We start from the raw sequence: 57,671 nt of genomic DNA, 5'->3' as shown, positions 1-57,671 counted from the left end.
AGGAATCGATAAAGTCCCTGGCGATGGCGGGCGTACAAGATTTCGAACGCCGGCCCGTCGCCCGAGCGATAGCGCGCCAGCAGCGACTCGTCGCTCAGTTCTGGAGCTGACATGTCAGTTGTAGCCTCCTTTAGGCGGCTTACTATTCGACGCGGTCGTGGTTCGCAGGCTCTGCGCCAACTCGACCAATTGCACGAACTCGGCGCGCAGACCGAATCGATCGTCACCCCGCGCACCGCGAGCCAACGCCTCGGTGTCCTCCAGGCTGAATTCTCCGGTATAACGCCCGTCCTTGAGCTGCTGTGAAAATGCTGCCACGGCCGCCGCAAATCGCAGGTCGTCACTGGCTTTTCCGACATCACTGCTCACAATAGGCCGTTCGATCAAGCGACTATTCCCACCTTCCGGCAACTGATATCTCACGCGCAGCATGGCCAATTCACCCATATTCCCGGAAACAACGGTTGCGGAATGGCCATAACGCAGCGGCTCCAACCAGCCCTTCTCTCCCTTGGGCACGATTTCGTACAACGCCGTGACCGTATGTCCTGCGCCGATTTCGCCAGCATCGACTTTGTCGTTGCTGAAATCCTCACGCTTCAACGCCCGATTCTCGTACCCCAACAACCGATATTCGCTGACTTGCGCCGGGTTGAACTCCACTTGCAGCTTGACGTTCTTCGCCACCACCGCAAGGGTCGAGCCGAGCTGATCCACCAGCACCTTGCGCGCCTCGCGTAGGTTGTCGATGTAGGCGTAGTTGCCGTCGCCTGCGTCCGCGAGTTGTTCCATCAGGTGTTCATTGTAGTTATCCACACCGAAACCCAGGGTGGTCAGGGAAACGCCGGTCTTGCGTTTATCCACAGCCATTTGCTTGAGGCTGTCGAAGTCGCTGATGCCGACGTTGAAGTCACCGTCGGTGGCCAGCAGGATGCGGTTGATGCCTTTGGCGATGAACGCCTGCTGCGCCATTTGATAAGCCAGCTCGATGCCCGACGCGCCGGCAGTCGAGCCGCCTGCGGTCAGGTGATCAATGGCGGTACGAATTTTCGCTTTTTCGCGTCCGGAAGTCGGCTCCAGCACCACACGCGAATCGCCGGCGTAGACCACCAACGAAACCCGGTCCTGCTCGCGCAATTGGTCGACCAGCAATTTCAGTGTGCTTTTGACCAGCGGCAAGCCTTCGCGCCGGTCCATGGAACCGGACACGTCCACCAGAAACACCAGGTTCGCCGGGACCAGTTCCGCGACCGCGCGGTCTGAAGCCTTGATGCCGATGCGCAACAATCGGGTGTGCGGGTTCCACGGCGACGGCGCCAGTTCCGTGGTCACGCCGAAGGGCGAGCCATCGGTGGGCAAGGCGTAACCGTAGGGAAAATAATTGACCATTTCTTCCAGCCGTACCGCGCCTTCGGGTGGCAGGCGGCCCTGATTGAGCAAGCGGCGGACATTGGCGTAGGAGCCGGTGTCGACGTCGGCGCTGAAGGTCGAGACCGGTGCTTCGGCCACGCTGTGGATCGGGTTATCCGTTAGCGCTTGATATTGCTCCCGCTGCTCGTCCTGATAGCCGGGCGCAGGGGCTTCAGACATCGGGGCATAGCCCGCCATCGGTGCCGGACGCACACTGCGTTTGGCCATCGAGGCGTCCGCCATGACCGCCTCGGTACGCACCAACGCCTCGGTCTTCATCTCGCCCTGAGCCGGAGGTGAAACCGAGGCGGAATCGGGCGTGGATGAAACGCCGCAACCGGCAACCGCCAGCAGCAACCCGGCGGCGAAACCCTGGGCGGCCGGGCGGAGGAAATGCAGAGGGAGGGACATGGGGGCTGACCTCAGGACGAAATTGATTCATTCATCCTCTGAGACGGACAGCCCTCCGGGTTCGGGTTAAATCCGCTGAAAAAATCTTCAGCGGTGATAACGCCGCACCACGCTGCTGTTTTTCAGCACGTGGCCTTGGATTTTTTCCAGCAGTTGCGCGCGCGTCAGGCCGGCGGGCAACGCCTCTGGCGCCAGGTCCAGGGCATACAGCTGAATAATGTAGTGGTGCGCACTGTCACCCACCGGAGGGCAAGGGCCGACGTACGTCAGGGTGCCTTTGCTGTTGGTGCCGCCGACACCTTCGAGGCCCGGTTTGGCGCCGACGCCGGCCGGGATCTGATGCGTTGTGGCTTTGATGCCGTAATGCACCCAGTGATCGACCCCTTGTCCTTTCTGGCCATCGGGGTCGTGCATGACAATGGCGTAACTGAGCGTGCCAGCGGGGCCGGTGTTCCAGTTCAATGCCGGCGAAACATTATGCCCGCCGCAACCCGGGGCATCGCTGGCGGCCACCGACGTGAACAGTCGGTCGTCCGAAACACCTGGGATGTTCAGGGTGAAACGCTCCTGGGCCTGCGCCGGAAATTGCACGCAAAAGGCGACTGCAACGGCCGCCAGCCAAGGGTTCAGAGAGGTCAATCGGGTCATACCGGAACACCTTTTGCGGGTAGGGCCGTCGTCGGCGTGCAAACTATAGCCGGACCGTTCGTGCGGTGGCAGTGGGAATTGGCTGAACCTCGAGATAAGCGCCAAACTCTTAACTGAAACGCCTGCCTGGAGAGCGATCATGGCACTGCACCGCGTCGCCCGTTTTGCCGATGTGTCCGAGCACCGAGGCCTGGAAGTTCAGATCGCGGACAGCAAAATCGTCTTGCTGCGGGTTGGCGATCAGTTACGCGCCTATCAGGGCGAATGCCCCCACGCCGGGGCGCCGTTGGCCGAGGGTGCGTTGTGTCATGGACGGCTGATCTGCCCTTGGCACAAGGCCGCGTATCGGATCGAGGATGGCGCGCTGTGTGAGCCGCCGTCTCTCGATAGCCTCAAGCGCTATCCGCTGGAAGTGCGCGATGACGAGGTGTGGGTCGACGATCAACCGCTCCCGGATCCCCACACCCCGCCGGCCGACGACCAGCGAACGTTTGTGATCGTCGGTGCCGGCGCCGCGGGCACGGCGGGTGCAGCGGCCTTGCGCGAGAAAGGCTTCGGTGGCCGCGTGGTGCTGATCGACCGTGAAGCCGAGGCCGGATACGACCGCACAGTCTTGAGTAAATTCGTGATCGGCGGGGAGATGCCGCCGGAAGAAATCCCGCCGTTGCGTGATGAAAGCTTTTACCGCGAGCAGCGGATCGAGCGAATAATCGGTGAAGTGACGCGCCTGGATGCCGAGAACCAGACACTGCAGCTGGCCGACGGTCAATCGCTGGACTACGACGCCGCACTGCTTGCCACTGGCGGCACACCCAAACCTCTGACGCTGCCCGGCGCCGACCTGCCGCAGGTGTTCGTGCTGCGTTCCAAGGTTCAAGCGCAGCAGATTCTGAACACGGCAAAACCCGGGCAACGGGCAGTGATCATCGGCGACAGTTTTATTGCTCTAGAGAGCGCTTCGTCCCTGCGTCAATACGGTCTGGAGGTCACCGTGCTCGCTCGCCATGCGGTGCCTTTCGCCAAGCAGTTCGGCGAAGCCGTCGGCAAGGCCATTCGCGCGCTGCACGAAGCCAACGGCGTGGTGTTTCATACGGAGGGCGAAGCTGCGCACATCGAAGGCACAACTCAGGTCGAAGCCGTGCGCCTGGACAACGGCCAACGGTTACCGGCGGACCTGGTGTTGGTTGGCATTGGCGTCAGCCCGGCAACCGCCGCGTTTACCGACCTGCCCATGGAACAGGACCAGTCGCTTGAGGTCGACGGCGGGATGCGCGTGACCGATGGGCTCTGGGCCGCCGGCGATATTGCGACCTTCCCGCTCAACGGCCAACCGCAACGCATCGAGCATTGGCGCCTGGCCCAGCAACAGGCGCGGATCGCAGCGGCGAACATGCTCAGCGGCGACGAGCATTACCTCGACGTGCCGTATTTCTGGACCTGGCATTTCGGCAAGAACTACGACTACCTCGGCCACGCGGATGCCTGGGATGAGGTCGAGTTCAAGGGCGACCCTGACCATCCACCCTTCATCGGCCTGTTCGGCAGGAACGGTGTGGTGGTGGCGGCGGTGGCCTGCGACGAAGAAAGGGCGATGGCGATGCTCGCGGAACGGATGAAACAGCCGCTGTCGGTGGACGAGGCCTGGCGTCTGGTTCGCGAGTGAACTGACCCGACGGCTCAAAATCCCAGACAGCAAAACGCCCGGCGCCTGCATTGCACAGAGGCCGGGCGTTGCGTTGTAAGCCTAGGTTTTACTGGACCTGTTCAGGGCCACTGAGTTTGCTCATCACGAAGCCGACAAATTGCTCAACGGTCATTTTCTGGCCGTTGAATTCCACCTGATTGTTGGCGTAATGCAGTTTGGTGACGATGTTGTTGCCATCCAGTTTTGCGAACTGTGTACCGACCGCCATGCCGCCAAACATATCGGCGGTGGCCGTGGCCTGCTCGGCGATGAGCTTGGCGTCGGTCTGACCGTCGACTTCACTCTGCACGGTGAACAGGTCGACGAGCATTGGCTTGGACACTTGCACATTGATGTCCAGCAGCGCGATCAGCTGTTGGGTCAACTGGTCTGGCGGCAGGTCCATGGATTGCGGTTTGGTCAGGTCGAGCACCAGATTGGCGCGGCTTTCGCCGTTGGCAGTTTTAAACGACAGGTTCTCCAGGGCGACCTGTGGGCCGGCGGCCAGCAGTTTCTCCAAGCCGGTTTTCACCTGCGCCTCTTCCTCTGGGGTCAAGACCAGCTCGGGTGCCGGTTGACCCGCAGCAGCAGCCTCGGCGGCGGCCCGCTCGTAGGGCTGCAGTTTGGTCTGGTAAACCTGCATCAGCGACATCGTTGCGGGGATGTCGAGGTTCTTCAGGCTCATGGCCATCTGCGCAGAACCGACCGTCTTGCCGTTCAAGGACACTTCGCCGACCTTGTAATCGGCACGCCCCGAAGCGCTGGTGCCCGACTCTTCGGTCTGGTTCTTCATTTCAAATTTCTTGACGCCCAGTACCAACTGCTTGGCGCCGAAGGTGGTCTTGCTGTCGGTCAGCTCAAGGGTGTTCTCGCCGGTGTAGTAACCGTAGGTACTTTTGGTCAGGTTGCTGGCCACGGTCAGGCCGGTCAGTTCGATCTTCACCGGCGTCTGATCTTCGGCAACCGTGCTCAGGGTCAGGCTGTCCATGTAACCGTTGGCCTTGACCTTCTGCGCTTGAGCGTTGGCGGCGACATCCAGGTTCAGCCCGGAAAATTTCAGGTTCGACTTGGCGTCCAGCGCCAAGTCCAGCGGCAGCAATTGCAGGGTGCCGTTGGTGGAATTGTCGTAACCGATGTTGACCACACCGGTGAGCGGCGATTTGTCCTTGGCGGCAGCGAACCACTTCTCGGTGATCGGGGTTTTTTCCAGCTCGTAGTGACTGGTGGCCAGGACCGGCAGCAATTTCAACGACGTCAGCCGCGAGAATGGCAGCGGGCCGTGTTCGATATGATCGACGAAGAGCAATTCGACGGGCGCCTCACCGAACATTTCGCCTTCACCCTTGAGACGGTAATGCGCGGTGCTGCTGAATACGCTGCGCTCCAGCGACACCAGTTCCAGCGACGCCGTGCCGTTGGAACCGACCAGCGCGGCTTGCAGCTCTTTGTTGGCGTCGGCGATCGAGGTGTTCAGCACACCTTCGAGTTTGGTGCCGGTGTACCAGGCACCACCGGCGCTGATTGCACCGATGGCAACGACGATTCCAAGAAGCACGCCTGCTGATTTATTCATGAATGACCCGATCAATGTCCGTTGTTGAAAGTGTGGTCGTCTTCCCTGAACCCTTGAGGGGGTTGCGGTTGCGACTGCGCTGAAAGTGCGGTGGAGATTAGCATCAGGCGCACGGCGCGACCCAATGATTAAAGGTTAAAGAGTGTCTATGGACCGTACGCAGGGGGTGAGAGTTTCAGCGGACACAAGATCGCCATCGCGGGCAAGCCCGCTCCCACAAGGATTACGCTAAACCTGTGGGAGCGGGCTTGCCCGCGATGGCGTCATTAAAGACGATATCAATTCAGGAATACTGCACTTCAATCTCATCAAGCTGATGATCAAAGCTTTTCAGCCGCGCGGTCCAGGTATACACCAGCACCTCGAAATCCCGGTTGATCACCGCCCCGCCCGTCACTTCCGCGCGCGGGTCGCAGAAGTCCAGTTGATAGCGTTCGCGGGCCATGGCCGTGGCGACATCGGAGAGTTCGCGGGCGTTGTTGAGCCAGTGGCGGCCGTCTTCGGCGATCTGCTTGTCCAGCTCCAGGCATTGCTTCTTGAGCGCTTCGAGGCTTTTTTCCAGTGGCGTGCCGGTCAGTTCGCCCATGACTTCCTGGAACGTGCGCCCCGGTTGCCAATAGCTGCCCCAGAAATACCGGTCAAACACCGTTTCGACGCGGCGCAAAGCCACTTTGGTGTCCCAGATCAGCACCAGGGTCTTGCCGCGTTCGCACTGTCTTTTCTTGACGCGCTGACCCTGGACCGTCGCCACCGCCACCACGACGATCGCCATCACGGCAATCAGTGCGGCGGCGCTGTCGAGAAACACCAGAGCCTTGTCGATCTGGTGGGCCAGCATGATGCCGTAGAAATAGGTGGCCGACAGCAGGACCAATGCCGTAATTGCGCACCAGAAGCCGGGAGCATAAGGGTTTTTCATTATTAGAGTCCCCATGACCAACGCGAGCCTTGATTGATGAGTTCGACGCGCGATCTCATCAAGTCAAAGCATAGCAACGGCCTCAGGGTTTGCCGGAGTTCGTGGCTTGCGTTCGTCCGCTTTCCCAGCCACCGCCCAGTGCCAGGAATAAATCGATCTGGCTCATGGCAACTTGCGTGTTGGCCGAGGCCAGTTGCGCCGTGACGTCGGTGTAGGTGCGGGTGGCTTGCAGGTCTGCCAGGAACGACGCGCGGCCCGCCTGGAAGAAGCGGTGGGTCTGGTCTGCCGCCAGTTGCGCCGATTGCTCGGCGTCGGCCAACGCATCGCGGCGCTGCAGCAACGCCGAGTATTGGGCCAGGCCGGTCTGGGTCTCGCGGATGGCGTTGAGCACCACGCCGTCGAAATGCGCCAATGCGCCCTGAGTCGTCGCTTCGGCCTCACGGATTCGAGCGCGGGAGCCGTTGGACGGCACGGTCCAGGTCAGCAATGGGCCGAAACCCCAGCGGTTGGTCGCCGGTTTGCCGAGGTTTTCCAGGATGCCGACGGTCCCGACGGTCGCGCCGATGCTGATGTCCGGGTACAACTCGCCGGTGGCGATGCCGATGCCGGCGGTCGCGGCGGCCAGTCGACGCTCGGCCTGACGGATGTCGGGGCGACGCTTGAGCAACGTCGCACCGTCACCCACCGGCAACAATTGGGCAATTTTCGGCAGCTCCGCGCAGTCGCTGGTGCCGGCCGGTAATTGGTCGACCGGTTTGGCCAACAGCATCGACAAGCGGAACAACCCGGCCTGACGCGCCGCTTCATAACGCGGCAGGTCGGCGCGCAAGGATTTGAATTGGGTTTGCGACCGCGTGACCTGGGTTTCATCGCCACGCCCGGCGTCGCGCAAGCGCTGGATCAGCGTGGTGCTCTGGGCTTGCAGATCAAGAGAATGTTCAGCGATTTCCCGTTCTTCGTTGGCCGCGCACACTTGGGTGTAAGCCCGGACCACGTCCGCCACCAAGGTGATACGTGCGGTATCCGCCGCCGCTTGCGTCGCATCGGCATTGGCCTTGGCCGCCTCGATGCCACGCTGCAACGTGCCGAACAGGTCGAACTGATACGAGGTGGTGATGCCTATATCGCCAACGTTGGCCACCGGCACTTTTTCCGGCAGCAAGAACGCTTCGCCGGACTCCTGCAAACGCTGGGCGCCGATCTTCACGCCGCCGCTCCAACCGCCCGCCGCCTGCGCTTCGTCGACCTGAGCGCGTGCCCGGGACAGGTTCGCCGCCGCCACGCGCAAGTCGGTGTTGGAGGCCATCGCCTGCTGAACCAACTGGTCGAGGCGCGGATCCTGATACAAGCGCCACCAATCGCTAGGCACCGGCGCGGAGACGACATTTTTGCCGTTCACCGCCAAGTCGCCCTGCAAATCTTCGCGGTGCACGGCGGCTTCGTCCGGCAGGTGATAATCCGGCCCGACCACCTGGCAGGCCGACAGCAGCAAGCCTAATCCGGCGACCGCCAAACCCGAGGCCCTGCTCATTTCGCCGGCTCCTGCTGGTGGTCATCCATAATGGAAACCGTCGCCGTGCGCCCGGCAATCATGCGGAAATCCGCCGGTACGTCGTCGAAGGCGATCCGCACCGGAATCCGCTGGGCCAGCCGTACCCAACTGAACGCCGGATTGACGTTGGGCAGCAGGTTGCTGCCGCTGCTGCGGTCGCGGTCTTCGATGCCGGCGACGATGCTTTCCACGTGGCCGCGCAGCCGCGCGCGGTCGCCGATCACCCGGATGTCGACGCTCTGGCCGACATGAATGCCGTCCAGTTTGGTTTCTTCGAAATAGCCGTCGATGTGGAACGAATTGCTGTCCACCACCGACAACACCGGCCGCCCGGCCGAGACGAATTCCTGGTTACGCGGCGCGCGGTCGTTGACGTAGCCGTCCACCGGGCTGCGGATGGTCGAGCGGTCGAGGTTCAGCTGAGCGCTGTCCACCGCCACCTGGGCTTCCATCAGCGCTACCTCGGCGCGGGCAACCCGGGACTGGCTTTCTTCCAGTTGCTCGCCCGGCACCAGATTGCCCAGGCCACGGTTACGCTTGGCTTCGCGCTGCGCCTGAGCCAGGGTTTCCTGACGGTCGGCGACGGCCGCTTTCGCTTGGCGCAGGGCCAGTTTGAAACGGTCCTGGTCGATGCTGAACAGCACCTGGCCGCGCTTCACTAACTGGTTATCACGCACTTCCACGTGCTGGATCAGCCCGGACACGTCCGGCGCGATCTGCACGATGTCGGCACGAATGTGCCCGTCCCGGGTCCAGGGCGCGAACATGTAATACATCACCATGCGCCAGACCACGACAACGGCGAAGGTCACGATCAGCAGGGTCAGGACCACGCGGCCGATGGTCAAAAAAGGTTTTTTCATGTCATCAGGTATCGACTGAGTGAGTCCACAGCGCCGAGCAGCAAAGCGTAGAGAGCCACGTTGAACAATGCCCGGTGCCAGACCAGACGGTAAAAGTGCAGGCGCGTGAGCAACCCGTGCACCAGCAGGTACAACACATACGTAATGCCCATCAGCACCAGCAGCGTGGGCAGGAACACCCCGCTGATATCCAGATCACCGATCATAAAGGCGCTCCATCGATGCCATGGGGCAGCGGTTCTTCAAGGTCACCCGTGCCGAGGAATTCCACCCCCGGCAACAGCGACAGACGCAGGCCACTCAAGGCGTGCAGCAAATGCAGGCGCGCGCCGTCGTCGCACTCGCGGTTCAGCGCGCGACGCGCACGGTCCATGGTCATCAGCAACGGACTAGGTGCCGGTAAACGCTCGCCAGCCTTGAGGCAGGCTTTGAAATAGTCGCCGACTTCGGCCACCACTTGATGCAACAAGGCTTGCGGAACGCCCAACACTCGCGGCGTATAAGCGAGCAAATCCAGCAGGTTCAGCGCCGTGCGGACTTCGCGCAGCGCAACGCCAGTGTCCTGGCCGGTGATGGCCAGGCGCGGCAAGTGCTGCATCAGGCGGTCAAGCATCTGCACGCCCAGGTGTCGGTGTTCGGACAGGGTGGCCGGTTCGGTGAGGCTGACAATGTCGCGCCAGCTAAACCGGGTCAGACGCTTGGCCGCCAGTTCCGCACCGAACGGCCGGGCGATCAGGGTCCAGACAAACGCGAACAGCAACCCGACGGGGCCAGCCAGGTTGGAGTTCACGAAACTGAGGAAATCCGCGTCGTAGGCGCCCTGAATGCTGATGAATGACGAGGTGTTGACCAGGGTCAGCAGCATGCCCAGGTAAAACTGCGGCTTGACCGTCAGGGTGCCGACGCAAATGAACGGCACCGCGAACGCCAGCACCAGCATCGGGAAGTCATGCAGGTTCGGCAGGATCAGAAACAGGTAGAGACTGGCGAACAACACCGACATCGCCGTCCAGAAAAAGAACCGGTAAATCTGCGGCGCCGGGTCGTCCATCGAGGCGAAGAAACTGCACGCCACCGCCGCCAGAATCACTGCGGCGCCACCGTCAGTCCAGCCGAGCAGAATCCACAGCACCGAGGCGACGATGATCGCAGTGACCGTGGACGCCGCCGAATAGAGCATCAACCCACGGTCAAGGAACGGTGACAACCGACCGAGCCGCCAGTGCCGATACACCGCCCGCCAACTGTCCTGGCTTTCACACTGGATGGCGTATTGCAGGCTGCGGCAGTCCTGCCACACATCGATCCACTCGCCGAGGCGATACAGTGCGTTGGAAAACAGCAGTTGCTTGCGATCGTCCAGCGCCTCGGCACTCGGTTGCAGGGCGTCGAGCTGATCTTTCAGTGCCTGCCAGCGCTCGATGTCGGCATCGGTGTGTTGGAGCCATTCACGGGTTGCAGTCAGCAGCGGCGCGAACCTGGCCACAAGTTCCGGCGTGCGTCGTTCAAGGGCGTAGAGCGCATCGTCGAGGGCGTCGATCACCGGCAACAGGTGAATCATGCGGCCGCGCAATTCCTTGGTGTTGCGCACGGTTTGTGGCCGCGCACCTTCGTGGGGCAGCTGGCCGATCATCAATTCCAGGGTGTTGAACGTCGCGACCATCGACGACCGCAACGCACTGACTTCATCCGGCTGCACGTTGCGACTGAGAAACCGCAGGCTATAGGTCGACGCATCGGCAAACCATTTGTTCACCGAATCATTGAAGACTGGCGCCAGCCGCCGGGGCCAGAACATCGCGCCGACCACCGCCGCCACGGCGATGCCGAGGAAGATTTCTTCAGTCCGTGCTTCGGCGATGTCCCACACCGCCAACGGGTTATCCACCACCGGCAGGGCAATCAGCGGCAAGGTGTACCCGGCGAGCATCAGCGCGTAATTGTTGGCGGTGCGCAGGTGCATTGAGAGGAACAGCAACGTCCCGGTCCACAACGCAATCACCACCACCAGCACATAGGGGCTCTGGACAAACATCGGCACGAAAAAAACCGCCGCCGCCGCACCGAGCAAAGTGCCGACAGCGCGGTACAACGCCTTGGAACTGGTCGGGCCGACAAACGGGCTGGAAACGATGTAGACCGTGGCCATAGCCCAATAGGGCCGGGGCATTTGCATGAGCATGGCGATGTACAACGCGATCATCGATGCCGCGAACGTGCGCACACCGTAGAACCAGTCCCGCGCCGGGGGCATGCCGGTAAAAAATCCGTTCAAGGATGGGCCACCGGCAAGTGATTGGCCGCTTCAAAAGCTCTCAGTACCCGCAGCGCCGCTTCCAGATCATCCTGGTCAATGCCTTCGAGCACTTCATGACGCAAGCGCACCAGCTCGATCTCGACGGCTTGCACCAATTCACGACCGGCCTCGGTCAGGCTCAGGCATTTGGCGCGTCGGTCATGGACGTCTTCGGTGCGACGGACGTAACCGGCATGACACAGCTGATCCAGCAGTCGCACCAACGACGGACTCTCCATCCCCGCCGCCTGCGCCACCGTCACCTGCCGCACACCCTCGCCCAAGCGCCCGATCATCAACAACGGAACGGCGCAGGCTTCGGAAATTCCATAGTTGACCAGCGTGGTCTGGCAGATCTTCCGCCAATGCCGGGCGGCCACCACCATGGAGCTGCTGATGTTCATCTGGAGAGCGTCGAGGTTCTTCGGCACGGGAGGAATGCACACACTGTTAGTTTGCTAACTATCAATATCGCATTGCAGGGGATTTTCAGTCAAGTTTTGAAACAAATTGGCAGCCATCCGTCGCGGGTGCCAGCAGCAGCACAGGATCGTGCAGATAGATACTTGCACTAGCCCATACATCCCGACAGTGGCCACCACCAGAACGTTGATTTTTAAACCCCTCGCCCCTTCCTCAACAACACATCCAACTGATCCACCACCTCCGCCCAATCCGCGTCATCCAGAATCTCATCGCGCAAAAATTCCGCTTGGCTCTCGGTCCAGAAAAACGCATCCGCCAGATGCAGCTCGGGCTTGAGCGGTGAATGCGTGGCGATGAATTGATCGATGCTGACCGGATCGTTGTCCAGGCCGAGTTGTTTGAACAGCGATGGGAGGCTGTGGGTGGGCGATTCCATGACGAGCTCCTTTGTTGTGGATGAATCGGTGACCGCTTCGCAGTCATTCGCGGGCAAGCCTCGCTCCTACAGGGGATCTGCGGTCCACTGTAGGAGCGAGGCTTGCCCGCGAAGACGTCGTAACCGACGCCGCAAAAACTACTGACTCAACTCGCAAACTTGCGCATGCGGCACCAATTTCAGGAATTCCGGCATGCTCATGTGCAGCAGATTGTTGTGGTTGCCAGCCTCCAGGTAGATGTCTTTCTGCCGGGTCAGCAACGGGTCGATGACCATGTCCAGGCCATAGGATTCGCCCAATGCAGGCACGGCACCGCGTTCGCAATCCTCAAACAGGTGCGGCAGGTTGCTTTCCCGGGTCACCTGCCATTCACCGCTGCTGCGTACTTTGCTCAGGTCCAGGTGGCGACTCGCCGGCAGCACGGCCATCAGGTAATGCCCATGGTGGTCGTCGAGGATCACCGATTTGGCCACCCGTTCGGCAGGAATGCCCGAGACCCGAGCCGTTTCAAGGCTGCTGGCCGAGTGTGGGTGGGTAACGATGTCATATTTGCATTGAGCCTGCTCCAGGCTGTTCTGCAGGGTTCTTGCCATACGCATGATGCACCTCGGTGTCCGCAAACAGCTTGGGGCGGACGATGGTTAAACCTTTTGACTCCACTGAAAGTCTAGGCCCGCTGGCGTGATCGTGCGTGAAATCTGCCCGTCGGCCGAGGTCGACAATTGAGTGAAATTCGTACAACCCACAGCTCGACTAAACTGTATGTAACGTGAATTGCCTGAATCGGCACGGTGCTCTCAGGTTCTTCGCGAGCAAGCTCGCTCCTACAGGGAGGGTCACGTGAACATTCGTTGCGGTGCAGTTGCGCTGTTGCTGGCCTTGAGCGGATCGGTTTTCGCAGCGGACTCGGTTGTGCTGCTGGTTCCCAACCCCATCGGGATCTGGCTGATCACCTTTGGCATCGCGTTTCTGATCGCCGAAGCGGCGTTGCCCAATTACGGCGTGATCGGTCTGGGCGGCATAGTGATGTTCGTGATTGGCGCGGTGATCCTGACCAACACCGAAGTGCCGGTTCCGTTGATGATCGGGCTGGGCCTGATCAGTGCCCTGCTGCTGATTTTTTTGCTCATCCACGCCCTGAAAACCCGACCACGCGAAAACGTCAGTGGCGATGCAGGACTGGTGGGCAGCGTGACCCCGGTGATGTCACTGGCCGGCAATGCCTACAACGGTTGGGTGCACCTGCAAGGGGAAAAGTGGCAAGTGCTCAGCGCCACACCGCTACAACCCGGGCAACGGGTCCGGGTGGTGGCTCGCAAGGGATTGTTGCTGGAAGTGGCCGCGGCTGACGCGGCGCCGGGTGGAGAATAAACCATGGGCCTGCAACTGGGTTTTGCCGCGCTGCTGTTACTGGTGATTGCACTGGCGGGGTCGACCTTTCGCATCCTGCGCGAATACGAGCGCGGGGTGGTGTTCCAGCTCGGGCGCTTCTGGCAGGTCAAGGGCCCCGGCCTGATCCTGCTGATTCCAGTGGTCCAGCAAATGGTCCGTGTCGACTTGCGCACCGTGGTCCTCGATGTACCGCCGCAAGACGTGATCACCCGCGACAACGTCTCGGTCAAGGTCAACGCCGTGTTGTACTTCCGCGTTCTCGACCCGCAGAAGGCAATCATTCAGGTTGAAGACTTTCTCATGGCCACCAGCCAACTGGCGCAAACCACCTTGCGCGCGGTGCTCGGCAAACACGAACTCGATGAGCTGCTGGCCGAGCGCGAACGTCTGAACATCGACATCCAGCAAGTGCTCGACGCCCAGACCGACGCCTGGGGCATCAAGGTCGCCAACGTCGAGATCAAGCACGTGGACCTCAACGAGTCGATGATCCGCGCCATCGCCAAACAGGCCGAAGCCGAGCGGGAACGGCGGGCCAAGGTGATCCACGCCGAAGGCGAATTGCAGGCCTCGGAAAAGCTCATGCAGGCCGCCGAAATGCTCGGCCGCCAGCCTGGGGCCATGCAACTGCGCTACATGCAGACACTCAGTTCGATTGCCGGTGACAAGAGTTCGACGATTGTCTTTCCGCTGCCGATCGAGTTGCTCAAGGGCATGGCAGACCTGTCGTCGAAACCTTGAGCCATCAGCGTTTCGGCGAAACCGTTCAAGCCTTTGGGCAACGGTTCAATGCAGCACGAACAGACGCGCGTTCGCGCCCCCGGCCCGCGTTTCGCCAACGCTCTGCCAGCCAGCGGGCAACGGCGCGAATTCGTCCGGCACATCCACGGTGCCGATCAACCACACGCGACCCGTGCCTTTGGGCAATCGGTCGAGAGGATCCAGGTAAATGTCCTGAGTCACCAGCGTGCCGAAGCCATAGGCATTCGGCCGACTCGAAGCACCGCTGGCCAATGGCGGGGTGTAGAGCAACGGTTTGGCGCCGGTGCGGTTGTAATAGACATAGCTGAGGTACCAGAGCATATCGCTGGTGACGATCCGGTCGCCGCTCACGAAATGCTGGTTCACGTAGTCGACCATGACGCTGATCTGGTCATTGGTATCCACCGTGGCGTTGTTCTTCAGGCCCACCAGTTCAACGCCGACAAACAGCACCAGCACCGTCAACGCCAGCACTCGGAAGCCCGAATACAGGCGATCGATGGCCAGCGCGACAATCATCGGCAGCCCCAACGCATAGGCCGTCAGGTAACGTTCGATGAACACCGGCGTGATAAACGACACCGCAAACACCAGCAGCAATGGCAGCGCTGTGTAGATCACCAGCAAAACGCTGCCGCGAAAGACGCTGCGGTCCCGCGCCAGCGCCACGCCCGCAATGGCCAGTAACGCCAGCGGCAGCGCGATAAAGATCAATGTCGGCAGGTTCTCGCCATCGTCCTGGATCAGCAACGACCAGATCATCGAGGGCAGCGAGCCAAACGTGACAGGCGTCTCCCATCCCACGTCGCCATTGGCTTTGAGCTGATCAATGTGCTGGATCAGATCGATCAGGCTCGGCACCCACGGCAAGTACAGCAGCACGATCGCCATGTTCGCCAACCACCAACCGGGACGCTGGATATGCCGCAAGCGATACCCCGGCTGTACGCGGATCAGCCCCAGATACAACCAATGACACAGCACGCACAGGGCGGTGAAGTAATGGGTGTAGAACGCGGCACTCATTAGCAGCACATACGCCACCAGATACCGCGTGCGCCGGGGACGCCTGATCCAGTAGGCCAAGGCAATCGTCGCGCCGATCAGCCACAGCCCCAGCAGCGAATACATCCGCACTTCCTGGCTATATCGTACCGCCGTGGGCAGCAGCGCCAAGAGGAAACCGGTCAGCAGCGCGGCACGCCGGGTAGCGAGCAAGTCCATCAGCCAGACGCCGAGCCACACCGTGGCGATTCCGGGCAAAGCGCTGAGGCAGCGGATCGAAAAAATGCCGTCGCCAAACAGCTCGACCCAACCATGCAGCAACATGAAATACAGCGGTGGGTGTACGTCATGCGCGGCGTGCACCCAGATATCGGCCAATGAATAGTGACTCAGCAGCAGACTCGACCCTTCGTCGCCCCAGATGGCCGCCGCCGTCAGGTCGTAGAAACGCACAAGCGCGGCCAACGCCAGGATCGGCAACAGCCAATGCTGCTGCGCCCAACGCAACCAGCGCTGAACAATCGCCCAGACGCCGGGCGCCGCGTGTGGGCCCTCAGTGCTATCGAGCGGCGTTTCTCTGCGCGCCTCCATTGCTCCTCCCCAAAACGGCCCGAACCACAAAGCCTGTTGATCACTTTAGGACGGCGCAAGTTCGTCGGCGATGCTGGCTTTGCGACCGACGACATTTGGTAAGCATGATGATCATCAGTCTGGCGTCGCGCGGATAGAAATGTGTTGTTTCAAAAAGCCAATTTTTTCAGGGCCGTTGATTCACCCGCTCCCATTGAGTCGATCGGTACTTAATCCCACACGAATTTGGGAGGCTCCGTTCAAGCTCAACCGAAATCGGCGATAGACACATTATCGGCCTGGCAGCACACCAATACTTCCACCTCGCCTCAGCAATACTCACTAATATTTGAGGCCAGGATCACCTTGACCATCGAACATGAAAATGCACAAAACTAACCTGCCGGCGCTGGAAATTGTCCAGTCGAGTAGGTCTTGATCAGTTGAGTATTGACGTGCATGACGCACCCAATTTAGGATCAGCTCACTACTCAACCTCGTACGCAGAGATTAGGTTCTCTGGCAGTTGGGGTGAGAAAACCGGCTTCGGCCGGTTTTTTCGTTTCTGAGGATTGGATTTGTGCGCACTGCGTTCTTTGTTGACGGCTACAACGTGTTTTACGGGTTGCTGGCAGGCACACCTTACAAATGGCTGAATCTACCGCTGTTGTTGACGTATATCGCCAATATCGAAAACCCTAAAAGCGCACTCGTCTCAATCGACTACTTCACATCCTCGGTCAAACCTGAGCTTGCTACCCGCGGCAGGATTTCAAAGGAAGCTCAAGACACTTATGTCCGGGCCCTGAAGGCCAACAATGTCACTGTTCACTACGGCCGCCACCAACTTGAGCGTGCAAGCGCTCCGCGTTTCATCGACAAGAAAATCGCGGCCTCGCGCCAAGATAAAGTCGCGATATGGAAACTCGAAGAGAAAGAAACTGACGTCCATATCGCAGTAAGCATGTACCGCACAGCAGCCACGCAAGCCAATATCCATATTGCTGAGCGCGTGCAACAGCTTGTTCTGGTGTCTGGAGACACTGATATGACTCCCGCGCTGAAGGCAATCCGAGAGGACTTCCCTCAGATGACATTGGGTATCGTTCTTCCATGCCGGACTGGGTTAAAACGCTCGCCACCCGGCTCGCTAATAGAGCATTCCCACTGGATGCGCCGAGTCGTCTCCTCGGAAGAGTTGCAGTTGCACCAATTTCCAGATCGAGTACCCACTCGCAAGGCGCCCGCTATCAAGCCGGGTTACTGGTGACGATATCCGCCACCGGATACACCGACTCCCATCCCCCACCCAACGCCTTGTACAACCCGACCATCGCCAGCGAAACCCCGGTCGAACTCTCCACAAACTGCTCCTGAGTCGCGAGCAATGCGCCCTGCACCGTCAGCACGTTGACGAAATCCACCACGCCTTCCACGTACTGCTGTTGTGCGGTGCGCAGGGCGATCTGGTTTTGGCGCACGGCTTCGGCGAGGCTGTCGCGGCGTAGCTGGCTGGCGTTGTAGGTCGTGAGCTGATCGTCGATTTCATGCCAGGCGCGCAGCACGGTTTGCTGGTAGGCGATGGCGGCTTCCTGTTGTTGGGCTTCGCGTAAATTGAGGACGCCGCGCAAGCGTCCGCCGTCGAACAGCGGCAAGCTGAATTGCGGGCCGATGCCGAACGAGCGTGAGCCCCAGGAGCCGAAATCACTCAGCTGCATGGCTTGCGAACCGACGTTACCCGAGAGGGTGATCCGTGGATAAAAACCGCCCTTGGCCACGCCGATGTTCGCGGTGGCGGCGTGCAGACGGGCTTCGGCCTGACGGATGTCTGGCCGGCGTTCGGCCAGTTGCGACGGCAGGCCAATGGCGACTTGACGCGGAGTTTGTGGGACTGGGGCGTCTGTGGATAACTCGGCAGACAATGCCTGGGGCGGCTCGCCCATCAGCAGGCTCAGCGCGTTGATCAGTTGCGATTGGCGCTGCTCCAATGCCGGCAAGCGTGATTCGATGGCGGCGACTTGCGCGGCAGCCTCGGCGACGTCCAGGTCGGTGGCGACACCGTCGGCCAGGCGCAACTGCGAGAGTTTCAGGCTGTGACGGGCGACCTCGAGGTTCTGCTCGGTGACCGCTCGTGTACTTTGCACGCCACGCAGTTGAATGTAGTCCTGAGCGGTTTCGGCGAGCACTGACAAAAGCACGCTGCGTCGGTCATTTTCTGCCACTTCCAGCGTCGCGTCGGCGGCTTCGGTTTCCCGGCGCACGCGGCCCCAGAAATCCAGTTCCCAGGACGCGGAGAAACCTGCGTCCCACAGGTTGAACGCCGAGTTGCCATTGTTCCCAGACGGATCATTCAGGCCTTCGCCGCTGTTGCGTTTGCGTCCGTAGCTGCCCGTGGCGGCGGAGGTGGGATAGCGCTCGGCGGTGATCACCTGACGCACGGCGCGGCTTTGTTGCAAGCGGCTGCTGGCGACTTGCAGGTCGAGGTTGTCGGTCAGGGCGCGTTGGCTCAGGGCCGAGAGTTTCGGGTCGTGGAAAACGTCCCACCAGCGCTCGTCCATGGTTTCGGCGACGGCTTGGCTGGCGGCGGCTTTGGCCGGTTTTGACCACTCGGCGGCTTGATGGGCCTGAGGTTTGTGGAAATCCGGGCCGACGGTGCAGGCGCAAAGGCTCATGACGAGTAAGGCACAGAAGGTTAGTTGAGGCAGCCGGCCTCTTCGCGAGCAAGCCCGCTCCCACAAGGAATCACCTGTTGAGCAGAGATTGAGTGCGTTGCACCTATCCCCTGTGGGAGCGAGCCTGCTCGCGATGGCGTCGGATCGGTCAACAATGCGCTTCATCGTTGCGCAACCTCATGCTCACCGGTATTGCCAGTATCAATACTCGCCTCCACCGACATCCCCACGCGCAACCGCTCAGCCAACCGCTGCCCCGGCTCCAGCACGATCTTCACCGGAATCCGCTGCACCACCTTGGTGAAGTTGCCAGTCGCATTGTCCGGCTTCACCGAAGCGAAGGTCACGCCGGTGGCCGGTGCAATACTCTCGACACGCCCCCGCAAAGCTTCGCCGCCAAGGCTGTCGACACGCACCTGCACGTCCTGCCCCGGACGCACATCGGTCAGTTGGGTTTCCTGAAAATTGGCGACCACATACGCCTGCGCCAGTGGCACCACTGCCAGGATCTTGCTGCCCGGCGTGACATACGCGCCGACCCGCACCGCGCGCTCGCCAACCATGCCGTCCTGCGGCGCGACGATCCGCGTATAGGACAGCTCGAAACTGGCGATTTCCAGCGCTGCCTGCGCTCGTTTCAGCTCACCTTCAGCCGCGTCACGCTGGGCGGTCAGTATCTCCACCTGCTTGCGTTCCGCCGCCAATACCGCCGTCACGTTGGCCAACCGAGCGCTGGCTTGATCGATGCGAGTCCGTGCTTGCTGAGCGTTTTGCACCGTGCCGGCACCGACGCCGGCCAAGTGGTTGTAGCGGTTCAATTCATGCGCGGCGAAGTCCATTTCAGCCTTGGCCGACACCACGGTGGCTTGTGCCTGGGCGATCACCGAGCTCTGGCGTTCAAGTGTCGCGCGAGCATTTTGCAGGTGCGCCCTGGCCACCAGCGTCTCCGCGTCAGCGGCCTGCGCAGCAGCGCGTAAATCCCGGTCATCGATCAACGCCAGCAACTGCCCGGCCTTGACCTGCTGGTTGTCTTCCACCAGCACTTCCTTGATGAACCCGGCCACGCGCGGCACCACCAGCGTGAAGTCCGCCGAGACAAAAGCGTCGTTGGTGTTTTGTTGAGTGCGCTTGCCGAAAATACCGGGCGCCAGCAGGTAAACCAGCACGCCGATGGCTAACGCTGCGGCAACGCCGACAGCCACTTTTTGCTTTGCATGAGTCGTCATAAAAACCTTCAGTTTCAGTGGAGCAATCAAGTCGGCGCACGCGGCGGATACATTCGCGTCGGCAGCCAGAAAATCAGCAGGATCAGCGTCAGGGCGACGCCCGCCATGCACAGATAAAGATCCGAGGCCGTCAGCACCACGGCCTGCTCATGCAACCGATGAGCGAGGCCCGCACTCTCGCTGTCGGCCAGCGGTGAGTTGCCGAGGCTGTCCACCAACATGGTCGAATGAAAGTGCAACCTTGAAGTGGTCAACGCTTCGATCACACCGGTGGCAATCACCGCCGACAGACCTTTTACGGTGTTGAACCACGCCGACGCGAACGGCCCTTCCAGCGGGCTGATGCTGCCGGTGGAGAGCATCAACAATGGCAACACCGCCATGGGCTGACCGAAGATTTGCAGCAGTTGCAGCCCGTAGAAATCATCGCGAATCCACACCGATGTCAGCTGCGAACCGCCGATGCACGACAGCGCCAGCATGCTCAAACCGATCCCCAGCACCCAGCGGCAATCGACCCAACGCAGGTTGCACAACGCGGCCACCAAGGGCAGCGCGATCAACTGCGGGAGCGCGGCCAGCAGCATGATCGGCGCGGTTTGAATCGGGCGATAACCCTGGACCTGCGCCAGGTAACTCGATGGGATGATGATCACTGCCAGCAACACCACCAGCACGCCGGCCAGGGTCAGCAACGCGAACGACAGGTTGCGAATGCCGAGCATCTGCATCTTGAAAAACGGCACCGGCTGCGACCACTCGTTGATCAAAAACAGCACCAATAGCAGCAACCCGCCGCCGAGCAATCCGACGATCAGGTTCGACTCGAACCAGTCCAGCCGATTGCCCTGCAGGATGCCGATCACCAGCATGCAGATCGCCGGAAACCCCAGCAGCAAACCGCGCCAGTTGAACTGCTTGAAGCGCTCCAGCCGCAGCGGATCCTGCGGCAGACCGTAAGCCACTGCGAGCATGGCGATCAGGCACGGCGCGATGATTTGCCAGAAGGTCCATTGCCAGCCGACATGCTCGGTCCACAACCCGGCGAGCGGCGTGCCGAGGCCAGGGCCAAATGTCGCCGTCAGGGCATACCCGGCCAGGCCGTACAGCTTCACGTTGGCCGGTAAAAAGCGTAGCGCGACGGTCATCAACATCGGCGGCAACGCGCCGCCCGCCAGGCCTTGCAAGGTGCGCATGAGCAACAGGCTTTCGTAATTCGGAGCGAGCGGGCAGAGCACGCCCAGCAAGGTGAACGCGCCGATGGCGCACAGGGTGAACCGCCGCAACGAGAACGTGACGGCGCACCACGGCGCGAAGGCCATGGCGGCTACCGAGGTCGCGGTGTAACTGGCGACCAGCCAGGTGCCTTCGTCGTAGCCAATGGCCAACGCGCCGCGAATGTCGGCGAGGGCCACCTTGGTCACCATCTCGTTCAGGCCCGACACCAGCACGGCCAGCAAAACGCCGACCAGGCCGATGATGATCCGCAGACCGAACACCGGAGGCGCGACAGCGACTGGGCTGGCCGCGGCGAGAGGTGCCGTGGCCGTGAGGGAAGTCATTGACTGCAAGCTCCGGGATTTGAATACCGGGGCAGTTTAAGAAACGTGGGGGCTGACGAAAATTGACTTATCGGCAGCTTATAAGTGCGCCGAGCGCAACAATGAGAAACCTGTGGGAGCGGGCTTGCCCGCGATGGCGGACTGACCGTCAACGAGGATGTCGAACGTCATGGCCCCATCGCGGGCAAGCCCGCTCCCACAGGGGGATCAACTTGAGGTCGGTTGGGTCGCCAGCCACGTCTCATCGCAACAGCTTTTGAGCGTCTCACGCATCCAGCGATGGGCCGGGTCCTTGTCGAACCGCGGATGCCAGGACTGGGTCAGCATGATCGTCGGCAATGGAATCGGCAGAGTGAACGAGCGCAGCTTCAAACCCACGCGCCGGACACTCAACAGCGCTTCCTTGGGCACCGGCAAAATCAGATCGGAATCGGGCAAGGCAAACATCGCCGCGTGAAAACTCGGCGCAATCACCGCCACCCGCCGCTCCAGCCCCAACGCATTGAGCGCCGTGTCGATCGGCCCGCGAGCAATACCCCGGCGCGACATGCTGATATGAGAAAAGCCGGCGTAACGTTCAGCCGTGATCTCTTCATCGAACAGCGGATGATCCTCGCGCACCAGCCCGACAAAGTGCGTGGAAAACAGGTTCTGCACTTTCACTTCCGGCATCACCGGCCGATTGTTGCTGACGCTCAAATCGATGCGCCCTTCGCGCAAGGCTTCGTCATCACCGTCACCCTCCGGCACGAAACGCAGCTCACAATGCGGGGCCTGGCGCTCCATTGTGTCAAACAGCTTGCCGCCGTAAACACCGACAAAGAAATCGTTGGCGCGAATACTGAAACGCCGGCGCAAGCTGCCCAACTCCACCTCATCCGCCGAACGGAACAGCAGCGCGGCTTGCTCCACCACCTCCCGCACCTGCTCGCGCAGCGCCAGCGCCTTGGGCGTCGGCACCAGACCACGACCGGCGCGCACCAGAATCGGATCGCCAATGGCTTCGCGAATCCGCGTCAACGTTCGGCTCATGGCCGCCGGACTGAGGTTCATCCGCCGCGCCGCACCCACCACACTGCCCTCGTCGAGCAAGGCGTCGAGGGCGACCAACAGGTTCATGTCGGGGAGTTGCATAGCGAGCACTCGTGTCGGATCAGGGCTGATTCAGACGCAATGCTAGCAGCTCTTTCAGAGACTGGCTTTTGGCGTGCTGCCCATTGCAAACCTATCAGTTCTGATAGTTCTCAAGCGTGAGTCAGGCGAGTAAAACTAAAGGCCAGCATACTCTTGCGCCCACTCCTGCGGAGCTCTCTATATGACTCAAGCTAAACCTGCTGATCAAGAGAACCCGAGCCGGCAACGCACAGTGCTGCTGGCGACCGACAGCAGCCATTCGATCATTGGCGAAATCGTCGATGGCAAGACTAACGCCATCGCTTACTCCACCTACGGCGAGCAATCCGCACCGCAGGAAATCGCAACGCGACTGGGCTTCAACGGTCAAACGCGCGAACGGAGCATCGGCTGGTATTTGCTGGGCAACGGCTACCGCGCCTACAACCCGCGATTGATGCGGTTTCATAGCCCGGACAGTTGGAGTCCGTTTGGTAGGGGTGGGTTGAATGCGTATATGTATTGCGTGGGGGATCCGGTGAACCGGTCGGACCCGACAGGGCATAACCCTTTTGTCGCGGTGGGAATCTATGCGAAACACAAACTGTCAAAAGCGTACTCTGGATATAAACCCCACCCAGATTTCAACGTCAACCTCAAGAGTGCCACCGACGGTTTGTACGAAATGCAAAAAAATGTGAAATCTGAACAAACACATGGAGCGTCGGCTGTTTCTCAGGCTGCGAGTTACATTTTCGGGCCAAAACCCGAAAACAAATTTATAGGTAAATATCCATCACAGGGTGAAGGAAACAATAATGCTCCGGGATCGGTTTTCAACAGAAATATCTCGATTCCAATGGCAATCACCGCTACTGCACGGCGAAGTCATGCGCCTGGAAGGCCCCTCCAGGTGGGTAAGGCTGCAGCAAGCCCGACGACATCAGATTTTCCACCAACGTATGAGCAAGCAACCTTTGGGATGGAACTCGGGAATCCCGGCACTTTTGCTGCATCGCAGAGTGGTCAAACCTATGTAGTGAATAGAGTCGCTGTTGACAATGTCTACCTTAATTTTCATCCGCCCCGAATGGCGCACCCGCAACTTCCGGACCTCCCTCCACCTCGACCTCGAAGCCCTTCTCCTCAAACATCCAGAGATTCGACGCCTCCTCGCTCACGCAACCCCAGCGGAGACCCGCCCGCCTCGGGGAACGGCGACTCATTAACATGGGACGTGCGTCGTCGGTGATGAACCTAAGCGGACGCACCTAGACCGGCAGTACCATCGGTATCAGGATGAAAAATTCGAAACATGTGCCCGCATTCAAAGTCACTATCAGTTCTGATAGTTCTCAAGTTTAGTGAGGCGCGTAAAACTAAAAACACACGTTTTCTTCGGTCCCCTACCGTGGAGCGCTCTGTATGAGCTTTACCAAATCTGCTGATCAAGAAAAACAGTCCCGGCAACTCGCAATTTTGTTCGCAACCAACAGCAGCCATTCGATCATTGGCGAAATCGTTGATGGCAAGACCAACGCCATTGCCTATTCCGCCTACGGCGAGCAATCCGCGCAGCAGCACATCACGACGCGATTGGGCTTCAACGGTCAATTACGTGAAACGAATATTGGTTGGTCTTTGCTGGGTAACGGCTATCGCGTCTACAACCCGCGACTGATGCGCTTTCATAGCCCGGATAGCTGGAGCCCGTTTGGTGGGGGTGGGTTGAATGCGTTTATGTATTGCGCAGGGGATCCGATCAATCGATTTGATCCAACAGGGCATTCCTGGTTTTCGACCATGCTGCAACGGTTCCGAAACGTGTTTAAGTCGAAAAACTCAAACATCCCCCCTTCTCCCCCCCCGGGAAAGGGAGCAGCGAACGGAATCAACATTACTCAGGATCGAAGAGGTTCGCCGGATTATCCCGGTGTCACTTCCTACGTCGGCACCACATCACCCAGTACGTCGTCATCCCCTTCACTATCAACGACGCCATCAATGGCAAGCACCTCCAAGCGTTTCGCTCTAAAACCGAGCGGAAGCATCAATACACCTTGGTCGCGTACTGTTGAAAACTGGAAATCTTTGCTTCCAGACTCGCCTACATCTTCTCGACGGTCTTCATCCTCGTCTGTGTCTTCATCTTCGTCATCTGCTCCGTCCTGGTCCCCACTAAGTTCGGATTCGCCACAAAGCTCTAGCCAAGCACACATATTTGGAGCGTTTACTGATATGCGTGATGGAAAGACTGTACAGAAATGGATTAGGCGTTAATGAAGAAGTCGCACCCTTTTGAAGATGTCGTCGTGCAAGCGACGACATCCTCTTCACCGCTGCATCCCCCACCGCTTCACCGTCACCCGTTCCAACGTATCAAACACCAGATTCTCCACCAGCAACCCGATAAGGATCACCACCGCCAACCCGGCAAACACTTTATCCGTATACAGCTCATTGCGATTCTGAAAGATGTACCAGCCCAACCCACCCTTGCCGCTGGTAGCGCCAAACACCAACTCCGCCGCGATCAACGTACGCCACGCAAACGCCCAGCCAATTTTCAGCCCGGCAAGGATCGACGGCAGTGCAGCCGGAATCAAGATAAACAGCACAAAGCGCATGCCCTTGAGGCCGTAGTTGCGCCCGGCCATGCGCAGGGTTTCCGAGACGCCGAGAAACCCGGCATAGGTGTTCAGCGCCAAGGCCCAGAGCACTGAATGCACCAGCACGAAAATCAGGCTGTTCTGCCCCAATCCGAACCACAGCAGCGCCAGCGGCAACAGCGCAATTGCCGGCAGCGGGTTGAACATCGAGGTCAAGGTACTCAGCAGATCGCGACCGAACTGCGTCGACACTGCCAAGGTGGTCAGGGCAAACGCCAGGACGATGCCGATCAGGTAACCCTTGAGCAATACGACCAGTGAAATCCACACCTTGCCCAGCAACTCGCCGCTGAGCAGGCCGTCATACAGCGCGCTGGCGGTTTGCAGAAAACCCGGCAGCAGCAGGTCGTTGTTCTGAACGCGCGCGACCACTTCCCACAGCACGGCGAGCAGTATCAGGATCAGGCTTTTGCGCAGCCAGCCCTGTTGCCACAACCGTTGGCCGAGGGGCAGTTCACGCTCCAGCGGTACGCTGGTGAGCGGCTGCAATACGGTTTCGAATTCTTCACGCGGGGATGATAATTGGCTCATCGGGCCCTCCTCTCAACGGGGTCAATAAGCGATGCGGATGTCGGCGAAATCCAGTTCACGTTCGGTTTCCGCTGACTGGCCTTCATCGAACAACAACCGATGAATCCGCCGCGCCGATTCCTGGAACGCCACGCCACCGAGGCTGTGCAAATTGTATTGATGGCTGTGGACTTCCGCCCGCACCCGCCCCGGATGCGGCGACAACAGCAGGATGCGATTGCCCACCACCAGCGCTTCTTCGATGGAGTGCGTGACGAACAGCAGGGTGAAGCGCACCTCTTCCCAGAGCAGCAGCAATTCTTCCTGCATCTTGCGCCGGGTCAGTGCGTCGAGGGCGGCGAAGGGCTCGTCCATCAAGAGGATTTTCGGCTGCATCGCCAACGCCCGGGCAATCGCCACACGCGCTTTCATGCCGCCAGAAAGCGTGTGCGGATAGGCATCGGCGAACGCCGCCAGACCGACTTTTTCCAGGTAGTGCAGCGCCCGCTCTTCAGCTTCTTTGCGCTTGAGGGTTTTCGACGCCAGCAGCGGAAACATCACGTTCTGTTTGACGGTTTTCCACGGCGGCAGTTGATCGAATTCCTGGAACACCACAATCCGGTCCGGCCCCGGCGCGTTGACGGTTTGGCCCTGGAGACGTATCTCGCCTTCACAAGGTTGGATGAACCCGGCAACGGCCTTGAGCAACGTCGATTTACCGCAACCGGACGGACCGAGCAGCACGAAGCGGTCGGCCGGATCGATCTCGAAACTGACTTGATGGGTTGCACGAACGACTCGCTGTGGCGTGCGGTACTCCAGGCTGACATTGTCGACCGACAGCAGCGCTTGGGCTGCCGCGATCGGTTTGCTGGCCGTGTGGCCTTGCAAAGGGGCGTTCATCTCGGTCAGCTCCCTTGCAGCGGTTTGGTGTCCTGGAAGAAGTAGTCCTTCCACGATTCCGGTTTATTTTTGATCGCGCCGACGCGGTAGAGAAACTCGGCCAACGGGTAAGTATTTTTCGGCGTGACGCTGAATTCGAACTGCGGGTTGTCGATGATTTTCAGCAGCGCTGCGCGATCAATTTTGGCCTTGGTCACGCGGATGTACGTGTCGGCCGCAGCGCCTTTGTCGTTCTGGGCAAACTGCGCCGCTTCGGCCAGTGCTTCGACGAACGCCTTGTAAGTTTTCGGGTTTTCGTCGCGGAATTTTTCGGTGGCGAACAGCACGGTCGGCGAATTCGGGCCGAGCAGGTCGTAGGTGTTCAGCACCACATGCACGTTGGGATTTTCCAGCGCCTGATCCTGGAACGGCGGGTTGGAGAAATGCCCGCTCAGCTCAGTGCCCCCGGCGATCAGCGCAGCGGTGGCGTCCGGGTGCGGCAGGGCGATGGTGTACTTGTCGAGGCGATTGAATTCCTTGTCGCCCCACTGCTTGGCGGCCGCGTACTGCAAAAAGCGCGACTGCACCGACACGCCCACCGCCGGCACCGCGATGCGGTCTTTCTCGGTGAAGTCGGCAATGGTTTTGACCTTGGGATTGTTGCTCACCAGGTAGTACGGGAAGTTGCCGAGGGAAGCCACGGCTTTGACGTTCTGCTTGCCGTGTGTACGGTCCCAAATGGTCAGCAGCGGACCGACGCCCGCGCCGGCAATGTCGATGGAGCCGGAGAGCAACGCGTCGTTGACCGCCGCACCGCCGGAGAGCTGGGTCCAGTCGACCTTGATGTCGATGCCTTCCTGCTTGCCGTACTTCTCGATCAGGTTCTGATCGCGCACCACATTGAGCAACAGGTAAACGATACCGAACTGCTCGGCGATGCGGATTTCACCTTCGGCGTGGGCTACGGGCGGCGCCACCAGGCTGCTGGCGAGCAAGCTGAAACCCAGGCCGATGGCCGCGGCCAACGGTGCCAATGAAAGACGTTTGAGCATGATGGATCTCCGACAAATCAGACAGGCGCGTCGCCCTGGATGGTGGTGCGATACAACTTGCGGCGCAGGTAGCTGGGGCACCCGGCGGCGAGGTGGATCAGCGAACGGTTGTCCCAGAACACCAGGTCGTGGGGCTGCCATTGATGGCGGTAGATGTTCTGCGGCAGCACGCTGTGGGCGTAGAGCTCGTCGAGCAGCTGCTTGCTCTCGTCTTCGGGCAAGCCAACGATGCGGGTGGTGAAACCCTCACTGACGAACAACGCCTTGCGACCGTTCTCCGGGTGCGTACGAACAATCGGGTGAACCACTTCGGCGACCTGGGCGAGTTGCTCGGGCGTCAGGGTCGGGCGCCAGTTGCCTTCGAATTTGGTCTCGCTGTAACGCGCCGTGTACGAGTGCGCGGCCGAGCGGCCTTCGACAGCTTTGCGCAGTGCCTCGGGTAAGTTGTCCCAGGCTTTGTGCATGTCGGCGAACAGCGTGTCGCCGCCTTCGGACGGCAGCTCCTGGGCGTGGAGCATCGAGCCCAGGCTCGGCAGTTCTTTATAGGAAAGGTCGGAGTGCCAGAACTTGCCGGCGTCACCGAGGCCAACGGATACGCCGTTCTCGATGATGTTGGAAACGATGAGGATTTCCGGGTGCCCGGCCAGCAGGAACTGCTTGAGCACATGGATCTGCAACACGCCGAAGCGGCGGCTGAAGGCGATTTGTTGTTCCGGGGTAATGCGCTGGTCGCGGAACACCACGACGTGATGATCGAGGTGCGCGCGGTGGATGCGGGCGAAATCCTGATCATTGATCGGGCGGGACAAATCCAGACCGATAATTTCGGCCCCGACGGCGCCGCTGAACGGACGAACATCGAAGGTTTGCGGCGCGATATTCGCGGCGCTTGAAGACGCAGAGACGGCTGACATGACAATCACTCCCACGCACGGCACGCTCAAGGGCGCGCGCGTCGATCAGAAACTCACGGAGGTCCCGTGTTGGTTCGTGTCGTGCGGCGCGCCGATTGGTCGGCAGGTACGCAGGAGAGTGACTTTATAGGTATAAGAATTAGAATTTAAATACCGTTAGTGAATAACGATATGGCTTTTGATGTGTGTTGTTTTTGAAGCTGCCATCGCGGGCAAGCCCGCACATTGGAACTGGGTCGAATGCAAATCCAATGTGGGAGCGGGCTCGCCCGCGAAGAGGCCATCAGCCGCACCTTATTTCGCCCAATCAATCACTTCGCTGTAAGGCGTCTGCAAATCCCGCTCAGGAATTTCCCAGACAATCAATTTCGGCGGCGTTTGCTTGAACGCCGGATTATTGAAATACCCATTGGCCCCGCCAGAGAACTCACCGCCATCCTTGGAGAAGTCGCCGATCGGCGCGCCCAACGCCTGTTGCAGGAAGCCCAGGAAGTTGGAATTGCGCGAAAACGAAGTCCCGATCAGCGCCACGTTCGGCAGGTTATCGTCGCCGAACAGGTCGTCGAGGTTGTCGCCGCCGCTTTGTGCTTCGGCAGCCTTCTCGCTGATCTGGGTGGCGGCCACGGTTTCCGGCGTTGGCTGCCAACTCAGTGGCAGCCATTCAAGGCCGGCAAGCCTGACCAGGTCGCCCGGGCGGCGGACTGGGTCTTGCGCCTTCACCTCGAAGTTTTTCTGCGGCGTAGCGCTAATGCCCATGGCTTGCACTTGCCTGGCGACCGCTTTGGCGGCGGCTGCCGAGCCGATTTCGCTCCAGTGGGTGTCGGTGCGCAAGAACGCGTCGGCGCCCAAGGGTTGCAGGGTCGGCGCCAGGTCCACGGCGGCGACACCGGCCTTGTTCAGGCCATCGACCCACGTCACGACACGGTCCTGCAGCTGTGCTGGGCGACGCAGGTCACACAACTGCGCGGCGGCGATACGACTCTTGTCCGGCACCACCGCCACCAGCAGCGTAATGCCGCGCTTGGCCAGGCGTTGCTGGATATCACGCACCACGCCGGCCTTGGTGTCGGCGTTGGCTTGAGCGTAGCGATTGATCCGCATTTCATTAGTCAGGAACAGCCAGCCCGGGCACCCTGAGCGCACACGCGGACCGGTATCGTGCAGCGCCAGCCAACTCGCGCCGCGCTCCAGGTCCGCCGCCCGCTCGGGCACCACCGCCTTGGACAGTTGCTTGGCGATCTTGTGGGTGACATCGCCTTCCAGGGCAGCCTGCTGGGTGAGCTTGGGCGGCAGCATTTCGACTTTTCCGCTCAACAGCAGCCAGGTGCAGGAGGCGAAACCAATCGCCAGAAAAGCCACGAACACAACGCCCGATACGTTGCTGATACGGGCAGTCAGTTCGCTGGGTTGAGCCGGTGCAGGGGACGAGGAAGTCATGGGCGCGGTCATCAGAACTGGAAGTACAGGAAGGGCACCGCTTCACGGCTCGCGATCAACGCGAACGAAAGCAGGAAACCCGCCACCGGCCACACGGCCGCCATCGGTGCAAACAGCGCATGGCCGCCAAACCGTTGCTCATACCGGTTGTGCAGCAACGGCGCAACGATGCACACCACACCGAGCAACGCCGCGATGCCGTGGGCCGGGCGCAGCGTCACCGCCAGCGCATCACCCAATGCAAACCCGTGCAGGCCGAACTGTCCGGCATACATGGTCATCGCCGAATGGAAATCCGGCGCGCGGAACAAGGTCCACGCCAGGAACACAAACAGCAGCGTCAAGGTGTGCGACAACACGGATGGAATCCTCGGCAAGCTTGAGCGAGACCATAGGCGATCAACGCACAGGGCGATGCCGTGGGCCGAGCCCCACAAGAGGTAGTTCCAACTGTCGCCGCCGTGCCACAGGCCGGCAATGGCCATGGTCAGGAACAGATTGCGATAGGTCTTCCACGCGCCATTGCGGTTACCGCCAAGGGCGATGTACAGGTAGTCACGCAGCCAGCTCGATAGCGACAAGTGCCAGCGCCGCCAGAAGTCCTGAATGCTACTGGCCAGGTACGGCCGGTTGAAGTTTTCCGGGAAGTGGAAACCCAGCATCAGGCCCAGGCCGATCGCCATGGCGCTGTAACCGGCGAAGTCGAAAAACAGTTGCAGCGAGTAAGCCAGGCAACCGATCCAGGCGTCGACGAAGGAAGGGTTTTCCAGGTGGAACGCAACGTCCACCAGTGGCGACAACGTGTCCGCCACCAGCACTTTCATGCACATGCCGATCATGAAGCGGCGAGCGCCGAGCGAGAAATTCTGCCAGCCAAAATAGCGCTGCGTGAGTTCACGACGTACCCAGTCATAACGAATGATCGGCCCGGCAATCGAGTGCCCGAACATCGAAATGTACGTCGCGTAATTAATGAAGCTGCGCTCCACCGGCACCGTGTGGCGGTGCACGTCCACCAGGTAGGAAATCGCCTGCAAGACAATAAACGACAGCCCCGCCGGCAGCGCCACCCGCTGCCATTCCAGCGGCATGGCGCCGTAGTAAGTGATCAGCTCACTCCAGGTCCCGGCCAGGATGTTGGCGTATTTGTACCAGCACAGCACGGCGGTGTTGAACACGATCAACGCGATCAACAGCCGCACGCGTCCCTTCGAGTCCTCGCGGGAACGGTCCACCAGCAAGCCACCGACCCAGGCGACGATGGTCAACACCACGTGCAGGGTCAGGAACAGCGGGCTCAGCCAGCCATAGAACAGCCAGCTGCCGATCAGCAGGATGACGTTGCGCCAAGCCGGTTTGCCCAGGGCATACACCAGCAAAAACGCAGGCAGGAACAGCGTCAGGAACTCGAGTGAGGCGAAGACCATGGCAGCGGCAGAATCCGATCAGTGGGACAGAGTGTCCGTGGCGTTCAAAAGACGCGGCCCGGTGGCCGAAGGCACCAGCAGCACGCTGTAACGCTCACCCGCTTTGAGTTCGCCCAGGTCCAGCGGCGCACCGACGGTGGCGTTCGCGCACACCAGCTGCACCGACAGGGTGACCGGGTTGATCGAGCGACGTTGCAAGCTGTCGACCGGCACTGCCTTGAACAGGTCGGCGGGACGCCCGGCAGGCCGCAGGCTGGCGTCGGCGCACGAAGCGTCGACGTTGAAGAACGCCAGCGACGCCTTCAGGCCATTGAAATCGTCCGGCTGTTCGCGCACGGCGATTTGCTTGATGCCCTTGCCGTCCGGCACCGCGACCACGGTGGCGAATTCACCGGGCTCGATTTTCAGGTCCATGGCCAGTTTTTGCGCGCCGCTGACCAAGGTGCCCTTGACCGGACTGCTCGACTGCACCGGAAAAAACAGCGACACCGGTTGCGTCGCTTCCAGGCGCATCGGCGGTTGGCCGGCCTGGGCGATCACGTCCAGCGGAGCCGTGCTGGCATTGACGAAACGGATGAACGCCGCATCCTCGCTCGGGCCGGTGGGGTACAGCGCAAACTCAGCAGCCAGGACGTTGACGCTGGAGAACAGCGCCGCCACGGCGCAGACAGCAGAAAGGCCGCGCATTACTGCTTCGCTCCCTTGTTGCTGACCGCATCGGCCGGCAGTTTGGCCAGCGCGCCGCCGATGGCGTTGGCCCAGGATTTATAGCCGGCCACGGTGAAGTGCTGACCGTCGGTGGTGACCCACTCGCCCGGTTTGGAGAACGTCAGCGAGTCGATGTAGGTGCAAGGCGCCACGTTGGTCGACAGGAACGCCGACATCAGTTTGGTCCGCGCATCGTTCTTCTTGTACATGCCGCCTTCCTTGCCCCAGGCCGGACCGACCCAGGCGCATTTGGCGCCGTTGGCGGTGATTTCCTTGGCCAGGGCGGTCACGTTCTGCCAGGCCCAGGCTTTCGGGAACACCGGTTTGTCGTAGGACGCCATGGTGTCGCCGATCACCAGCACCACCAGGTCAGGCTTGTCGGCGGCAATCAGGTCTTTGATCGGGGTGGTGGTCGCTTCACGGCCCTTGATGACAATCTTGCCATCGCCTTTTTGCTCGGCGCCGCAATCGACTTTCTTGGTGATCAGCCAATCGCCGGCGCTGGCGCCGCAGGCACCGATCGAATGCACGATCGCGCCTTGCTGGGTCAGGTTGGCTTGCAGCGGCTCCATCAAGTGGTCCGCCAGGCTCATGTGGCTTTCACCCAGAACCAGAAGGGTCATACCGGCAAGAACGGAAGAAGGCATTTAAGTCTCCAGGAAATCAGTTGGAATAAGGGGAACGGTAGGGGCTGACCGGCAGTTCCATTGCGCCGTTCATGTCTTCGAACATGTAGCGCAGGTACATGGCCCCAGTGAATTGCTTGTAGTCCTGAGCGTTGTCGAGGCCGAGGTTGGCGCCGAGGAAAAAGCTCGAACCGAATTTGTACTCGCCGGCACCGCTCAGGCTGTAACCCACGCCGGTCTTGTTCTGGCCTTTGTATCGCTGGTTGTTGGCCGCTTGCAGGTCTTTGTCGTTCGGGAAGTAATCGACCGCGTCCTGCTCAAAGTACTGAACGCCCACCGAGCCCTTGACCTGATAGGAGAACCGTTCGGTGCGCTGCGCCCACGTCACCGGCACACCCAGGGCGAAATAGCTTTGCGGGCTGAAGTAACCGCCATGGCCGTAGGTGAAGAAGTCCTGGTTGTTCTCGAAGCTCAGGCCAGTGGCACTGAGGCCCAGCGTCAGCTTGCTGTCCTCGGCATTGCGCAGGTACCAGTACACGCCGCCGCCCAGTTCGGCACGGCTGTTGGATTCGACGTTGTGGCCCAGCAACTTGTGCCACGAACCGTAGCCGTAGCTGCCCACTTCCTGGTTGTCATAGCTGAGCTGTGCACGGCCGCCGTTGGCGGTCACGCCGCCCCACGACTGGCCGGTGCGTTCGTCAGTGGTGCCGGCGAACGACGTGACGCTGTCGGTCACCGGGCGCCGTGAAACGGCGACGCCATAACGCATGTTGGAGTTGTCGGCGAACGGCCGGTCAACACTCACGCCACCCGCTGCGGTGCTGTACTTGAAACCGATCGGCGTGGTGCCGATGTCAGCCTTGATGCCTTCGTCCGGTCGGGCATACGCCACGCTCAGGCCGACGCCTTTGTCGCGCTGGGAACCGATGCCGTCGGAGGATGTTCCGCCGCTGCCGAAGCGCGTGGCGGCATCGCTGCCGACACTGCCGGCATTCAGCGACACCGGGGTCACGCGCACGGCGTAACGGTTATCGCCCACCGGAACGTTGATTTCCAGCGGCGTTTCGACGTCGGTCATCTTGCTCAGGCCGGACTCGCTGTCGTTGCTGCGAATCGTCACGCCTTGGGTCACGTAACCGCTGCGTTCCTGAAGAATGTTGTCCAGGGCGCGCTGGGCCGTACTGGCTTGATCGACCGCCACGTTGACCGTGGCTTGCGGTGCGAACGGGTTACCCGTGGCACCGGCAAAGCGCCCGGCCGGCAATGCTTGACGCTCCGCACCCGAGGCGACCCTGCGCGGCTGCGCCTGACCTGGGTAAGCATCGGCGGGCAATGCTGCATTGCTGGCGACCATGACCGGTGCGGCGTCAAGTTGTGCCAGCGCCGGTGCCGGAATGGTATCCGCCGGTGCGCGGCTTACCTGATTGCGCTGGCCCGGCAACCCCACGAATGGGTTCGGTGCGACGTTCAACGTGTTGGCCTGGGCCGTCAGGCTGCGTTTCTGTTCATTCTGTTCGATGGCCACGGCTTTGCGCAGCAACTCGGTGGCCTGGCTGCTCTTGCCCATGCTGCGGTAGATCCGCGCCGCTTCGGTCAGCGATTGCGGGTCGTAGGTTTCCAGCTTGAGGAATTGCTCCAGCGCTCGATCGGCATAGCCAATGTCATGGGCCTGAACCGCTGCATCCGCGGCATTCAGCAAGATTTGCGGATCGTTGGGCTGACGCTGCAACAGCGGTTTGTATAGTTCAAACGCCTTGGCATTGTCGCCGCTGCTGGCATACATCCGCGCCAGCGCCGAGACCGCGCCCACATCCCCCGGACGCGAAGCCAGCGCCGGTGCCAGCGTGTCGTAGGCCGCCGCCAGATCGCCGTTTTCGCGCAGGATATCGGCCTGACGAATGCGGTATTGGTACAGCACGTCGTCGTAGCGTTTGCGCGTGGCCACGCTCATCTGCTGATTTTGCAAACCGCGCAGGATCGAGTTGACCTGCGCGTCGTCGCCCGTCTTGAGTTGCAGGTTGGCGTATTGCAGCATCAGGTCTGCGGACGGCGTCGGCGTCCGCGCAATCACGTCTTGCATCATCGATTGCGCGCGGGCCGAATCACCGGCGTCGACATAGGCGGCGGCCAGGGTCGCCATGCGGTCAGGGCTGCGGCTGGCCACCGGTTGCAAGCGGTCGAGCAGGGCCAGGGCTTCCTGACGCTGGCCACGCTTGGCGATGCTCGCCGCCAGTTTGATCTGCACGGTGAGGGTGATCTGGTCGGCCAGTTCCTGCATGTCAGCGGTGCGACGCTCGACCGGAATGCGGCTGATGGTCGCTTGTGCGGCGTTCCACTGTTCCATCTCCACCGAGAGCAAGGCACTGGTGTACAGCGCATCGATGTTGCTCGGATGCGCTTTCAAATAGCTGTCGATCAGGTCGCGGGCTTTTTGTGATTCGCCGGTCTTGAGGTACAGCCGCGCCAGGTCGAAACGGGTCCAGACGTTATCCGGATCGTCCTGAACGGCCTGCACCAAAGCTTGCTGCGCACCACGCGTATCGCCGCGTTGCTCGGCCAGTTTGGCCGCTTGCGTTGAACGCAACGCACGCAGGCGAGCGCTGCCGCCCATCTCGGCTTGCTGGGCTGCGGGCAAGGTGTCGAGCAAGCGCAAGGCCTCGTCGGCCTGACCGGTTTGCGACAGCACATTGACCAGGCCTTGAACGGCCTGAGCGTTGCCGCGCTGCACGCTCAACACCTGACGATAGTTGGCCTGTGCGGCGTCCAGTTGCCCGGCCTGAGCCTGAATGTCGGCGAGGGTCAGGCGCGCATCGATACCGTTCGGATTCAGGCGCATCGCCTGAGCGATGGTCGCTTGCGCCTTGGCCGGTTGTGTCTTGGCCAGGTCGCGGGCCTGTTGCAGCAAGGCCCAATAACGCACGTTGTCCAGGGCCGGCTTCCAGCGTGTACCGCCATTGGCGATGGCACGGTTGAGCAGCTGCTCGGCTTCGCCGAAACGGTTCTGTTGCTGACGCACCACGCCGAGGCCGCCGAGGGCATCGGCGTCGTCGGGTTTGTTTTTCAAGCGGGCCGCGAATGCCTGCTCGGCGCCAGCCTGATCGCCCTTCTCCAGCGCCTGAAGCCCGCGAGCCACTAACGGGTCTTGCTGCCACGCCGGCGCACCCGCGGTGCTCGACTGCGACTTCCCTTTGTTCATCAGGTCACGGATTTCCTGATCGTCCGGATGCACCTTCAGGAACTCTTCGAACAACGGCACCTGCGCCGCCGTCGGCGCCCCGGTCCAGACCAGCGCCAGGCGCCAGCTCTCGTCGGCGTCACCGGCAATGTCCGTACGGGTCGACAGCTTGGCCAGGGCACGAATGCCGTCTGGGCGGCTGTCTTCGTGACGCACCAGATGCTTGGCCAGGAACAGCGCCAGGATCGAGTCATTCGGCGTCTCGCGCAGCAAGCGCTCCAGGCCTTTGCGGGCCTCGGGCCAGCTGGCGTCATTGAAGGCCAGGTTGGTGTAGAACTCGCGGCCGACCTTGCCCTCGGGCGTACGGCCGGCGAACAGTTTACGGAACACTTCGGTGGCCTGGTCACGCTGGTCGCCATCGGCCAGGCGTCGGGCTTCATCGAGCAGGGCGATGTTTTGCGGCTGGGCCAGGGCGATGTCCTGTTCCAGCTGCGCCGCCAGCCATGGCCGCGGCGACAGCGCCTGCAAGCGCGCCAGGTATTGCTGAGCCTGCTCGGGCTTGTTCTGTTTGACGCCGATCAGGCCCATGCCGTAGAGCGCATCGGGCTGGTTAGGGTCAAGGCGCAGGACTTTTTCCCAGGCTTCCGCGGCGCGCGCAGCGTTATCCCGGGTCTGCCAGTATTGGCCTTGTTCAACCAGACGCGCTTGTACGTCAGTGGTTTCAGCGTGGGCAGCGGTGCCGATGAAGGCGGTAAGAATACCGATGGCTAGCGTGTGACGGCGCGGACGCATGACGTCTCCCAAGACAATTTGAGTGTTCCGTCATCACGAAACTGATAGCGTTTTTCAGCCCAGCCGAGTGCGAACAGACTAAGCATGGCGTTGTAATACAGCGGTTCGGCACTTGTGCCCTCGGCATTAGCCAGCGCCGCGTTCAAGGCTTCTTCGGCCCGACGTTGCTGCTGCTCGGCCAGCCACGGCTGCCCCTTGGCCTGGAAGTACGGAATCAGCGCGGCAGAATAGCCGAACGGGCCCTGGCCTTCGACGGCACCACTGATGGCCTGGACCTTTTCCGGCGGAATGCCGGTGGACGCCGTGCTGCTCGACATACCGTCCAGTCGCGCCAGTAACGGCGCCGCCAACGGGTCGGACTTGGACGTCATGCCGGCCCACAGGTAGACACGAATGGCGTCATAACTGCCCAACTCGCCCTTGATCGGATCGACCACGAACAACCCGGCTTGCGGCGCGGTGGCGCGGTAGCCGATCCAGTCGGCCACGTAACCTTTAGGACTGGATGCGCTGACCATTTTCACGCTGTTTGCAGCGATTTCTTTCCAGGGCCCGGTCGGCGCTTCCTTGGCCAGTCGACGCAGCAGCGGCAGCGGCAAATAGCTCGGGTTCAGGCGCCACAGGTGATCGGGCTGGACAAAACCTTCCGGCCCCGGCAACACCATTTTGCCCAGGCCCGGCAGGTTGACCACCAGTTTGGTTTCAATGTTCTTGAGCAGACGCAGGGCGTCTTCGCGATAGTCCGGACGCTGCCACAGCCGCGCCGCTTCGAGCAGCGCGTAGGTGATCCACAGGTCCGAATCGGACGCCGAGTTGGCGTCCTGCAATTGCCATTTGCCGTCCTTGCCCTGCCCCCACAACCAGCCCGGCAGGCGGTGGCTGACGTCGGCACCGGCCATGTTGGCGGCGGTCCATTTCCACAACGCATCGAAGCGCTCGCGGTCGTTGCCGATCAACGCAAACACCATCGCGTAGGACTGGCCTTCGGAGGTGCTGTGATTGGGCTCGACGCTGGACTCCAGCAGGCGTCCGTCGTTTTGCACGTAGCGTGCGGCATAGGTTTGCCACAGCGGCCAGTCGGCGTTCTTGCACGCCGTCTCGTCAGCCATGACCGGCGCCAGGCTCAAGGACGCCAGCGTACCGGCCAGCCACAGCACGGCCCGGCGCCAGCGGCGCGCGGGGGACAGGTAATAACGGTTGATCCCGAGGCTATTCATGGTGAACTCAGTGACCCAACCGCTGTTTGGCGCGCGAACGCAGCGCCAGATAGGCCAGGCAGCTGAGCAACAGCACACCGAGACCGGTCAGCAGCAGCGTCAACAGCACATGGCGCGACATCAGCCATTGCAGGTATTTGATCGGGCCCAGGTTGCCGACGTAGTACTGCTCGTCCGCCACCAGGGGTTCGATGGTTTTGCCGCGCACCACTACCAGGCTGCCCTGGATCGTCTGGGTGTAATCTTCGCCGCCGATCAAGGCGTTGGTCGCTTCCGCCAGACCCGCCGGTTGACCGCTGGCGATCACCACCACACTGCGGCCACTTTTCAGCGGCGATTCGAAACCGGTCAGGTAAGTGCTGCGTTCACCGCCGGAGAACGCCATGGCCAGACGGGCCTTGCGCTGATTCGCGTCCGGATCGGGACTGAACCAGTCACGTACGCGCATCGGCAGATCAGACAAGTGGAAGCTCTGCTGGCCACCGGTATCGGCCGCCGGCAGGCGATCCGCCCATTGGGTCAGCAATGGCTGATTGGCGCCGGAAGCCAGCACCAGCAAATCTTTATCAGCCGCCGCCTGGACCTGCGCCGCCTGCATCACCTGCACGCCTGTGGCCGGGTAACCGGTAGACTGGCCAAAACGACCGAGCACGGTCAGGTAGGCATCCAGCTCGGGAGCACCGGCATTGTCCGGCAGCACCACGGCGGTTTGCGACAGGTCAGCCAGGCGCGTGAACGGGAAGCCCGCATCCTTGAACACGCCGAGGTTCGGCATCGCCATGAAGTGGTCGTAGCCGCTCAGGTCCAGGGTCGATTCCGGATCGACACTGCCGCGCATGTTGTCGATGATGATGTCGCCACACTCGCCTTGCTTGATGTAGTCGAACATGTAGCGCAACTGCAGGCGCGATTGCAGCGCCACCGAATTCAACGGCAGGCGCACGCGGGTTTCGCGGCCCAGCGTGTCGTTGAGTTTCAGGGCGCTGAGTACACCGCTGTCGAGCTTGTCCTGGGACAGCAGGCTCTGTGACTGAATCAAGGCATCGTTGAAGCTGATGATGAACGATGAATTGGTCGATTTTTCTTGTGGCGTGTAGCGGTACTTGAGGTTCAGCGGTGCGCCTTCATCACGCCAGGTAAACAGGTCGGGCGGGAAGTTCAGCGGCACGGTGATGTCGCCCGGGTTGTAGCCGGAGACGTTGAATTGCTTGGCCGGCAGCAGCTCGCCGAGCTTGACCGGGCGATCGCTCGGCAACCAGTTCGGCGCGTCGTAAGGCTTGCGCGGTTGCAGCGCATCGAGGCGATCGATCACCACGCTGTTGCCCGACAGCGCCTGGCTGCCGAGTACCAGTGCAGTGACGGCACGCTTGAGTTCGGTGCTGTCGCGACCGGTGATCACCAGCAACTTGCCGTTGGCGTCGTTGGGGTTGCTCATCACGGACAGGGTCGGGCCCTTGGCCGCCGGCAAGCTCAGCCCGCCGAGTTGCAGCGCATCGGGGCCACTCAGCACGATCACGGCGTTGCCGTGGGCCGGAATCTGATTGAAGCGCGTAGAGAACGTCGCGCCGCGATAGCTGGCCTGTGCACCAAACCACGACGACAGTGCGCCGGCAGCTTCCAGGGTGGTGTTGTCCGGCGTGCCGGCGAATACGAATGGCAGGTTCAACGCACGGGCATCGCGACGATCGAAGAACGGCAGCGGCATGATCGACAAGTCGTTCGGCAGGGCCAGCGGCGATACTTCAATGCTCAGCTCGGTCGCGTTGCTGATTTTCGCCCACAGGCTGGAGTGCTGGGGGTCTTCACAGCCCATGGTGTAGTGACCGACGAATTGCAGGCTCAAGCGGTTGAATTCAGTGATCAGGTGCGCCGGAATATCGACCACCTGCTTCTGCAGTTGCCCGGCGTTTTCCTTGGGCAATGGCAGGCTCGCCGCCACTTCATCGTTGACGATGACGTTGATCTGCGAGAGCTCGGCCAGCAGCGCCGGCGAATAGGTGTACTGCAACGTCAGCTTGGCGCCGGTCACGATCGAATCGGCACGCACATCGAAGTTGACGCTGTCGGTGGACTCCACCCCGCGCAGGCTCATCGGATAGTTCCGGCCCAACTGCTTGAGCGTCACGCTGTAGCTATTGGCACCCGGCGCCACGTCCACTGGCGCGGTCTCGGCGAATGCCGTCGCGCCACCACCCAAAGCCAGAAAGGCGCACACCAGGCGTGTCAATGCGCGGTCGCGCAGGTTACCGAAAGCGAAAGACTTCGAGTTCATCACTTGTCCAAAACGTTTTCTAGGGGGGGTGAGGTGGGGCGATGCCGGCGGAACAGGTTCCGCACTTCCATGGCCGTGGCTTTGAAGAGCTCGTAGATACCGCGAAGGCCGATACCGCTGACATCGCGCAAGGCGGCCAACGGTGTATCGACTTGACCGCTGCCCCAGGTCGATGCCCAGGTATCGGCACGCGAGAAGGTCAGGCGGACCAGTTCGCTTTGCTGACGCAGGGTCAGCTGATCGAATTGCGCCCCCAGCAGCCCGTCACGACTGAACACGACGATGGCTGGAAACACACTCAGTTGTTGATTACGGAACAGCGAGATCTGCACGCGCTCGCCTTGGGGAACGCTGGCGCCGTCCGGCAACCGGAAGCCCAGGCCTTTTTGCGAGAAATCCTGGGTCACGCCGTCGAGGGTGCTGCCGTCGGCACGGGTCAGGCGCATCGGCAAGGCCGCCGCCACGCGCGGTTCGGAACGGACCTGACGGGTTTCGCTGGCCACCGCCACCGAGGCACTGGTGATGATGATGTTGTAGACGGTCCACGCCAGGTTGATCAGGATCGTGGTCATGGCGCCTTCAGCACCTTCCATCAGCCGCACCACGCCGTAGATCAGGCCGGCGACGTTCAAGGTCAGCAGGACGATGTAGGGACGGGCGAGTTTCCATTCAAAGAATTTCTTGTCGATCACCCCGCCCTTGTCGGTCACGTTGAAGCCACCGAACTTGGGATTGACCAGCGCCATCAGCACCGGGCCCATGATGTACCAGGCCAGCACCGTCTCGTAGACTTCGTTCCAGAACGAGTGGCGGAAACGCCCCTGGATGCTGGAGTTGGTCAAACTGGCGTGAAGGATGTGCGGCAACACGTAGGCAGTAATCATCAAGGCCGACGCGTGGAAAATCTGCGCATCGAAAAACAGGAAGGCCAACGGCGCGGTGAGAAACGCCAGGCGCGGCAAGCCGTAGAAAAAGTGCAGCATGGCGTTCAAGTAGCACAGACGCTGACCCAGCTTCAGCCCTTTGCCGAACAGCGGATTGTCGGTGCGGAAAATCTGCGCCATCCCGCGTGCCCAACGAATCCGTTGGCTGATGTGCCGCGACAGGCTTTCCGTCGCCAGGCCTGCCGCCTGAGGAATGGCCAGGTACGCGGTGTTGTAGCCGGCGCGGTTCAGTTTGAGCGCGGTGTGCGCATCTTCGGTCACGGTCTCGACGGCCACGCCACCGATTTCCAGCAGCGGTTCACGACGGATGACCGCGCAGGAACCGCAGAAGAAGGTCGCATTCCACAAGTCGTTGCCGTCTTGCACCAGCCCGTAGAACAACTCGCCTTCGTTCGGCACGGAACGGAAGGTGTTGAGGTTTTTCTCGAACGGGTCGGGCGAGAAAAAGAAGTGCGGCGTTTGCAACATCGCCAACTTCGGGTCCTTGAGGAACCAGCCGATGCACACCTGCAGGAAAGAACGCGTCGGCACGTGGTCGGCGTCGAAAATGGTCACGTACTCGCCGCTGGTGACCTTGAGCGCTTCGTTCAGGTTGCCGGCCTTGGCATGGCGGTTGTTGTCACGAACGATGTAACCCACGCCAATCTGCTCGCAGAACTCGCGAAAGTCTTCACGGCGACCGTCGTCCAGCACATGCACGCGCAACTTGTCCTGAGGCCAGTCGATGGCCTGAGCGGCGAAGATCGTGACTTTTACGATGTCGAGCGTTTCGTTGTACGAAGGAATGAACACATCGACCGTTGGCCATTCGCTCGGCGGGCTGCTCATCAGCACCGGTTTGCGGCGCAACGGCCACGCGGTTTGCAGGTAACCGAACACCAGCACGATCAATGCGTACAACTCGGCCATGACCAAACCGTAGCCGAACAGCATGTCGACCCAACCCTCGAACCCAAGGGTAGAGGTGAGTCGCCAGTACATGTAACGCAGGGAAGCGGTGAGTGACAGCCCGATGAGTATCAGCACCGTCAGGCGCCCGGGAATCTTGCGCAGCACCATGGCCGCAATAAAGCAGCCGAGGGCGAAAATGCACTGCGAATACAACTCGAAGGGCACGGTAATGATGAACAGCGCCAGCAGGCCGCACAGCAGGGTCACGCCGAGCGTCAGCGCCCGACGCAATGCCTTGGGCAGGTTGTCCAGGCGATCGGAGAACGCTTGTGCCCAACGCTGCGAACGAGTCAGGGTGACCGTGTCTTGAACCGGGGTGTTAATCACGAGGCGAATGACTCTGCAACATCCATTGATTTCAACTGCGCCTTGAGCTTGTCACTCAGCATCAGCATGTCCTGGCAGGCCGGGGACGACTCTGCCTCCAACAACGGGTTTTGACCGTACGCCAACGCTTCGCCGACGGCATGATCCAGCGCCACGACACCCAGCAGGCGTGAGCCCAGGCGACGCTTGAGCACTTCGTGCATGTCCCGGCAGAACACCCGGGAGCTGTCGAACTGGCTGATCACGTAATTGCACTGCGGCGCCTGACCGTGGGCCATGCACTCGTCCAGCAAGCGCTCCATCGGGTCCAGCGTGACGAAACACGCTGCATCGGTCGTGACGACGACCAGCACTTGATCGGCCACCATCAACGCCTGATCCAGGTAAGTCGTGCGACCCGGCGGCGTATCGAGAATCACCACATCGTTTTCGCTCAGGTCCATGCCCGCCAATTGACGGGCCAGCCAGTAACGATCGTGGTCCATGTAGCGTTCCAGCGTCCGACGCTCGTCTTCAGTCACCGAGCCGTATGGCAGCAACAATGAACCTGCAGAGCCGGCCAACAGCAGTGAATTCCAGCTTTCACCCTTGAGGCTGGCCGTGGCCATGCCCGCCACATCCGGCTCGGCACCCAAGTGGTATTGCAAGGCGTTTTGCGGATCGAGATCGATGGCCAGTGTCCGGCCGCCGTCTACACGCAAAGTGGTGGCCAGTGCCGAGGCCAGCGTACTTTTGCCAACGCCGCCCTTGGCCGATACCAGCGCAATAACGTGGGCCCTGGTCTTGGCCGGACGACCGAGGGGCAGCACTCGACGCAGTGCCTCATCGTTGCGTGCTTGCGCTTCGGCCTGACGCGCGAGCGCTACTTCGGCCAGCAAATGGCGAAGCGGGGCCGCTGGCTGCGCGGTCTTGACGGGCGGCATTGGGGTTTCGTTCTCGACTGCAGAAACCACCCGCGAGGGTTCGTTGACCTGAATCGCCGGCTCGACCAACTCGACGACGGTCACCGGCTCGGGCGCAGTCGGCACGAGTGCCAACGGCTTTTCCTTGTAGTCGAAATCGCTACCGAACTCGAGATAACTTTCCGCACTTGCTCCGAACCTGTTGAACAGGTTCGATATATCGTCGGTACGATTCATAAAAAGATTATCCGAGCCGCTGGCAAAAGAGGGAGCACGCAGCTCCAGAATTCATCGAAGCGCGCCATCAAAATGATATCGTCAATATTTTGAATGCCGCAAGTGTAATATTCGATCGAAATTAAAAAAACCTTTTTTATCGCCATATTTTTGACGATGAACGCTATTTTAAATTTGGCGCGGTTTTCACGCAACTGCGTCCGATTGCGCCAAAGCGCCGAAATACGTGGCCTGAGTCGGCGGCGCGCGATTATCCAGCAAGCACCGCTGGGGCGCCTATGATTTGCGCCGGATGGCAGCCCGGTGGATGAACGGCTGTTCACGAATTGCACAAAACATCGAAGCAATTAGCGGACCATCTGAACTATGGCCATCTAAGCCATAGTTAATGACTTATACATATTGATCTAAATCAATGTCTTAGTTGTAAATAAGCCTTTCTTTGAAGCAGCGAGCGCGGCGCGAACACGTTCAGTTAACTTATCAATGCGCCATATGTACGGCACGCGCGCCCTTAACTGGCGCGACGTTGGCTATGCTGCTGACAGCATGACGCGGGTTCATTTCAGAGGGATGTTCAATGTTCTACGTGCAACGCAATGCGCAAGGCCAATTGATGCGCGTCGAGGCCGAGGCCTACGCCGATTCAACGGAAACGCTGCCGGCCGATCATCCTGACGTGAGGGACTGGTTCGCCAGCGAAAAACTGGCCACCAACCTGAAGCTGCTCAAGCAGAGCGACCCGGAAATGATCCGGGTACTCGACGACTTGATCCAGGTACTGATCGACAAGGGCGTGATCCGCGTCACCGACCTGCCCGCCCCCGCACAAGCCAAGCTCATGGACCGGACCCAGGCCCGTGAGGCGTTGGGTGGGTTGAGTCATTTGGTTGATGAGGATGAGGATCGGTTGATCTGACCCCGCGCTTTTATCGTTGTCGCCCTGGCGCCTTCGCGAGCAAGCCCGCTCCCACATTTGATCTCGGGTGTTCACAAATAATATGCTCAATGAAGATCGAATGTGGGAGCGGGCTTGCTCGCGAAGGCGTCGGTGCCGACGACGCATCTCAAAAGCCTACTCCCAAGCCTTCGGCTCCCCAAACAACCGCCCCTGAACCCCATAAACCCCCATCTCGCGTATCACCGACAACTCTTCTTCGGTCTCGACCCGCTCGGCAATCAACGGCAGATCAATGCTATGAGCCGCCCGCTGAATCGCCTCGATGAAGAGGCGCTTGTCACCCTCCTGATCAATTGCCCGGATGTAACTGCCATCGATCTTCAGATACGCCAACCCCAGCCGCGCCAGGTTGCCGATCATGCTGAAGCGCCCACCAAAATGTTGCAGGCTCAGGGAGAATCCGAGCTCGCGCAACCGTCGCGTCAGCGCTTCCAGCACCGCTTGTTCCGGCAGTTGCTCCTCGCCGATTTCCAGGGTCAACCGTGGCCCCAGATGGGCATGCGAGCGCAACATGTCGAAGGCTTTATTCAGCGCCTGCGGGTCCGCCAGCGTCGCCGAGGACAGGTTCAACGCCAGCGACTCTTCGTGGCCGGTCATCTGCTCCAGCACTGACTCCAACATCAAGCGGTCCAGCCGCGCGGTCCAGCCAAAACGCTCCAGCCACGGCAGGAAACGCCCGGCGGGGATGCTCTGACCCTGGTCATCGATCAAGCGTGACAGCACTTTGTAGTGCAGCACCAACTGCGTGTCCTGGCTGGCCACCACCGGTTGGAAAAACAACTGGAAACGTCGCTGATTCAACGCCTGATCGAGCAAGGTGTGCCAGGCATGATGATCATCGCCAACGCTGTCCGCCGCACTGTGATCCAGACAGACCCAATTCGAATCGCCCTGGCCTTCGGCCTGCGCCAAGGCTTGATCCGCCAGGCCGAGTACCGCTTGCGGCGAGTCGCCGTGAACAAACGGTGCCAGGCCGATCGCGGCGACCGATGCCACGTCGGTGGCACCGGTCGCATGCAGGCTGCTCAAGGCACTGTCGAGATTCTGCGCCAGATGCAGCGCTTCTTCACGCACCAGCCCCGGCGCCAGCACGGCAAATTCGCCACCGCGAATCCGTGTGACGAGGTTCAGCGTTTCCGGGTACTTGGCGCACTCACGGGACAGTTGCTCGGCGACCGCGATCAATAGCTCATCAGTGTGTTGACCGCCCAAGCGCTGGTTCAAACCGGCCAGATCCTTGACCCGCAACAGCAGCAGGTAACCCGAACTGGCCTGCTCCGGATTGCTCACACGGGCGTTCAATTGCATCTCGAAATAACGTCGATTGGCCAACCCGGTCAAACTGTCCTGATAGGACTCGACCCGCAGTTTTTCGCTTCGCTCGGCCTGCTCCTGAAACAGCGCCTTGAGCTTCTCGACCATCTGGTTCATGGCTTGCACCACGCGGCGCAACTCCGGCGTGCTCGGCAAGTCTGGCAGGCTGAGGAATTCACGGCGGGCGATGGCGTGGGACTGCTGGACCATGTAGTCCAGCGGCTTCAATTGCCGACGCAGCAACAGCGCGCCCAGCACCGCGCTCACCGCGCCGCAGATCAGCAACCAGACCAGGCTGCCCAGCGCACTCTGCCAAAGCTTGGCCAACGCGAACATCGGGTGGCTGACGACTTCGACCCGTGCAGCCTGCTCCCACCCCCGGCTGACGATTGCATCGCCGCCCGCGGCTTCGAGGCCGATCAATTTGACGAACCAGTCCGGCACATTGGTGACGGCCGCAATGCCGCTGCGCTCGACGATCGTCTGGTCGTTCGCCAGATCGACCACGCGGATGCTCGCGTAATAACCGCTGTCGAAGATCGAGCTGACAAGCAGCTCCACCATCGCCGGGTCATCGATGTTCGGCGTCAGGGACAGCGCCAGCGCCGTCGCGGCGTCCTGGGCATGGGAGCGCAACTGGTTGACGTACTGGGTGCGCGAGCTCTCCAGGCTGACCATGAAGCTGCCGGTGAAGGCGACCACCAGGAACAGACAGATTGCGATCAACAGCTGTTTGAACAAAGACATCTGGGCGCGTACTCCTAGTGGGTCGTCTCGACCGGGAATCCTTCGGCCTGCATTTTCTTCAACACATCCTGCCAACGGGACAGGCGTTTGGTGTCGCCGACTTTTTTGTTGCCCTGGGCGCCCGGTAACCACAACCCTTCGGCATTGAAAGAGTAGACCGGCAATAAATCGGTTCGTTGGCTGGCGGGTTCTATTGCATCGATCAGGCTGTCGAGAACCAATGGCATGGCCTCGGGGCTTGAGTAGTAGGTGAGCACCATGTGTGCACGATTCAGGCGCAAAGCCTTTACGTAGGTGATGCGCAGCTTGTCGCTGGACACACCGAGATGTCGCAGGCTGAAGTACTTGGCGATGGCAAAGTCTTCGCAGTCACCGGCGCCTTTCCACAAGGCTTCAATCGGGGTTTCCCAATAATCGACCTGGTGCCACAGGTCGATGTCCTCTGCGTAACGCACTTGCCTGTTGAAGAAGTGGTTGACCACGTTGAGCTGTTCCAGCTCGCTGACCTGCTTCTGCGAGGCCAATAAATGCTGCCAGGCGTCGAGGCGCTGCTGACCTTCGCCCAAAGGCCCGTACAATGCCTGCGCCCGGCGGCTGATCAGGGAAAAATCCCAGTCGGCCTGCAAACCGCCCAGCATGACGCCGGCCAGCAGCAACGCGCAGCCTAGCCAGCGCAAAGTCCGAGGGATCGCGAAACGTACCGCCAAGGCGTGGCATCCAGGATAGGCAGGTGGAAGTCGGTTGATGGTGGAGCTTAGCCCGGCAAAAGACAATGGCACGGTGAGATCACCGAGGCGGGCTAAACTTTGTATGGCAGGTGTCATAAAAAATATCGGGGCGCGTCGGGCCGGGATTTTTTGTCGGATTGACAACCCGTCAGGCAGTGCCTAGTGTCATCTTGGATCCAAATTTATTTCAATCAAACAGGGTGCGTAGTTGTGACACAAAAGCCCAATCCTCTGAACAGCATCAAGGTCAACGGGCCCATTCCCGCTCATCTGGCACGCTCGGTGATTGAAGAAACCCTGCGTTCAGCCATTCTCGACGGCCGCATTCCCTGCGGTACCGCCCTGCGTCAGCAAGATTTGGCCGACCTGTTCGGCGTCAGCCGCATGCCGGTGCGCGAAGCCTTGCGCCAACTCGAAGCGCAAGCGCTGCTCAATGTGATCGCCCACAAAGGCGCGGTGGTCGCACCGCTGGTCCAGGGCGATGCCGTGGAAACCTACGCGCTGCGGATTCTGCTCGAGTCCGAAGCCCTGCGTTTGTCGATTCCATTGCTTGATACGGCAGATCTCGAAACGGCTGCCCGCTACATCGACGAACTGGAAACAGAACACGACTACACCGAGATTGGCCGGCTCAATCGCCTGTTCCATATGTCCCTGTATTGCAAAGCACCGAACCGGCGGCTGTTGAGGCTGGTTGAAGACGGTTTGAAGGAAGAGGAGCGCTTCCTGCGCTTCAACCTGGAAGCCATGGGCCTGGGCAAGCTGTCTCAGGAAGATCACCGGGCGCTGTTACGGGCGGCGGAAGACCACGACATCGAACGCTCGGTGAAGCTGCTCGAAAATCACCTCAACCGCGGCGTAGAGGTCATCACGCGCTACCTCAACAGCCCTGAAAGCCAGAGCAAAAAAACCTCGACGTAAAACCCGTCTCTGTGGCGAGGGAGCTTGCTCCCGCCGGGCTGCGCAGCAGCCCCTCCACCGCCCGGTTTTTTACTGGCAAAACGCGCTGATAGCTGAACCCTCCGCTTACATTTCCCCTCCTTTGCGTCCTGCCCGAAACCCCATACTTCGGCGATAGCGGCTGCCTTGAATTACGCTCACTCTTGGGTTGCCAACGAATAATGAACGGGTGACGCGCCGCCTGAGCGGCGCAGTCTCCGCATCAAGGACCTACGGAAGGAGTCTTGCCACGGGAAAGGAAGAATCGGCGTTGCTCCCGGCCAACTTCCCCCTCAAATCACGTCAACGATCTCTACTTGAAAGTTGCTTCGAGTGAGGCATTCACTCTTTATTAAAATTCTGAATCATATAAGTCGGAAGGAGCAACTACGCCCCCATAAAACCTCACGAAAAAGTTTTAATGGAACTTGTCATGCCCGAGAAAGTTAAACTTTTAAATAATACAAAAATAACTTGCTCCGAACTTTATTCGTGTATTAGCTTTTCTCCGCCGCTACCCAACCGGCGGCCAGGCTGTCATTCAAAGACGTGTACATCACAACGCAGATCAATTCGTTTGAGGCACCCGTTCGCCAAAAGAAAACTTTAGCCCGCCGTTACTTATTGATCGCACCTTATTCCAGATCAACTTATAGGTTCGCCCATGACATCGACTAAAGACCGTCTTGATCAGAAGAAAGCGCAACTGAGTTCGCACCCGATCTTCGCCGAAATACATTCGCTGTCGGTACTGCAACGCTTCATGGAGTCCCATGTATTTGCGGTGTGGGATTTCATGTCGCTGACCAAGCGCCTGCAACAGGAGCTGACCTGCGTTCAGCTGCCCTGGCTGCCACCCACGGATCCTCAAGCGGCGCGGCTGATCAACGAGATCGTGCTCGGAGAAGAATCCGATGACCGCCCGGCCCAGGGTCACTACAGCCATTTCGAGTTGTACCTGGATGCCATGCGCGAAGTCGGCGCCAGCACGGTCGCCGTCGAACGCTTCGTGGCGATGCAAAAAGAAGGCGTGAGCTACGACGTGGCATTGCAAAGTGTCGACGTCGACCCAGCGGCCGCGCAGTTCGTGCGGCATACCCTGCACACCGCGTTGCATGCGCCGGGCCACAGCGTTGCGGCGGCATTCCTGCATGGCCGCGAGAGCGTCATCCCGCAGATGTTCCGGCGCATTCTCGACGATTGGGGCATCGGCATCGAGCAGGCGCCGACCTTCCGTTACTACCTCGAGCGGCACATCGAAGTCGACGCCGAAGACCATGGCCCGGCTGCCGAAAAACTGCTCGCACGACTGGTCGATGGCGATCCGCAACGCGAAGAAGACGTCTACGCCAGCGCCATTGCGGCCGTGGAAAGTCGCATCGCCCTGTGGGATGGCTTGCGCCTGAGCATGAGCGAACCTGTCGCGGAGATGAACGCATGAAGGCCGCTGACTACCAATCCTTCGCCGACGCCTGGGAGAGCCGCGCGACCATCCGCACTCGCCCTCGTCGCGTCGTCGAGAACGACGACAAGCTGATCTATCCCTTGAGCCGCCAGCCCTTGGTGCTGAGCGAAACGTTCCTGCGCGAATGCCCGGAACAACGCGACTACGCCTTGGTGCAGACACTCTACAAATTCATCAACGACGTGGTGATTTTCGAAACCGAGATCGTCGACAAGACCGCTCGCAGCATCGCCAAGAACCGCTTTGCCATGACCTTCCCGTTCGCCTGCCGATATGACGCGATGACAGTGGTGGTGGACGAGGATTACCACGCGCTGGTGGCGATGGATTTCATGCAGCAGACCGTGACCATGACCGGCATCACGCCCATTGAGCTGCCGGATGAAATCGAATTGAGCCGCGCCATTCCCGCCGCCGTGGCACTGGCACCGGAACACCTTCGCGGCGCTGTGGAGTTGATCTGCGTGGCCATTGCCGAGAACACCGTAACCGGTGACGTGGCGGCGTTCGCCAAGGACGACACGGTCAAGCAATCGATCAAGGGCCTGATGGCCGATCACTTGCTGGACGAGGGCCGCCACTCCGGATTCTGGTCGCGGATGGTGCGCATCTACTGGCACACCGCGAGCGACGACGACCGCCAGTGCATCGCGCAGATCCTGCCAGTGTTCATCGGCCATTACCTGACCAACGACATTCAGAAATCGTTCGACTTCCGACTGATCGAATCCTTGCACATCAACGATGCGGCGCGCCGTGCACTCAAGAGCGAAGTGTCGGGGCTGGCCTTTCCGATCAACCGCCATCACCCACTGGTTGCCAACATCGTGCGGTTTTTCCGCAGCAGTTCGCTGCTCGATTCGCCGTGCGTGCAAGGCGCCTTGAGCGACTACCTGATCTGACGAGGAGTACATCATGAGGCGTCTCGACATTCTGCTCATCGGACACAGTCAGGCCCTGACCGACCTGGCGCTGGAACTCGAACAACACGGTCATTCCCTGGCGCGGCTGACGGCCGTCGATGAGCAACCACTAGGTCAGTTTGATTTGCTGATCGACGATGCCAGCCTGGCGCTTCGCGATGTCGGCACGGCGCCGAGGCTAATAGTGCAACTGGGTGTCGGACTGCCGGGCGCTGGCGGCCTGCCGTCGCTGGACCTTTTGTGCACGTGCAATTCGACACGGCTCACCTGCGTACCGATTGCCGACGAACCTTCAGGCAACGGCCAGTCCCTGCGTCTGCGCGCGGTGGCAGAGCTGGTGGATCACGTGGCGCTGCTGGTCAGTCGCTACTCCCGGGACGCCGAGTATTTTCTGCTCGCCAAACCCGTCGCTCCCGTTCACTTCGAACGCGTGGAAAATCTACGGTTTCTGGAAAGCCTGGCCTTCATCCATCAGCGCAATGCGACTGCTGAACCCTGGTTACTGCAACTCGCGCAGGTTCCGGTGATCGAGCGGCTCGAGCAGCGCTTCATCCAGTACGCCGACCGACCGGCGCTGAACATGGCCGGCACGTCCCTCAGCTATCGTCAATTGCATGCCTACAGTCGTGCGATTGGCCAGCGCTTGCAGCCACTGCTTGATCAACATCAAGGCTCGGTGGTGGTCGGGATCTGCCTGCCGAAATGCGCCGCGTTGTATGCGGGGATTCTGGCGATTCTCGGCAGCGGTGCAGTGTATCTGCCGCTGGAGCCGAGCCATCCGTTGCCGCGCCAGCAATACATCCTGTCGAACGCCGCAGCGGTGTTGCTGCTGCATGACGGACAGCATCCGCTCGCGGGTGAGATGCCGGGGCTGGACATCAGTAGCATCGACATCGATGAGCTGGACCTCGATCAACCGTTGATGCGTCAACGACCCGATATCGATGCGCCGTGCATGGCGCTCTACACCTCGGGCACCACCGGTCATCCCAAGGGCGTCTTGCTCAGTCAGGCCAACCTCGCGCACTTCACCGCGTGGTACGCCGACTATGTGCAGCTGACCGAGCAGAGCCGCGTGTTGCAGTTTTCATCATTGAGTTTCGACTCGTCGCTGATCGATATTTTCCCGACCCTGCTGCAAGGTGCCGAACTGATCGTGCCCAGCGACGATCAACGCCGCGACCCGTTGCAACTGGTGGAACTGATCCGGCACCAGCAGCTCAGCCACGGGTTTTTGCCACCCGCCTTGTTGAGCATCCTGCCGCTGGATCAATTGCAGTGTCTTGACCACATCATGACCGGCGGCGACGTCTGCGAGCCCTGGGTCATCGAGCAGCTCACCCGTCATCAGGGCAATCTCTACAACCTCTATGGCCCGACCGAAGCCACGGTGCTGATCACCGCGCGGCAACTGCGTGCAGGCGACAGCAATCGCTCCCTGGGCGCGCCGATTGCCAACAGCCAGGTGCTGATTCTCGATGAGGATTTTCAACCGGTGGCCGAGCAGGCTGTCGGCGAGCTGTGCATCGTCGGGCCGGGCGTGTGCCTGGGTTACCTGAACAACCCCGAGCAGACCGCCGAACGCTATCTGAAGCTGAGTTTGCCCGACGGCCAGAGCCTGCGCGCCTACCGTACCGGTGATATGGCGAAGTGGACCGCTGACGGCATCGAGCTGTGCGGGCGGCGCGACCATCAGGTGAAAATTCGCGGCTTCCGCGTTGAGCCGGAAGAGATCGAGCGTTGCCTGCGCGACAGTCAGTTGTACCGTCAGGTGGCGGTGGTCATCGACAGTCAGCGGCGGATTCTGGCGTTCCTCAGTCAACCTCAGGAGGATCAACCCGGTGCCGCGCGCGCAGCGCTGAAAGCCCACGCGGTGCAGTTCCTGCCCGATTACATGCAGCCCAGCGCATGGACCGAACTGACGAGCATGCCGTACGCCAGCAACGGCAAGGTCGATCGCAACACGCTGCTGGCGTTGCCCGTCAGTGTTATCGAAAACACCTTGCGGCGACTGCCCGCCAGTGCCGATGAAGCGCTGTTACTGGAGATCTGGGCCGAGCTGTTGGAGCTGCCCGCCAGCGACATTTCCACCGATGAAAGCTTTTTCAATCTGGGCGGCCACTCGATCCTGCTGTCGCGCATGCTCCTGCGTTTGCGTGAGGAATTCGGGCGCAGCATCTCGATCAACCGCTTCATCGAACTGCCCACCATCACGAAACTGGCAACGTTGGTGCGTGGCTCAGGCACTGAAGAAGTACTGAGCGAGCAGGCCATCGCCGACGCCTTCCGTGACCTGGATGTGCAGCCATTGCCGGTGAGCCGCATGGGCGATGTGCACAAGGTGATCGTCACCGGCGCCAACAGTTTTGTCGGTGTGCACATTGTCGAGGCGCTGCTGGCATGGGGGGCCAGCGAAGTCGCTTGCCTGGTACGCGATGGCGGCGGGCAATCGGCGGCAGAACGCTTTGCCCAGGCATTGCGAGAGAACCGCCTGGAGCATCTGGACCTGAGCCGGGTTCAGGTTTACCCGGCGGACATTACTCGCCCCCAACTGGGTCTGACTTCGCAGGTTTATGAGCGACTGGATCGAGCGTTCGGTGCGTTGGTGCACAACGCCGCCAACGTCAATCACGTTCTCGATTACGAGTCGTTGGCGCGGGACAACGTCGAGCCGATTTTCGAGTGCCTGCGACTGTGCGAAGGACGCAGCAAAAAGATCTTCAACTTCGTCTCGACGCTCTCGGCGTCCAGCACGATTTCCGCCGATGGCCGGGTGCTTGAGTTGCCCGCCGCGCAGACCCCGCCGATCTACATCAAGAACGGCTACAACCTCTCCAAATGGGTCGGCGAGCGAATCCTCGAGCGCGCGCGTGAGCGTGGGGTGCGGGTCAATCTGTATCGCCCCGGCAACATCAGTTTCAACAGCCTCACAGGGGTCTGCCAGCCGCACAAGAATCGCTTGATGCTGATGCTCAAAGGCTCGATCCAGCTCGGCCAGGTGCCAGAGTTCGCGCTGAATTTCGACCTGATGCCGGTGGATTTTCTGGCCCGCTTCATTGCCTTCCACACCAGTCGTTATCAACCGGAAAAAGCCGTGTTCAACCTGCACAACCCCGAGCCCTTGAGCTGGGACGACTACGTCGCGTCATTTCGCGAGGCCGGCCGGGAATTCTCCATGGTCAGCGTCGCCGACTGGCAGCAGCAACTGGGCCGGGTCGACAGCGACAACGCGCTGTTCGGCGTGCTCGGTTTCTACCTCAACGGCTTCGAGGAAGACATCGGCGACATCTCGATGATCGGCCACGACAACGCCCAGGCCGGCGTCCGGCAGATGGGCGCGCGCTACCCCGAAAAATCCCCGGCACTGCTGCGTCGCGGCTGCGATTACCTAAAAGAAATCAATTTCATCTGAATCACTCAACCGGAGCAAAACCATGAAAACCCTGCAACCCGATACCCTGATCAAAAATCCTCAAGGCTGCCACGTTGTGTCTTCGGTGGACGTGCCGGCCGAGGCCACGCAAGTCTGGGCGGTGGTCGGCAACTTTGCCGGCTTCGATCAATTCATTCCGACGTTGTCGCACATCGAGATGACCGGCGAAGGCGTATCGTCCCTGCGCAAGAAATGCTTCAAGGACGGCAACCTGGTGGTCGAGCAACTCAACTCCCGGGATGACCAGGCACTGAGCATGACCTGGACCACGATCTACAACACATTGGGCGTGGCCAATTTGTGGGCTGCGATGAGTATTGAGCCGCTGGGGGCGGGTAAGTCCCGAGCGACTTGGACCATCATTGCCGAACCTGCTCAGGGTGGTGTGGAGGCGTTGCCGGGGTTCAAGGATTTCGTACAGGGCTTTGCTGATGATGCAATGAACAATGTGCTGAAACTTTTTGTGTAAGGCGCTGGGTTGGCGGTGACTGGTCTGCGGTTTTAGGCTAGCCAAAACGACAAAACCCCTGTCTGCGTTAGCAGACAGGGGTTTCGGAATTCAATCTTGACGATGACCTACTCTCACATGGGGAAACCCCACACTACCATCGGCGATGCATCGTTTCACTGCTGAGTTCGGGATGGGATCAGGTGGTTCCAATGCTCTATGGTCGTCAAGAAATTCTGTGACCAGCCCGTTACCTCAGTAACGTGCCAGCAAAAAATGGTGACTTCTACTAAAACAAAACCCCTACCTGCATACGCAGATAGGGGTTTCGGAATTTAATCTTGACGATGACCTACTCTCACATGGGGAAACCCCACACTACCATCGGCGATGCATCGTTTCACTGCTGAGTTCGGGATGGGATCAGGTGGTTCCAATGCTCTATGGTCGTCAAGAAATTCGGGTACCGAGTCGTGGCCGGCTGGCCGCGCTTCAGCAAAGTGGGTAAGTGATAGGTTTCGGTGTTTTGCAAGATCTCGAACTTTCGGTTCGTTTCGTCTTCACACACCGCAATCTGGTGCCCCTTTTCATTTATAAAGAAGGGTCAGCAAATTGCTTGGGTGTTATATGGTCAAGCCTCACGGGCAATTAGTATTGGTTAGCTCAACGCCTCACAGCGCTTACACACCCAACCTATCAACGTCGTAGTCTTCGACGGCCCTTCAGGGGACTCAAGGTCCCAGTGAGATCTCATCTTGAGGCTAGTTTCCCGCTTAGATGCTTTCAGCGGTTATCTATTCCGAACATAGCTACCCGGCAATGCCACTGGCGTGACAACCGGAACACCAGAGGTTCGTCCACTCCGGTCCTCTCGTACTAGGAGCAGCCCCTCTCAAATCTCAAACGTCCACGGCAGATAGGGACCGAACTGTCTCACGACGTTCTAAACCCAGCTCGCGTACCACTTTAAATGGCGAACAGCCATACCCTTGGGACCGGCTTCAGCCCCAGGATGTGATGAGCCGACATCGAGGTGCCAAACACCGCCGTCGATATGAACTCTTGGGCGGTATCAGCCTGTTATCCCCGGAGTACCTTTTATCCGTTGAGCGATGGCCCTTCCATACAGAACCACCGGATCACTAAGACCTACTTTCGTACCTGCTCGACGTGTCTGTCTCGCAGTCAAGCGCGCTTTTGCCTTTATACTCTACGACCGATTTCCGACCGGTCTGAGCGCACCTTCGTACTCCTCCGTTACTCTTTAGGAGGAGACCGCCCCAGTCAAACTACCCACCATACACTGTCCTCGATCCGGATAACGGACCTGAGTTAGAACCTCAAAGTTGCCAGGGTGGTATTTCAAGGTTGGCTCCACGCGAACTGGCGTCCACGCTTCAAAGCCTCCCACCTATCCTACACAAGCAAATTCAAAGTCCAGTGCAAAGCTATAGTAAAGGTTCACGGGGTCTTTCCGTCTAGCCGCGGATACACTGCATCTTCACAGCGATTTCAATTTCACTGAGTCTCGGGTGGAGACAGCGCCGCCATCGTTACGCCATTCGTGCAGGTCGGAACTTACCCGACAAGGAATTTCGCTACCTTAGGACCGTTATAGTTACGGCCGCCGTTTACCGGGGCTTCGATCAAGAGCTTCGCGTTAGCTAACCCCATCAATTAACCTTCCGGCACCGGGCAGGCGTCACACCCTATACGTCCACTTTCGTGTTTGCAGAGTGCTGTGTTTTTAATAAACAGTCGCAGCGGCCTGGTATCTTCGACCGGCATGGGCTTACGCAGTAAATGCTTCACCCTCACCGGCGCACCTTCTCCCGAAGTTACGGTGCCATTTTGCCTAGTTCCTTCACCCGAGTTCTCTCAAGCGCCTTGGTATTCTCTACCCAACCACCTGTGTCGGTTTGGGGTACGGTTCCTGGTTACCTGAAGCTTAGAAGCTTTTCTTGGAAGCATGGCATCAACCACTTCGTCACCCAAAGGGTAACTCGTCATCAGCTCTCGGCCTTAAGATCCCGGATTTACCTAAGATCTCAGCCTACCACCTTAAACTTGGACAACCAACGCCAAGCTGGCCTAGCCTTCTCCGTCCCTCCATCGCAATAACCAGAAGTACAGGAATATTAACCTGTTTTCCATCGACTACGCTTTTCAGCCTCGCCTTAGGGACCGACTAACCCTGCGTCGATTAACGTTGCGCAGGAAACCTTGGTCTTTCGGCGTGGGTGTTTTTCACACCCATTGTCGTTACTCATGTCAGCATTCGCACTTCTGATACCTCCAGCAAGCTTCTCAACTCACCTTCACAGGCTTACAGAACGCTCCTCTACCGCATCACCTAAGTGATACCCGTAGCTTCGGTGTATGGTTTGAGCCCCGTTACATCTTCCGCGCAGGCCGACTCGACTAGTGAGCTATTACGCTTTCTTTAAAGGGTGGCTGCTTCTAAGCCAACCTCCTAGCTGTCTAAGCCTTCCCACATCGTTTCCCACTTAACCATAACTTTGGGACCTTAGCTGACGGTCTGGGTTGTTTCCCTTTTCACGACGGACGTTAGCACCCGCCGTGTGTCTCCCATGCTCGGCACTTGTAGGTATTCGGAGTTTGCATCGGTTTGGTAAGTCGGGATGACCCCCTAGCCGAAACAGTGCTCTACCCCCTACAGTGATACATGAGGCGCTACCTAAATAGCTTTCGAGGAGAACCAGCTATCTCCGAGCTTGATTAGCCTTTCACTCCGATCCACAGGTCATCCGCTAACTTTTCAACGGTAGTCGGTTCGGTCCTCCAGTTAGTGTTACCCAACCTTCAACCTGCCCATGGATAGATCGCCCGGTTTCGGGTCTATTCCCAGCGACTAGACGCCCTATTAAGACTCGCTTTCGCTACGCCTCCCCTATTCGGTTAAGCTCGCCACTGAAAATAAGTCGCTGACCCATTATACAAAAGGTACGCAGTCACCCAACAAAGTGGGCTCCCACTGCTTGTACGCATACGGTTTCAGGATCTATTTCACTCCCCTCTCCGGGGTTCTTTTCGCCTTTCCCTCACGGTACTAGTTCACTATCGGTCAGTCAGTAGTATTTAGCCTTGGAGGATGGTCCCCCCATATTCAGACAAAGTTTCTCGTGCTCC

The 57,671-nt window shown here is 60.1% G+C and carries 45 protein-coding genes and 3 rRNA genes (2 of these 48 running past the window's edge); 12 read left to right on the top strand and 36 right to left on the bottom strand.

What is annotated here, in order from left to right:
* From ACA057_RS00815 to ACA057_RS00805, 3 genes are all read right to left on the bottom strand, one after another.
* Positions 1–113 carry the 5' portion of an RNA polymerase sigma factor gene (locus ACA057_RS00815; RefSeq protein WP_497345209.1) on the bottom strand. 454 nt of this gene lie to the left of the window's left edge, so the window shows 113 of its 567 coding nt (coding positions 1–113); its start codon is at positions 111–113; its stop codon lies off the left edge, out of view.
* A gap of 1 nt (position 114) precedes the next feature.
* Positions 115–1,821 carry a vWA domain-containing protein gene (locus ACA057_RS00810; protein ID WP_497345207.1) on the bottom strand — a complete coding sequence of 569 codons (1,707 nt, stop codon included), beginning with the start codon at positions 1,819–1,821 and terminating at the stop codon, positions 115–117.
* A gap of 87 nt (positions 1,822–1,908) precedes the next feature.
* Positions 1,909–2,469 (bottom strand): YbhB/YbcL family Raf kinase inhibitor-like protein, encoded by a 561-nt coding sequence (locus ACA057_RS00805; RefSeq protein WP_497345205.1) that lies wholly within the window; start codon positions 2,467–2,469, stop codon positions 1,909–1,911.
* A gap of 139 nt (positions 2,470–2,608) precedes the next feature.
* Here ACA057_RS00805 and ACA057_RS00800 point away from each other — a divergent pair, with 139 nt between their 5' ends.
* The gene (locus ACA057_RS00800) at positions 2,609–4,132 is read left to right on the top strand and encodes an FAD-dependent oxidoreductase (RefSeq protein ID WP_497345203.1); all 1,524 of its coding nucleotides are present in this window, start codon (positions 2,609–2,611) and stop codon (positions 4,130–4,132) included.
* An 88-nt stretch (positions 4,133–4,220) separates the two neighbouring features.
* On the opposite strand, the gene ACA057_RS00795 is transcribed toward ACA057_RS00800, so the two are convergent.
* From ACA057_RS00795 to ACA057_RS00755, 9 genes are all read right to left on the bottom strand, one after another.
* Positions 4,221–5,726 (bottom strand): YdgA family protein, encoded by a 1,506-nt coding sequence (locus tag ACA057_RS00795; protein ID WP_497345201.1) that lies wholly within the window; start codon positions 5,724–5,726, stop codon positions 4,221–4,223.
* Between the two features lie 283 nt (positions 5,727–6,009).
* Positions 6,010–6,645: an NADH:ubiquinone oxidoreductase subunit N gene (locus ACA057_RS00790; protein WP_497345199.1), complete on the bottom strand. Its 636-nt coding sequence runs from the start codon at positions 6,643–6,645 to the stop codon at positions 6,010–6,012.
* Positions 6,646–6,727: 82 nt separating this feature from the next.
* Positions 6,728–8,176 carry an efflux transporter outer membrane subunit gene (locus ACA057_RS00785; RefSeq protein ID WP_497345197.1) on the bottom strand — a complete coding sequence of 483 codons (1,449 nt, stop codon included), beginning with the start codon at positions 8,174–8,176 and terminating at the stop codon, positions 6,728–6,730.
* Positions 8,173–9,060 carry an efflux RND transporter periplasmic adaptor subunit gene (locus ACA057_RS00780; protein WP_497345195.1) on the bottom strand — a complete coding sequence of 296 codons (888 nt, stop codon included), beginning with the start codon at positions 9,058–9,060 and terminating at the stop codon, positions 8,173–8,175. The genes ACA057_RS00785 and ACA057_RS00780 overlap by 4 nt, the downstream gene beginning before the upstream one ends.
* Positions 9,057–9,266 (bottom strand): DUF1656 domain-containing protein, encoded by a 210-nt coding sequence (locus ACA057_RS00775; protein ID WP_150746427.1) that lies wholly within the window; start codon positions 9,264–9,266, stop codon positions 9,057–9,059. Before ACA057_RS00775 ends, ACA057_RS00780 begins: the two co-directional genes overlap by 4 nt.
* Positions 9,263–11,335: an FUSC family protein gene (locus ACA057_RS00770; protein WP_497345193.1), complete on the bottom strand. Its 2,073-nt coding sequence runs from the start codon at positions 11,333–11,335 to the stop codon at positions 9,263–9,265. The genes ACA057_RS00775 and ACA057_RS00770 overlap by 4 nt, the downstream gene beginning before the upstream one ends.
* Entirely contained in the window at positions 11,332–11,760 is a 429-nt protein-coding gene (locus ACA057_RS00765; protein WP_497345191.1) for a MarR family winged helix-turn-helix transcriptional regulator, read from the bottom strand. The genes ACA057_RS00770 and ACA057_RS00765 overlap by 4 nt, the downstream gene beginning before the upstream one ends.
* A 212-nt stretch (positions 11,761–11,972) precedes the next feature.
* A complete protein-coding gene (locus ACA057_RS00760) occupies positions 11,973–12,218 on the bottom strand; it encodes a DUF2789 domain-containing protein (protein ID WP_059404137.1) in 246 nt (81 codons plus the stop codon).
* A gap of 138 nt (positions 12,219–12,356) precedes the next feature.
* A complete protein-coding gene (locus ACA057_RS00755) occupies positions 12,357–12,818 on the bottom strand; it encodes an aminoacyl-tRNA deacylase (protein WP_497345189.1) in 462 nt (153 codons plus the stop codon).
* A gap of 241 nt (positions 12,819–13,059) precedes the next feature.
* On the opposite strand from ACA057_RS00755, the gene ACA057_RS00750 reads away from it, so the two are divergent.
* Both ACA057_RS00750 and ACA057_RS00745 read left to right on the top strand, forming a co-directional pair.
* Complete coding sequence (locus tag ACA057_RS00750) at positions 13,060–13,590, top strand: NfeD family protein (RefSeq protein ID WP_497345187.1); 531 nt, start codon at positions 13,060–13,062, stop codon at positions 13,588–13,590.
* A gap of 3 nt (positions 13,591–13,593) precedes the next feature.
* Positions 13,594–14,352 carry a slipin family protein gene (locus tag ACA057_RS00745; RefSeq protein ID WP_129439535.1) on the top strand — a complete coding sequence of 253 codons (759 nt, stop codon included), beginning with the start codon at positions 13,594–13,596 and terminating at the stop codon, positions 14,350–14,352.
* Between the two features lie 45 nt (positions 14,353–14,397).
* Here the strand turns inward: ACA057_RS00745 and ACA057_RS00740 are convergent, their stop codons facing one another.
* Positions 14,398–15,969, bottom strand: coding sequence for a glycosyltransferase family 39 protein (locus tag ACA057_RS00740; RefSeq protein WP_497345185.1), 1,572 nt, complete (start codon positions 15,967–15,969; stop codon positions 14,398–14,400).
* Between the two features lie 559 nt (positions 15,970–16,528).
* Between ACA057_RS00740 and ACA057_RS00735 the strand changes: the two genes are divergently transcribed.
* Positions 16,529–17,218, top strand: a complete 690-nt coding sequence (locus ACA057_RS00735; protein WP_497345183.1) for an NYN domain-containing protein — start codon at positions 16,529–16,531, stop codon at positions 17,216–17,218.
* Here the strand turns inward: ACA057_RS00735 and ACA057_RS00730 are convergent.
* The 4 genes from ACA057_RS00730 to ACA057_RS00715 all read right to left on the bottom strand — a co-directional run bounded on the left by ACA057_RS00730 (position 17,199) and on the right by ACA057_RS00715 (position 22,542).
* Positions 17,199–18,785, bottom strand: a complete 1,587-nt coding sequence (locus ACA057_RS00730; protein WP_497345181.1) for an efflux transporter outer membrane subunit — start codon at positions 18,783–18,785, stop codon at positions 17,199–17,201. The genes ACA057_RS00735 and ACA057_RS00730 overlap by 20 nt on opposite strands.
* The gene (locus ACA057_RS00725; protein WP_497345179.1) at positions 18,782–19,846 is read right to left on the bottom strand and encodes an HlyD family secretion protein; all 1,065 of its coding nucleotides are present in this window, start codon (positions 19,844–19,846) and stop codon (positions 18,782–18,784) included. Before ACA057_RS00725 ends, ACA057_RS00730 begins: the two co-directional genes overlap by 4 nt.
* A 26-nt stretch (positions 19,847–19,872) precedes the next feature.
* Entirely contained in the window at positions 19,873–21,408 is a 1,536-nt protein-coding gene (locus ACA057_RS00720; RefSeq protein ID WP_497345177.1) for an MFS transporter, read from the bottom strand.
* Between the two features lie 207 nt (positions 21,409–21,615).
* Complete coding sequence (locus ACA057_RS00715) at positions 21,616–22,542, bottom strand: LysR family transcriptional regulator (protein WP_497345175.1); 927 nt, start codon at positions 22,540–22,542, stop codon at positions 21,616–21,618.
* 181 nt (positions 22,543–22,723) lie between these two features.
* Between ACA057_RS00715 and ACA057_RS00710 the strand changes: the two genes are divergently transcribed.
* Both ACA057_RS00710 and ACA057_RS00705 read left to right on the top strand, forming a co-directional pair.
* Complete coding sequence (locus tag ACA057_RS00710; RefSeq protein ID WP_497345173.1) at positions 22,724–23,773, top strand: RHS repeat-associated core domain-containing protein; 1,050 nt, start codon at positions 22,724–22,726, stop codon at positions 23,771–23,773.
* Between the two features lie 173 nt (positions 23,774–23,946).
* The gene (locus tag ACA057_RS00705) at positions 23,947–24,801 is read left to right on the top strand and encodes an RHS repeat-associated core domain-containing protein (RefSeq protein WP_497345171.1); all 855 of its coding nucleotides are present in this window, start codon (positions 23,947–23,949) and stop codon (positions 24,799–24,801) included.
* Between the two features lie 53 nt (positions 24,802–24,854).
* Here the strand turns inward: ACA057_RS00705 and ACA057_RS00700 are convergent, their stop codons facing one another.
* The 14 genes from ACA057_RS00700 to ACA057_RS00635 all read right to left on the bottom strand — a co-directional run bounded on the left by ACA057_RS00700 (position 24,855) and on the right by ACA057_RS00635 (position 43,886).
* Entirely contained in the window at positions 24,855–25,721 is an 867-nt protein-coding gene (locus tag ACA057_RS00700; protein ID WP_497345169.1) for an ABC transporter permease, read from the bottom strand.
* A gap of 21 nt (positions 25,722–25,742) precedes the next feature.
* Complete coding sequence (locus ACA057_RS00695) at positions 25,743–26,603, bottom strand: ABC transporter ATP-binding protein (RefSeq protein WP_497345167.1); 861 nt, start codon at positions 26,601–26,603, stop codon at positions 25,743–25,745.
* A gap of 5 nt (positions 26,604–26,608) precedes the next feature.
* Positions 26,609–27,634: an ABC transporter substrate-binding protein gene (locus ACA057_RS00690; protein ID WP_497345165.1), complete on the bottom strand. Its 1,026-nt coding sequence runs from the start codon at positions 27,632–27,634 to the stop codon at positions 26,609–26,611.
* A gap of 17 nt (positions 27,635–27,651) precedes the next feature.
* The gene (locus ACA057_RS00685; protein ID WP_497345163.1) at positions 27,652–28,548 is read right to left on the bottom strand and encodes a TauD/TfdA dioxygenase family protein; all 897 of its coding nucleotides are present in this window, start codon (positions 28,546–28,548) and stop codon (positions 27,652–27,654) included.
* A 294-nt stretch (positions 28,549–28,842) separates the two neighbouring features.
* Positions 28,843–29,985 carry an alginate O-acetyltransferase AlgX-related protein gene (locus tag ACA057_RS00680; protein ID WP_497345161.1) on the bottom strand — a complete coding sequence of 381 codons (1,143 nt, stop codon included), beginning with the start codon at positions 29,983–29,985 and terminating at the stop codon, positions 28,843–28,845.
* Between the two features lie 11 nt (positions 29,986–29,996).
* Positions 29,997–31,412, bottom strand: a complete 1,416-nt coding sequence (locus ACA057_RS00675) for an MBOAT family O-acyltransferase (protein WP_497345159.1) — start codon at positions 31,410–31,412, stop codon at positions 29,997–29,999.
* An 18-nt stretch (positions 31,413–31,430) separates the two neighbouring features.
* A complete protein-coding gene (locus ACA057_RS00670) occupies positions 31,431–32,099 on the bottom strand; it encodes an alginate O-acetyltransferase AlgF (protein WP_497345157.1) in 669 nt (222 codons plus the stop codon).
* Entirely contained in the window at positions 32,099–32,767 is a 669-nt protein-coding gene (locus tag ACA057_RS00665; protein ID WP_401357003.1) for an SGNH/GDSL hydrolase family protein, read from the bottom strand. The genes ACA057_RS00670 and ACA057_RS00665 overlap by 1 nt, the downstream gene beginning before the upstream one ends.
* 16 nt (positions 32,768–32,783) lie before the next feature.
* Entirely contained in the window at positions 32,784–36,713 is a 3,930-nt protein-coding gene (locus tag ACA057_RS00660) for a cellulose biosynthesis protein BcsC (protein WP_497345154.1), read from the bottom strand.
* Positions 36,689–37,930, bottom strand: a complete 1,242-nt coding sequence (gene bcsZ / locus ACA057_RS00655) for a cellulose synthase complex periplasmic endoglucanase BcsZ (RefSeq protein ID WP_497345152.1) — start codon at positions 37,928–37,930, stop codon at positions 36,689–36,691. The genes ACA057_RS00660 and bcsZ overlap by 25 nt, the downstream gene beginning before the upstream one ends.
* 7 nt (positions 37,931–37,937) lie before the next feature.
* Positions 37,938–40,202: a cellulose biosynthesis cyclic di-GMP-binding regulatory protein BcsB gene (gene bcsB, locus ACA057_RS00650; protein ID WP_497345150.1), complete on the bottom strand. Its 2,265-nt coding sequence runs from the start codon at positions 40,200–40,202 to the stop codon at positions 37,938–37,940.
* On the bottom strand, positions 40,202–42,424 hold the full coding sequence (gene bcsA / locus ACA057_RS00645; protein ID WP_497345148.1) for a UDP-forming cellulose synthase catalytic subunit: 2,223 nt from the start codon (positions 42,422–42,424) through the stop codon (positions 40,202–40,204). Before bcsA ends, bcsB begins: the two co-directional genes overlap by 1 nt.
* On the bottom strand, positions 42,421–43,563 hold the full coding sequence (gene bcsQ, locus ACA057_RS00640; protein ID WP_497345146.1) for a cellulose biosynthesis protein BcsQ: 1,143 nt from the start codon (positions 43,561–43,563) through the stop codon (positions 42,421–42,423). The genes bcsA and bcsQ overlap by 4 nt, the downstream gene beginning before the upstream one ends.
* On the bottom strand, positions 43,560–43,886 hold the full coding sequence (locus ACA057_RS00635; RefSeq protein WP_497345144.1) for a hypothetical protein: 327 nt from the start codon (positions 43,884–43,886) through the stop codon (positions 43,560–43,562). Before ACA057_RS00635 ends, bcsQ begins: the two co-directional genes overlap by 4 nt.
* 257 nt (positions 43,887–44,143) lie before the next feature.
* Between ACA057_RS00635 and ACA057_RS00630 the strand changes: the two genes are divergently transcribed.
* On the top strand, positions 44,144–44,482 hold the full coding sequence (locus ACA057_RS00630; protein ID WP_059407626.1) for a hypothetical protein: 339 nt from the start codon (positions 44,144–44,146) through the stop codon (positions 44,480–44,482).
* Positions 44,483–44,638: 156 nt separating this feature from the next.
* Here the strand turns inward: ACA057_RS00630 and lapD are convergent, their stop codons facing one another.
* Positions 44,639–46,585: a cyclic di-GMP receptor LapD gene (gene lapD / locus ACA057_RS00625; RefSeq protein ID WP_497345142.1), complete on the bottom strand. Its 1,947-nt coding sequence runs from the start codon at positions 46,583–46,585 to the stop codon at positions 44,639–44,641.
* A 14-nt stretch (positions 46,586–46,599) separates the two neighbouring features.
* Positions 46,600–47,292, bottom strand: a complete 693-nt coding sequence (gene lapG / locus ACA057_RS00620; protein ID WP_497345140.1) for a cysteine protease LapG — start codon at positions 47,290–47,292, stop codon at positions 46,600–46,602.
* Positions 47,293–47,523: 231 nt separating this feature from the next.
* Between lapG and ACA057_RS00615 the strand changes: the two genes are divergently transcribed.
* From ACA057_RS00615 to ACA057_RS00595, 5 genes are all read left to right on the top strand, one after another.
* Entirely contained in the window at positions 47,524–48,234 is a 711-nt protein-coding gene (locus ACA057_RS00615; protein ID WP_497345138.1) for a GntR family transcriptional regulator, read from the top strand.
* Positions 48,235–48,916: 682 nt separating this feature from the next.
* Positions 48,917–49,693 (top strand): DUF3050 domain-containing protein, encoded by a 777-nt coding sequence (locus ACA057_RS00610; RefSeq protein WP_497345136.1) that lies wholly within the window; start codon positions 48,917–48,919, stop codon positions 49,691–49,693.
* The gene (locus ACA057_RS00605) at positions 49,690–50,619 is read left to right on the top strand and encodes a diiron oxygenase (RefSeq protein WP_497345134.1); all 930 of its coding nucleotides are present in this window, start codon (positions 49,690–49,692) and stop codon (positions 50,617–50,619) included. Before ACA057_RS00610 ends, ACA057_RS00605 begins: the two co-directional genes overlap by 4 nt.
* Before the next feature lie 13 nt (positions 50,620–50,632).
* Positions 50,633–54,052, top strand: a complete 3,420-nt coding sequence (locus ACA057_RS00600; RefSeq protein WP_497345132.1) for an amino acid adenylation domain-containing protein — start codon at positions 50,633–50,635, stop codon at positions 54,050–54,052.
* Positions 54,053–54,074: 22 nt separating this feature from the next.
* On the top strand, positions 54,075–54,542 hold the full coding sequence (locus tag ACA057_RS00595) for an SRPBCC family protein (RefSeq protein WP_497345130.1): 468 nt from the start codon (positions 54,075–54,077) through the stop codon (positions 54,540–54,542).
* Between the two features lie 94 nt (positions 54,543–54,636).
* Here the strand turns inward: ACA057_RS00595 and rrf (ACA057_RS00590) are convergent.
* From rrf (ACA057_RS00590) to ACA057_RS00580, 3 genes are all read right to left on the bottom strand, one after another.
* Positions 54,637–54,752: ribosomal RNA gene (gene rrf, locus ACA057_RS00590) — 5S ribosomal RNA — on the bottom strand.
* A gap of 108 nt (positions 54,753–54,860) precedes the next feature.
* Positions 54,861–54,976 (bottom strand): 5S ribosomal RNA (rrf, locus tag ACA057_RS00585).
* A 172-nt stretch (positions 54,977–55,148) separates the two neighbouring features.
* Positions 55,149–57,671, bottom strand: a 23S ribosomal RNA gene (locus ACA057_RS00580) (it continues 369 nt past the right edge of the window).

It is taken from the genome of Pseudomonas sp. LBUM1661, from assembly GCF_059695925.1.
The sequence above is the reverse complement of the archived record's forward strand: the minus strand, read 5'-3'. Positions and strand labels throughout refer to the sequence as shown.

Coding starts and splice junctions, on each gene's coding strand:
- ACA057_RS00675 (WP_497345159.1), bottom strand. CDS start 31,412: ATGGTCTTCGCCTCACTCGAGTTCCTGACGCTGTTCCTGCCTGCGTTT.
- ACA057_RS00765 (WP_497345191.1), bottom strand. CDS start 11,760: ATGAACATCAGCAGCTCCATGGTGGTGGCCGCCCGGCATTGGCGGAAG.
- ACA057_RS00755 (WP_497345189.1), bottom strand. CDS start 12,818: ATGCGTATGGCAAGAACCCTGCAGAACAGCCTGGAGCAGGCTCAATGC.
- ACA057_RS00805 (WP_497345205.1), bottom strand. CDS start 2,469: ATGACCCGATTGACCTCTCTGAACCCTTGGCTGGCGGCCGTTGCAGTC.
- ACA057_RS00785 (WP_497345197.1), bottom strand. CDS start 8,176: ATGAGCAGGGCCTCGGGTTTGGCGGTCGCCGGATTAGGCTTGCTGCTG.
- ACA057_RS00810 (WP_497345207.1), bottom strand. CDS start 1,821: ATGTCCCTCCCTCTGCATTTCCTCCGCCCGGCCGCCCAGGGTTTCGCC.
- ACA057_RS00610 (WP_497345136.1), top strand. CDS start 48,917: ATGACATCGACTAAAGACCGTCTTGATCAGAAGAAAGCGCAACTGAGT.
- ACA057_RS00660 (WP_497345154.1), bottom strand. CDS start 36,713: ATGCGTCCGCGCCGTCACACGCTAGCCATCGGTATTCTTACCGCCTTC.
- ACA057_RS00760 (WP_059404137.1), bottom strand. CDS start 12,218: ATGGAATCGCCCACCCACAGCCTCCCATCGCTGTTCAAACAACTCGGC.
- bcsQ (WP_497345146.1), bottom strand. CDS start 43,563: ATGAATCGTACCGACGATATATCGAACCTGTTCAACAGGTTCGGAGCA.
- ACA057_RS00720 (WP_497345177.1), bottom strand. CDS start 21,408: ATGACTTCCCTCACGGCCACGGCACCTCTCGCCGCGGCCAGCCCAGTC.
- ACA057_RS00780 (WP_497345195.1), bottom strand. CDS start 9,060: ATGAAAAAACCTTTTTTGACCATCGGCCGCGTGGTCCTGACCCTGCTG.
- ACA057_RS00695 (WP_497345167.1), bottom strand. CDS start 26,603: ATGAACGCCCCTTTGCAAGGCCACACGGCCAGCAAACCGATCGCGGCA.
- ACA057_RS00600 (WP_497345132.1), top strand. CDS start 50,633: ATGAGGCGTCTCGACATTCTGCTCATCGGACACAGTCAGGCCCTGACC.
- ACA057_RS00700 (WP_497345169.1), bottom strand. CDS start 25,721: ATGAGCCAATTATCATCCCCGCGTGAAGAATTCGAAACCGTATTGCAG.
- ACA057_RS00775 (WP_150746427.1), bottom strand. CDS start 9,266: ATGATCGGTGATCTGGATATCAGCGGGGTGTTCCTGCCCACGCTGCTG.
- ACA057_RS00665 (WP_401357003.1), bottom strand. CDS start 32,767: ATGCCTTCTTCCGTTCTTGCCGGTATGACCCTTCTGGTTCTGGGTGAA.
- ACA057_RS00730 (WP_497345181.1), bottom strand. CDS start 18,785: ATGAAGCGCATTGTTGACCGATCCGACGCCATCGCGAGCAGGCTCGCT.
- lapD (WP_497345142.1), bottom strand. CDS start 46,585: ATGTCTTTGTTCAAACAGCTGTTGATCGCAATCTGTCTGTTCCTGGTG.
- ACA057_RS00790 (WP_497345199.1), bottom strand. CDS start 6,645: ATGAAAAACCCTTATGCTCCCGGCTTCTGGTGCGCAATTACGGCATTG.
- ACA057_RS00630 (WP_059407626.1), top strand. CDS start 44,144: ATGTTCTACGTGCAACGCAATGCGCAAGGCCAATTGATGCGCGTCGAG.
- ACA057_RS00605 (WP_497345134.1), top strand. CDS start 49,690: ATGAAGGCCGCTGACTACCAATCCTTCGCCGACGCCTGGGAGAGCCGC.
- ACA057_RS00795 (WP_497345201.1), bottom strand. CDS start 5,726: ATGAATAAATCAGCAGGCGTGCTTCTTGGAATCGTCGTTGCCATCGGT.
- ACA057_RS00595 (WP_497345130.1), top strand. CDS start 54,075: ATGAAAACCCTGCAACCCGATACCCTGATCAAAAATCCTCAAGGCTGC.
- bcsB (WP_497345150.1), bottom strand. CDS start 40,202: ATGAACTCGAAGTCTTTCGCTTTCGGTAACCTGCGCGACCGCGCATTG.
- ACA057_RS00680 (WP_497345161.1), bottom strand. CDS start 29,985: ATGACTTCCTCGTCCCCTGCACCGGCTCAACCCAGCGAACTGACTGCC.
- ACA057_RS00740 (WP_497345185.1), bottom strand. CDS start 15,969: ATGGAGGCGCGCAGAGAAACGCCGCTCGATAGCACTGAGGGCCCACAC.
- ACA057_RS00725 (WP_497345179.1), bottom strand. CDS start 19,846: ATGACGACTCATGCAAAGCAAAAAGTGGCTGTCGGCGTTGCCGCAGCG.
- ACA057_RS00745 (WP_129439535.1), top strand. CDS start 13,594: ATGGGCCTGCAACTGGGTTTTGCCGCGCTGCTGTTACTGGTGATTGCA.
- bcsZ (WP_497345152.1), bottom strand. CDS start 37,930: ATGAATAGCCTCGGGATCAACCGTTATTACCTGTCCCCCGCGCGCCGC.
- ACA057_RS00800 (WP_497345203.1), top strand. CDS start 2,609: ATGGCACTGCACCGCGTCGCCCGTTTTGCCGATGTGTCCGAGCACCGA.
- ACA057_RS00670 (WP_497345157.1), bottom strand. CDS start 32,099: ATGCGCGGCCTTTCTGCTGTCTGCGCCGTGGCGGCGCTGTTCTCCAGC.
- ACA057_RS00685 (WP_497345163.1), bottom strand. CDS start 28,548: ATGTCAGCCGTCTCTGCGTCTTCAAGCGCCGCGAATATCGCGCCGCAA.
- ACA057_RS00710 (WP_497345173.1), top strand. CDS start 22,724: ATGACTCAAGCTAAACCTGCTGATCAAGAGAACCCGAGCCGGCAACGC.
- ACA057_RS00705 (WP_497345171.1), top strand. CDS start 23,947: ATGAGCTTTACCAAATCTGCTGATCAAGAAAAACAGTCCCGGCAACTC.
- ACA057_RS00715 (WP_497345175.1), bottom strand. CDS start 22,542: ATGCAACTCCCCGACATGAACCTGTTGGTCGCCCTCGACGCCTTGCTC.
- ACA057_RS00690 (WP_497345165.1), bottom strand. CDS start 27,634: ATGCTCAAACGTCTTTCATTGGCACCGTTGGCCGCGGCCATCGGCCTG.